Origin of the sequence: Streptomyces sp. NPDC002701, assembly GCF_042889045.1 — a bacterium.
Lineage (GTDB): Bacteria > Actinomycetota > Actinomycetes > Streptomycetales > Streptomycetaceae > Streptomyces.
The window spans coordinates 616,412-674,082 of the sequence record NZ_JBIAQL010000002.1; the positions used below are offsets into that span (position 1 = coordinate 616,412).

Genomic DNA, 57,671 nt, shown 5'->3' on the forward strand with positions numbered 1-57,671 from the left:
TCACCTCGCAGGCGCCGGAGAGGAATTCGTCATGCCCGCGAAGGGTAAGCACCGCCGTCCCAAGGCCCAGCGTCTCACTCGCTCCATAGCCGCCGCCGGAACCGGGGGCGCCGCACTGGCCCTGCCGCTCCTCGGCGCGGCCGGAGCGCACGCGGCGACTCCGCAGTCCGCCGCCGACTCCGTCCCGAGTACCTCGAATGCCGCGGGCAAAGCCCCGGAATCCGCTCCGGCCGCCGAGAAGAAGGCCGAAGCGCGAAAGGGCGAGGCCAAGAAGGTCACGACCAGGACGTACGCCGTGCGGTCGGGCGACTCCCTGTCGAAGATCGCCGACACGCAGGACGTCACCGGCGGCTGGAAGAAGCTGTACGCGGACAACCGCACCTCGATCGGCGGTGACCCGTCGCTCATCCACCCGGGTCTGAAGCTCGCGCTCGGCGGCAAGGCCGCCGCCACCCCGAGCACCGGCTCCAGCACCTCCGGGTCCGGCCAGTCCGCCGACAGGAAGACGGACACGGACAAGAAGGCGGCCCCGAGCAAGAAGACGACGACCACGGCGTCCAGGACGGCGGCCACCGCGACCGCCACCGGCTTCTCGCTGCCGGTCGCGAGCCCCACGGTCGGCACCCCGTACAAGATGTCCGGCAGCATGTGGTCCAGCGGCTACCACACCGGCGTCGACTTCGTGGTTCCCACCGGCACCTCCCTGAAGGCCGTCGGCGCCGGCACGGTCGTCTCCGCCGGCTGGGGCGGCGCGTACGGCAACCAGGTCGTCATCCGGCTCGCCGACGGCCACTACGCCCAGTACGCCCACCTGTCCTCCCTCTCCGTCTCGGCCGGTCAGACCGTGACCGGGGGCCAGCAGGTCGGCCTCTCCGGCGCGACGGGCAATGTCACGGGTCCGCACCTGCACTTCGAGATCCGCACCGGCGCGGGCTACGGCTCGGACGTGGACCCGCTGGCCTACCTGCGCGCCAAGGGCGTCTCCCTCTGAGACCGGGCCCGCAGTCGCGGGCCGTACCGCCCGGCTCGTCCGTTCCGAAGGCCGGACCCCCTGATCCCCGGGGTCCGGCCTTCGGCATGCCGTGACGCCGGTGTCCGGGAGCCGCGGCACGATTCGTGTAGGCGCCCGTTATTCCGGGGTTGACCAACACTTGACGCGTGGCTTTTCTCACCGGTCGTCAACCCCTTCCTACGGTCGCGTAGCTCACACCGGAAGGTGAATCATGGGCCGACGTGGCAGACGATTCGAAGAACGACAACAGATCACCGATCGGGTCGTACGTGGCGGTGGGGGACAGCTTCACCGAGGGCGTCGGCGACCCCGGCCCGGACGGGGCGTACGTCGGATGGGCGGACAGGTTCGCGGTGCTGCTCGCGGACCGGCGGCCCGAGGGCGACTTCAGGTACACCAATCTCGCGGTCCGCGGGAAGCTGCTCGACCAGATCGTCGCGCACCAGCTGCGGCGCGCCAGGGAACTGGCTCCGGACCTGGTCTCCTTCTGCGCGGGCGGCAACGACATCATCCGGCCGGGCACCGACCCCGACGAGGTCGCCGAACGCTATGAACGCGCCGTCGCGGACCTCACGTCGGCCGTCGGCACGGTCCTCGTGACCACCGGCTTCGACACCCGTGGCGTACCCGTGCTCCGGCACATGCGCGGCAAGATCGCCACGTACAACCTGCATCTGCGGGCCATCGCCGACCGGTACGGCTGTCCGGTGCTCGACCTGTGGTCCCTCAGGACCATCCAGGACCGGCGGGCCTGGGACGGCGACCGGCTCCACCTGTCGCCCGAGGGGCACACCCGGGTCGCCCTGCGCGCCGGGCAGGTCCTCGGCCTGGAGGTGCCCGCGGACCCGGACCAGCCCTGGCCCCCGCTGCCGCCGCGCGGCACGTCGGAGGTGCGGCGGGACAACATCCAGTGGGCGCGCGAGTACCTCGTGCCGTGGATCGGCCGGCGGCTGCGCGGGGAGTCCTCGGGCGACCGGGTGGTGGCGAAGGGAAGCCTCTCGCCGGGCGACATCAAGACGTGGATCGAAGCGGTGGCCTGAACACCGCGGGAGGCCGGAGATCCGAGGGGTGGCCGGTGTCGCTCGACCGGTGTGCCGGGCGACAGCGGCCACCCCTCGCCGCCGCGACCGGCCCGAGCGCCACGCCGACGCGTCCCGGGTACGCCGTCTCAGGCGCCCGGCGCCCGCAGCGCCTCGTGCTCCAGTCCCAGCTCCCGGGCCAGCGCCTCGTCCACCCACCGCTGGGTACGGGCGCGGGACACCGCGCCCGGGTACGCCGTCATCTGCACGGCCAGCCCGTCCAGCAGGGCGGTGAGGCGCAGCGCCGTGCCGGCCGGGTCCGGGCAGTGGAACTCGCCCCCGGCCACACCCTCGGCGATCACCTCGGTGAGCGCGGCCTTCCAGCGCCGGTCCAGGTCACGGGTGACGTCCCGCAGCACGGGCTCGCGCAGCGCCACCGCCCAGCCCTCGATCCACAGCCGCCAGCCCTTGGCCTGCCCGGTCGGCGCGTACCACCGCACGGCGGCCCGCAGCCGCCGCAGCGCCGTCGTCCGGCGGCCGAGCAGCTTCCGCAGCCGGGCGAGGTCGTCCTCGGCCGCGTACGTGAACGCGGCGGCGACCAGTTTCTCCTTGGTGGAGAAGTGGTAGAGCACCAGCGCGTTGCTCACCCCGAGCGCGTTCGCCACGTCGGCGATCCGTACCGCGGACACGCCGCGCTCCTCGATCTGCCGGACGGCGGACCGCAGCAGTTCCTCGCGCCGCTCCGCCACTCCCAACCGCACTCTTGCCACCGGGCAACCTTATGGCCCGGCCGGACGCGGCGGCGCCGCAGGGGCGGTTACCGGCCGCGCAGGGACCGTCACCGGTACCAGCCGAACCGCTCGGCGATCACCGGCAGCCGCTCCGCGGCGATGGCGTGCGCCGCCGCGCGCGCGGTGGTGCCGTCGGCCTCCGCGCGCGCGAGCGTCCGGTCGACCAGGGCGCGCATCGAGCGCCGCGTGTACGCGAACGCCTCGTCCGCGTCGGCCCCGATGTCACCGAACAGCGTCCACCACCACCAGGCGTTGGTCCCGGAGTTGACCACGACGTCCGGCAGGACGGTGACACCGCGCGCGGCGAGCAGCTCCTCCGCCTCGGGCAGGACGGGCATGTTGGCCGCCTCGACGATCCAACGCGCCGTGATCCGGGCCTGGTTGACGGTGTCGACGGCGTACGAGACCGCGGCCGGCACCAGTACGTCCGCCCCGGCGGACAGCCAGGCGTCGGCGGCCAGTTCGCGGTCGGCGGGACGCAGGGCCGCGCGGTCCACCGTGCCGTACGCGTCGCGCGCGGCGAGCAGCGCCTCGACGTCCAGCCCCGCCGGGTTGGCGATCGTGCCCTTCACGTCGGCGACCGCCACGACGCTCAGACCCGCCCGCGCCAGGAACCGGGCCGTGGCCCCGCCCATGGTGCCCAGCCCCTGCACGGCGACCCGCGTCCCGCCGTACGCGGTCCCGGCCCGGTCCAGGGCCGTGAGCACCGACTCGGCCACCCCGCAGCCGCCGACCAGTTCGTCCAGGCCGATGCCGTCCACCTCCACCGCGAACGCGTCCGCCAGCCGCCGCCGTGCCGCCCCCTCGTCGTCGAGCAGCGGATACACGGCCTGGATCGACGACACGAGCCCCGCCTCCGAGGCGGCCCGGTCGACGAGGTCCTGGGTGAGCCCGAGGTCCTCGCCGGTGGTCCAGTGGTTCTCGATGTACGGGCGCATCGCGCGCAGATAGCGCACGAGCAGGCCGTACGCCTCCGGGTCCCGGGGGTCGCAGTCGATGCCGCCCTTGGCGCCGCCGAGCGGGACGTAGCGGCCCTCGGGGTTGTAGTGCAGCGCCTCCTTCATGGTCATCCCCCTGGCCAGGCCCGCGACTTCGTCCAGCGTGCACCCCGCCCGCATCCGCAGCCCGCCGCTGGAGACACCGCGCACCAGACGGTCCACGACCAGGTGCCCCCGGCGGCCGGTGACATGGTCGGTCCAGGTGAGCGACAACAGGGGAGTGCCGTCCGCGGCGGTCACATGGTCTCCTCGGGAACAGAGATCGGCGTTGGAACGTTTGACGGGCTGGGAGCGGGGCGCAGTCGGTGCCCCGCTGCCGGTCCGGCACCGCCGCCACTGAACGATCGGTCAGTAGGGAAAGTGCCGGGCAGGTCTGTCACCGTACTGAAGGGATCTTCGGGACGGTGACGGCGTCCGGAGTGATCCGGACGACACCCCCTGGCCGTGCCCGGCACGGACACCCTCCCGTCATGTGCCCGACCCGGCGCTGTCGGAGGCGGTGACCATAATGGAAAAACAGACCCACCCACCTGGAGGTGCCGTGACCGGTTCCCGTTCCCTGAGCTCCGGGCTCCGTGCTCTGCGCCCCGCCGCATTCGGTGCGGATCCGAGTGGCGAGCGCATGGAGCGCATCCGCAGATCCCCGAACTACGCGGACGGCGTCTTCCGCAACCCCGAGGGCGCCCCCCGTCCGGACGGCGCCATGCTCGAGGTCGCGAAGATCTACTTCCGTAAGGAGGAGCGCGTCCGCCGCGCTCCGGCCGGCGTCGTGCCGGTGCATGCCACGACCCTCGCCGACCTCGCGTCGCCGCCGGCCTCGGGGCTGCGGCTGACGTGGATGGGCCACTCCAGCGTGCTCGCCGAGATCGACGGGCACCGGGTCCTCTTCGACCCCGTCTGGGGCGAGAGGTGCTCTCCGGTCGCCTTCGCCGGGCCCAAGCGGCTGCACCCCGTGCCCGTGCCGCTGGCGGCACTCGGCCCGGTCGACGTGGTGGTCATCTCCCACGACCACTACGACCACCTGGACCTCCCCACGATCAAGGCCCTGGCCGACACGGACACGGTGTTCGCGGTGCCCCTCGGCGTCGGCGCCCACCTGGAGCACTGGGGCGTCCCGGCGGACCGGCTGCGCGAGCTGGACTGGCACGAGACGACGAAGGTCGGCGGCATCTCCCTGACCGCCACACCGGCCCGGCACTTCTGCGGCCGCGGCCTGCGCAACACGCAGCACACCCTCTGGGCCTCGTGGGCGGTGGCGGGCGACGAGCACCGGATCTACCACAGCGGCGACACCGGGTACTTCAAGGGCTTCCAGGACATCGGCGCCACGTACGGTCCCTTCGACGCCACGATGATCCAGATCGGTGCCTACAGCGAGTTCTGGCCCGACATCCACATGACGCCCGAGGAGGGCATGCGGGCCCACCTGGACCTCCAGGGCGGCAGCCCCTCCGGCGTGATGATGCCGATCCACTGGGCCACGTTCAACCTCGCGACGCACCCCTGGGCCGAGCCGGGGGAGGGCACCGTCGCCGCCGCCCACGAGGCGGGTGCCCGGATCGCGCTGCCCCGCCCCGGCGAACCCTTCGAACCCACGGCCGAGACCGTTCCCTCCGAGCCCTGGTGGCGCGGGGTGGCCCGGGCACCACAGGGCGGCTGGCCCGCCGTGCGGGAGACGCCGCACGCCGCACCGCGTGACACGCCGCGTGACAGGGCGACGGACACCGGAGACCCGGAGTCGGTACCGACCGGGTGACGTGGACGTGCCGGAAGGCGCTCGGCGAGGGCCGGGGGAGCGAACAGCTCCCCCGGCCCTCGCCGTTTTTCGATGACCGCTTCTGACCAGGTGCGATCGATTCGACGCGTGGTGCGAGCAGTCGTGCTCCGCACACTGAAGGGGCTTATCGGTCTGTCGTACGAACGCTCATACCAGAGCGGGACGTCGGCCGTCGGACTTCGTCAACTGCCCACCACACGTGATGCGGTGGCGACTACTGTGAGTGGCCGCTGAGCGACGCAGGGCCGCATGCACGGCCCTCGCGCCCGGCGCAGCGATGGCGTACGCCCCCAGCCGGCACACGCCTCGATCGCAGACCGGGGGAGCCCCACAGCCCCGACACACCAGTACGAGGACGTCGATGTCTCACCTCCGCGCACCGGCCGCACGCGCAGACCGCCGCGAGGGCGGACGGCACGGGCGGCCGGTCGCCCGCGCCACCCCCACGCTGCCCGAGACCCACATACGGCCCCAACTGCTCCGTCTCGCGGTCCTCCCGCCCCTCGCCGTGGCCCTCAGCGCGAGCGCCGCCGTGCTCTTCACCGTCCGCACGGCCGGCGCGCGCCCGGGCCCCACCCTGTGGATCGTGCTCGCCGGAGCCGTCGCGGTCGCTCTCGCGGCCATCGTGATCGCCACCGTCGCCGCCGAACGCGCCGCCCGGTCCGTGCACGACCGCGTCGGTTCGCTGCGCCGCACCAGCGCCCGCGGGCAGGCCGAGCTGCACACCCTCGTCGAGACGCTGCGCCGCGGGGACGGGCCGCCCGCCCGCAGACCGCGCGGCCGGCCCGCCCCGGACGCCGACGACTTCGACCTGCTCGCCGACGACCTGGCGTCCGCCCACGACGGCGCGATCGCCGCGGTGGTCCAGGCCGCGCAGCTCTCCAGCCACGCGGGCAGCGAGCAGAAGGTCGAGGTCTTCGTCAATCTGGCCCGGCGGCTCCAGTCCCTCGTGCACCGCGAGATCTCGATCCTCGACGAGCTGGAGAACCAGATCGAGGACCCGGACCTCCTCAAGGGCCTCTTCCACGTCGACCACCTCGCCACCCGTATCCGGCGCCACGCCGAGAACCTCGCGGTGCTCGGCGGCGCCGTCTCGCGCCGGCAGTGGAGCAATCCCGTCTCCATGACCGAGGTGCTGCGCTCCGCGACGGCGGAGGTCGAGCAGTACTCACGGGTCAAACTCGTACCGCCCGTCGACGGGACCGTCCGCGGCCACGCCGTGGCCGACGTGATCCATCTGCTGGCCGAACTCGTCGAGAACGCGACGGTGTTCTCGGCGCCGCACACCCAGGTGCTGCTGCGGGCGAACGTGGTCACGTCCGGGCTCGCCGTCGAGGTCGAGGACCGCGGGCTCGGCATGCCGCCGGCCGAGCAGCACAAGATGAACGCGCTGCTCGCCGACCCCGATCAGGTGAACGTCGCGAGTCTGCTGCAGGACGGCCGGATCGGGCTGTTCGTCGTCTCGCAGCTCGCCCGCCGGCACGGGATCGCCGTCCGGCTGCAGACCAACATCTACGGCGGAGTGCAGGCCGTACTGGTCGTGCCGCAGGCGCTGCTCGGAGCGGAGGGCGACGGGCGCTCCGGGGCGCCCGGGGTCCCGGTGCGGGCGGCGCCCGTCCATGGCGCGCCGGCCCATGGGACGCCCTCTCCTGGCACGCCCACCCATGGGACGGCGGTCTCCCGTGGCACGCCGGCGCAGGGGATGTACTCGCAGGATGTGCGTGGCCACGGTGGTACGGCATGGCAGGACACCTCGGCGCAGAGCTCCCCGGCACATGGGGTCCCAACGCATGGGGCGGCCTCAGTACAGGGGACGCCTGCCCGTGGTGTGCCGGCAGCGGCACAGCGGGACGGTACGCCCGTCGGGCTGACCGTGGTGAACGGTGGCGGCGCCCCCGTCCCGCTGCCGGTGCGCGGCGCCGAGACGAGGGCCAACCCGGCCGAGGCCGTCCCCGGTGTCCGGCCCGGCGACCGGCGGTTCGTCGCCGAGAACGCCGCCCGGCCGCCCACTCCCCGCAACGGCGCGGCGCGCGGCAGTACGTCCCGGCCCCAGCTGCCCAGACGGCGGGCCCAGGAGCACATGGTGCCGGAGCTGCGCGGCGGGCCCGCGCCCCGGCAGGAGTCCGAGTTCCTCGTAGGACACGACCCCGGCCTGATGGCGGCGTTCCAGCGCGGAGTCGGGCTCGCCGAGGCCCAGTACCGGGACGTGGACCCCGTGGGCCCCGCCCATCCGTCCGCGCCGATGACCGAACCGTCCGCGCCGGCCGAACCGGCCGTGCCCACCGGACCGTCCGCGCCGACCGGAGCGCCCGCCGCGCGGGAGAGCGCGCACGCGTCCGGTCACGAACTCACCGCCCGGCACGACGGGAGCACACCGGCCGGATGAACCACGCCGCCCCCACCCGCACGTGCGCCCCCGCAGACCTTCGTACTTCAAGGAGTCGATCCCCCATGGCGAGCGATGTGCCGACCGGCCACGCATCCGACCTCGACTGGCTGATGAGTGGTTTGGTACAGCGCGTACCGCACACCAGAAGCGCGGTGCTGCTGTCCTGCGACGGCCTCGTGAAATCGGTGCACGGACTCGATCCCGACAGCGCCGACCACATGGCCGCGCTGGCCTCGGGGCTCTACTCCCTGGGGCGCAGCGCGGGCGTCCGCTTCGGCGACGGCGGAGACGTACGCCAGGTCGTCGTCGAACTGGACTCCACGCTGCTCTTCGTGACCACCGCGGGTTCCGGCACCTGTCTGGCCGTGCTGGCCGGCCGCGACGCCGACGCGGCCGTCCTCGGCTACGAGATGGCGATGCTGGTCAAGAGCGTCCGCCCGTACCTGGTGACCGCCCCGCGGCAGCACTCCGTCGAACCTTCGGCGATGAGGTCCTGACCGTGGCCGCGGCCGGTGACGGGCCCTGGCTCGACGGGGCGGCCGGACGCCTTGTGCGTCCCTACCAGGTCAGCAACGGACGGACCCGGCCGAGCACCGCGCTCGACCTCCTGTCCCATGTGATGGCCACCGGCGTCACCCCCCTCGGCTACCTCGGCCCGGAGCACGCCCAGGCCCTCGAACTGTGCCGCGACCCCGTGTCGGTGGCCGAGGTGGCCGCGCACCTGAAGCTGCCGGCGGCGGTGACCAAGGTGCTGCTGTCCGATCTGGTCGACTGCGGGGCGCTGTCCACGAAGGCCCCCACGTTCCACCACAACCCCACTGACCGGTCTCTTCTGGAGGCAGTGCTCGATGGACTACGACGACAGCTCTGACCCTTTCCCCACCGCGTTGAAGATCCTGGTGGCGGGAGGTTTCGGGGTGGGCAAGACCACCTTCGTCGGCGCGGTGAGCGAGATCGCGCCACTCAGCACGGAGGAACTGCTGACCACGGTCAGCGCCGCGACCGACAAGCTCGACGGCATCGAGAACAAGGTCGAGACGACCGTCGCGATGGACTTCGGGCGCATCACCCTGGACCCGGAACACGTGCTGTACCTGTTCGGCACGCCCGGACAGGAACGGTTCTGGTTCATGTGGGACGAGCTCTCCGAAGGCGCGCTCGGCGCGGTCGTCCTCGCCGACACCCGCCGTCTGGAGGAGTGCTTCGCCGCCGTCGACTTCTTCGAACAGCGCGGTCTCGGCTTCATCGTCGCCGTCAACGAGTTCGACGGGGGCTTCCGCTACGACCCGGAGGAGGTGCGAGCCGCCATCGACCTCGACCCGGACGTACCGATCGTCCGCTGCGACGCACGGATCTCCAGTTCAGGAGTGCAGACCCTGCTCACGCTCGTCCGGCACCTCCTCGCCCACGCGCCCTCGCGCGCCCCCAGTCACGGAGCACACACATGAGCTACGACCCGCCGCGCACGGCCGGTCGACTGCTGCTCACGCCCGAGGACAGGGAGGCACCCGCGCGAGCGTCCCGCCTGCGCGTGCTGGGCCTGGGGCAGCGCGCCGAACCGGCCCTGGACGCGTTCGCGGAGCGGCTGGCCGGGCTGGCCGGGGCGCCGTACGCGATGGTCAACTTCATCGGCGAGGAGCGGCAGTTCTTCGCGGGACTGCACACCCGGCCCGCCGGCGTGCCCGGCAGCGGCGGTGGCGGGAGCGACGACGGCAGCAGGGGCGGGGACGGGGGCGGTACGAAGGTCGCGCAGTTCGGACTCTGCCGCCACCTGGCCCGCGACTACGGCTTCTGTCCCCATGTGGTGGTCCGCCGCAAGGCGCTGGTGCTGGAGGACGTCCGGGACTATCCGCGCTTCGCCGGCAACCCGGTCGTCGACGAGTTCGGTATCCGTACCTACCTCGGCGCGCCTCTCCTCGACCGCACGGGCATCGCGCTCGGCACGGTGTGCGTCACCGATGTCGGGCCCAGACCCTGGGGGAGGGCCGGCCTGGACACCATCAAGGCGATGGCCGCCGAGCTGGTCGAACGCATCGAGCTGCGGGAGGGCGGCTTCTGAGCGGGGCCCGCCCGGCCGCGTACGCACCGGTGTGAAGGAAAGCTGCGGCGGCGCTTAAGAAAACCTCGATGGACCCGGGGCCCCGGTGTACGGCAGATTGCTGACCGAATCCACTCCTCTCCCCGGTGCGGGTGCCCTTCGGTATGCCTCGATCCGGGACCTCACGCACGGGAGCCCCGTTGAAGGCGCTGGTCAAGGAGAAGGCGGAGCCCGGGCTGCGGCTCATGGACGTGCCGGAGCCGGTCGTCGGTCCCGGCGACGTGCTGATCAAGGTCCTGCGGACCGGTATCTGCGGCACCGACCTGCACATCCGCAACTGGGACGGCTGGGCGCAGCAGACCATCGAGGCGCCCCTCGTGGTCGGTCACGAGTTCGTCGGCGAGGTCGTGGAGACGGGCCGGGACGTCGCCGACATCGCCGTGGGCGACCGGGTCAGCGGCGAGGGCCACCTCGTCTGCGGGAAGTGCCGCAACTGCCAGGCGGGCCGGCGCCACCTGTGCCGCGCGACGGTGGGGCTCGGGGTGGGACGCGACGGCGCGTTCGCCGAGTACGTGGCGCTGCCCGCGTCCAACGTGTGGGTGCACCGCGTCCCCGTCGACCTCGACGTGGCCGCGATCTTCGACCCGTTCGGCAACGCCGTGCACACCGCGCTGTCCTTCCCGCTGGTCGGCGAGGACGTCCTGATCACCGGCGCGGGCCCCATCGGCCTGATGGCCGCCGCGGTCGCCCGGCACGCCGGCGCCCGGCACGTCGTGATCACCGACGTCAGCGAGGACCGCCTGGACCTGGCCCGCAAGATCGGCGTCAGCCTCGCGCTGAACGTGAGCGAGTCGGGCATCGCCGACGGGCAGCGCGCGCTCGGCCTGCGCGAGGGCTTCGACATCGGCCTCGAGATGTCCGGCAACCCGGTGGCGATGCGGGACATGCTCGCCAACATGACGCACGGCGGCCGGATCGCCATGCTCGGGCTGCCGTCCGAGGAGTTCGCCGTCGACTGGTCCCGGATCGTCACCTCCATGATCACGATCAAGGGCGTCTACGGACGCGAGATGTTCGAGACCTGGTACGCGATGTCGGTGCTCCTGGAGGGCGGCCTCGACCTCGCGCCCGTGATCACCGGCCGCTACGGTCACCGTGACTTCGAGGCGGCCTTCGAGGACGCGGCGAGCGGCCGCGGCGGCAAGGTCATCCTCGACTGGACCATGTGACGACCTGAACGCATTCGAGAACTCCGGACCCCGCGTGGGCTCCGGCCTCCGGTCACCGGACTCTGTAAGGACTGACGATGTTCGACTCCGTACGCGACGACCTCCGCACCACCCTCGAAGAGATCCGCGCCGCCGGACTGCACAAGCCCGAGCGCGTCATCGGCACCCCGCAGTCCGCGACCGTGAACGTCACCGCGGGCGGCCGCCCCGGTGAGGTGCTGAACTTCTGCGCCAACAACTACCTCGGCCTCGCCGACCACCCGGAGGTCGTCGCCGCCGCCCACGAGGCGCTCGACCGCTGGGGCTACGGCATGGCGTCCGTGCGCTTCATCTGCGGTACGCAGGAGGTGCACAAGGAGCTGGAGGCGCGGCTGTCCGCGTTCCTCGGCCAGGAGGACACGATCCTCTACTCCTCGTGCTTCGACGCCAACGGCGGAGTGTTCGAGACCCTGCTCGGCGCGGAGGACGCGGTCATCTCCGACGCCCTCAACCACGCGTCGATCATCGACGGCATCCGGCTGTCGAAGGCCCGCAGGTTCCGCTACGCGAACCGTGATCTCGCCGACCTGGAACAGCAGTTGAAGGAGGCCGCGGGAGCCCGCCGCAGGCTGGTCGTCACCGACGGCGTCTTCTCCATGGACGGCTACGTGGCCCCGCTGCGCGAGATCTGCGACCTCGCCGACCGCTACGACGCCATGGTGATGGTCGACGACTCGCACGCCGTCGGCTTCGTCGGCCCGGGCGGCCGGGGCACCCCCGAACTGCACGGCGTCATGGACCGCGTCGACATCATCACGGGCACCCTCGGCAAGGCCCTCGGCGGCGCGTCCGGCGGGTACGTCGCCGCCCGCGCCGAGATCGTCGCGCTGCTGCGCCAGCGCTCACGCCCGTACCTGTTCTCGAACACCCTGGCCCCGGTGATCGCCGCCGCCTCGCTCAGGGTCCTGGACCTGCTGGAGTCGGCCGACGACCTGCGCGAGCGGCTCGCGGCGAACACCGCGCTGTTCCGCTCCCGGATGACCGAGGAGGGCTTCGACATCCTTCCCGGCGACCACGCCATCGCCCCGGTGATGATCGGCGACGCGTCCGTGGCCGGACGGATGGCGGAGCTGCTCCTGGAGCGCGGGGTGTACGTGATCGGCTTCTCGTACCCCGTGGTCCCGCAGGGCAGGGCCCGGATCCGCGTACAGCTGTCCGCCGCGCACTCCACCGAGGACGTGAACCGCGCCGTGGACGCCTTCGTGGCGGCCCGCGCGGAGCTGGCGGAGGCAGCCTGAGCCGCACGGCGTGAACCTTTGAGAGAATCGGTCGCATGATCGAAGCGCGGCGGCTCCACATCCTCCGGGCGGTTGCCGACCACCGTACGGTGACCGCCGCTGCCGCCGCGCTCTACCTCACCCCCTCCGCGGTCTCCCAGCAGCTGACGGCCCTGGAGCAGGAGACGGGGCACCGGCTGGTCGAGCGCGGGGCCCGGGGCGTACGGCTGACTCCCGCGGGCGAGATCCTGCTCAGCCACACCAACGCGGTCCTCGCCCAGCTGGAGCGGGCCGAGGCGGAACTCGCCGCGTACAGCTCGGGTTCCGCCGGGACGGTCACCGTCGCCTCCTTCGCGACCGGTATCGGCCTGGTCGTCGCGCCCGCCCTGGCCCGGCTCGCGCGCACGGCGCCCGGCATCCGTCTGCGGGTCCAGGACGCCGAGGGCGACGCCAGCCTGCCGATGGTGCTGGACCGGCAGGTCGACGTGGCCGTCGCCGTCGAGTACCGGGGCGCCCCGGACGCCGACGACCCCCGTCTCGCGCACGTCCCGCTCTACGCCGAGCCGTTCGACGCCGTCGTGCCGCAGAACCACCGCCTCGCCGACCGTACGGAGGTGCCGCTCGCCGAGCTGGCGAAGGACCCCTGGATCGGCCCGTACCCGGGAAACCCCTGCCATGACGTGGTGGTCCTGGCCTGCGAGCACGCCGGCTTCCAGCCCGGTCTCGAACACTCCTCGGACGACTTCCGGGCGGTCGTCGCCCTGGCGTCGGCGGACGCGGGGGTCGCCCTCGTGCCGCGCTCGGCCCTCCTGGGCATGGACCTCGCGGGAGTGGTCGTCCGCCCGGTCGACGGCGTCGCCCCCACCCGCCGGGTCTTCGCCGCGGTACGCCGGGGAGCCGAGGCCCACCCGCTGATCCGGCCGGTGCTGGAGGCGCTGGCGGACGTGGCCCCCGTGCGGTGAGATGAAGGGGATCGTCCCGCATCTGGGACAGCATCCCGCAGGTCGTTGTCAGTGTCATTGGCTACGGTGCGTCCCATGCAGGATGCCGAAGACGTACGCCGAATCTGTCTCTCTCTGCCGGACACGACGGAGAAGACCGCCTGGAGCATGCCCACCTTCCGGGTGGCGGGGAAGATGTTCGCCACCCTGCCGGAGGAGGAGACGTCCATCGCCGTGCGCTGTCCCAAGGACGAGCGCGACGAACTGGTCCTCGCGGAGCCCGGGAAGTTCTGGATCGCCGACCACGAGGCCGGCTTCGCCTGGGTACGGGTGCGGCTCGCCGCCCTGGAGGACGCGGACGAGCTGCGTGACATCCTGGCGGACTCCTGGCGCCAGGCCGCGCCGGCCCGGTTGCTGGAGTCCTACCCGGAGTTGGGGATCGCGGCGGGCGGCTGAGGTGCGTTGTCAGTGCCGCGTGGCATGATCCGAAGGCGGTGGGAGCGCGGCGCACGGGGGCCGCGCTCCCACCGCACGGACTGCTGCCGACGGGGCCGGAAGGAGTGCGGCCGTCGTACGGGGCGGCGGCGCGGTGCCCCGCACGAGGCCCTGCGGGGAGGCCCCGTCCTGCGGGCTCAGACCCGCACCCGCGCGTCCAGGAACCCGGCGATCCGCTCCCGCAGCGTCGCCGCGTCCAGCCCGTGCGCCGCCACATGCTCCTCGACGAGGCCGTAGCGGCGCAGTTCCCGGCGTCCGACACCGAGGCCGAGCACGCGGTGCGGGAGGTTCACGAGGGCGTCGTTCACGGCTGCCGTCGACGTCCCGGCCAGGTACGGCTCGACCAGTACCACGTCGGTGCCGGCCGCTGCCGTGGCCCGCCGCAGCGCCGCCGCGTCGAAGGGCCGCACGGTCGTCGCGTACAGCACGGTGACGTCGAGCCCCTCCGTCGCGCCGAGCACCCCGTCGAGCAGGGGGCCGACCGCGACGACCACACCGGCCCGGCCCTCGCGGACGGTGCGGAACCGGGCGCCGTCGACGGGAGACGCCTCGGCGTTGGACTGCTCGGACAGCCGCACGTACACCTTGTCGTCGCCCGCCGCGACGGCGTGCCGCAGCAGCGTCTCGGCCTCGTCCGGGTGTCCCGGCACGTGTACGGTCCAGCCGTCCAGGGTGTCGAGCAGGGCGACGTCGCCGGGGGACATGTGGGTGTAGCCGCCCGCCGGCCAGTCGAACGACGCGGCCGCGCTGACCAGCACCGCGCCGGCGTCCTGGTGCCCGAGGTCCAGCTTGACCTGCTCGAAGGGGCGCTCGACGAGGAAACTGGCGAAGGTGTGCACCACGGGCCGCAGGCCGGTCAGCGCCAGGCCCGCGCCCGCCCCGATCAGCAGCTGCTCGCGGATGCCGACGTTGATCACCCGGTCCGGATGCCGGCGGCCGGCCTCCTCGAAACCGGCCGCACCGATCTCGGCGAGGACGACGGCGACGCGCGGATCCTCGTCGAGCAACCGCGAGACGACAGGTGCGAACCGGTCACGCATGGTGTCCATGGGAAACCTTTCAAAAGGGCCAGAGGCGGAGAGAGTCAGGAGAGGCAGGAGCGGCGGGCAGCGGAGGGAGCGGGCGGGAACCGCTCCCTCACTCGCCCTTCGGCTCGACCCGGGCGACGACCACATGGGGACGTCCCGGATGCGGCGCCGTGAACGCGCTGTACAGGGCCTCGTGGTCCCGGCCGTCGACGGTGGTGGCGGACCAGCCCGCGGCCTCGAACCTCGCGGCGATCCCGCCGGGCCGCGCCCAGGTCGCGGAGGAGTTGTCGATCACGACGGTATGCAGGCGGTCGAGTCCGGCGGGCCCCGCGTAGGCGATGGCCTCGTGGTTGCTGCCCTCGTCCAGTTCGGCGTCCCCGACGAGCACCCACACGTGCGGGTCGTGGAGTCCCTGGGCCCGCAGGCCCAGCGCCGTGCCGACGGCGATCGGCAGCCCGTGCCCGAGCGAACCGCTGCCGATCTCGGCGCCCGGCACGAGCACCCGGTCCGGATGGTGCCCGAGCGGCGAGTCGTACGAGCCGAATCGCGTGAGCCACTCGACCGGGACGAACCCCTTGGCGGCGAGCACCGCGTAGTACGCCATCGGGCCGTGCCCCTTGGAGAGCAGGAACCTGTCCCGTCCGGGGTCGTCCACGCTCTCCGGGCCGACCCGCAGCACCCGGTCGTAGAGCACCCAGAGCGCGTCGAGCGTGGACGTCGCCGCCGGGCCGTGCTTCTCGTCCCCGCTCATCAGCCCCATCAGGCCGGACAGCGCGCCGTACCTGTCGAGCCCCTTCCGGCCCCTGTCGCCGTCGCCGGCCCCGTCCTTGTCGCCGTGGCCGTACCCGTGCCGGTGTTCTTCCGCTGTCGTCGTCATACGGACGATCGTGCAACCTCAAGCAAGATTGAGGTCAAGAGGCGGCCGCGGACAAAAGGAGTGCGCGACCACCGACTCGAGTGCGGTATTGTTTCGGTGCGCGTTCAGCCAGGGGAAATCCCAGGTCACAACGGGCAACGGGACGTGGCGCAGCTTGGTAGCGCACTTGACTGGGGGTCAAGGGGTCGCAGGTTCAAATCCTGTCGTCCCGACCAGCTTTTGCAGGTCGGAGCCGTTCTCTCACTTGATGGGAGAGCGGCTTTTCGTTCGTGGACACCGCCGCGGCCCCGGGTCCGTCCGCCGTCGGTGCGTCGTCCGGCCCCGCCGCCGTCGGGGTGGGCTCGCGCCGCAGCAGGGCGAGACCGGACAGGGCCGCGACCGCTGCCGCGAAGCTGCCGATGCCGAGGGTGACCACCAGCGTGCCGATCCAGTCGGGCAGTTGGCGGCCCCGGCCCTCCCCGCCGCCGCACCCGCAGGGCAGCCCTCCGCAATCCCGCCTACCGGGAGACCCTGCGCCGGTCGGCCGGGAAGGTCGTCCCGTTCCTCACCGAGGCGGGTCTCATCGGCGGTCCGAGCAGCTGGCTCCGGCGGCGGGCCCACCTGCTGTGACGGCCCGCCGCCGAGACCTCCGCGGAGCTCGCGCCGCGTGCCTTCAGGTCAGGCAGCCCACATGCGCGAGGGCCTGCTTGAGCAGCGCGCCGTGGCCGCCCGGCATCTCGTTGAGGACCATGGGGGAGGATGCCTCCTCGGGGCTGAACCAGACCAGGTCCAGCGCGTCCTGGCGGGGCCGGCAGTCGCCGGTGACCGGGACGATGTACGCCAGGGACACCGCGTGCTGGCGCGGGTCGTGGAACGGCGTGGCGCCCAGTGTCGGGAAGTACTCGGCCACCGTGAAGGGCTGCAGCGAGGCGGGCACCCGGGGGAGCGCGACCGGGCCCAGATCCTTCTCCAGGTGACGCAGCAGGGCGTCCCTGACCCGCTCGTGGTGCAGCACCCGGCCGGAGACGAGCGCGCGGCTGACCGCACCGCCCGACCCCATGCGGAGCAGCAGTCCGATGCTGGTCACTTCGCCGCTGTCGTCGACGCGCACCGGCACGGCTTCGACGTACAGGATCGGCATGCGGGCGCGAGCCTGCTCCAGCTCGTCGTGAGGCAGCCAGCCGGGCGTGGTATCGGTCATGTCAGACATTGGTTGATCATACTTTCAGCCTCTGGTGTCGCGAGCGTGTCGCCCGACACAGCGGGGTCCGGGGTCACGGATCATCCATGACCCCGGAGCCTTATATCCGCTCGTCCCCGCCGCAACCGCGAGGTCACTCCTAGGAGGTCGGGTCGGTCACCTTCGTGGCGGTGTCGCCGTCGACGGCGGCGGCCAGCTGCGGGACCAGCCGCTCCAGCATGTACGGCAGGCTGAGCACCGAGACGAAGGAGACGGAGTTGCCGTAGTCGCCGCTCTCCTCGACGAAGACCTCACGGCCCTGCTCGACCACGTCCAGGTCGCCGTAGAGCGCGTTCTTGTGGAGCGACGCCTCGTCCTTCTTCCTGTCCCCGACGATCCAGACGGCGGCGTCGGTGTTCAGCAGGTCGGTACGTTCCTTGCTGATGTTGGCGCCGAACTCGTCACCGATGACCTTGTCCAGGTCGGTCGGCAGCTTGAACCCGAGGTCGGTCAGGATCCGGGAGCGCGGGTCCTGGCTGCCGAAGACGAAGATGCCCTCGTACGGCGTCGCCATCACGGCGGTGGACCCGGCGAACTCCGGGTTGTCCTCGGCTGCGCCAGTGAACTCGTCCTGGACGCCCTTGACCAGGTCCTTCGCCGCGGACTCCTGGCCGAGTGCCTTGCCGATGATCTCGGTCTGCCGCTGCCACGGCACACCGAAGTCGTTGAACTCCTTCGGCTGGGCCACGACGGGCGCGAACTTGGAGAGGGTCGTGTACTGCTCCTTGGTCAGGCCGCCGTAGACCGCGAGGATCAGATCCGGCCGGAGCGCGGCGATCTTCTCCGTCTGGGGACCCGTGCCGGTGTCCTTCAGCACGGTCGGGACCTCGGCGCCGCCCAGTTTGTCCTTGGCCCAGGGGCCGATGGCGCCCTTGTAGCCGCCGAGCCACTCGGTGGTCCCGACGGGCACCTTGCCGAGGGCGAGTACGGCGTCCTGGTCGGTCAGCCCGACCGTGACGATCCGCTTCGGCTCGGACTTGACGGTGGTGCTGCCGTACTTGTGGGCGAGGGTCACCGGGAAGGCGCTGTCCGCGGACGCGGACTTGTCCGCGCCCGCCGAGCCGGAGTCCGGGTCGTCGTCGGAGCCGCAGGCCGCCGCGGTGGTGAACAGGAGGAGCGCGGAGGCGAGCGCCGCGACAAGGCGTGCGCCTCTGGAGGAGCCGGGCATCAGTGGTCCTTCACGGTGGTGGTGTCAGGGCTGGGGTGGTGCGTGGTGCGGTGGTGCGTGGGGGTCTGGTGGGCCGTGCGGGTGCCGGACCACGCCTCCCACAGGGAGGCGTAGGGGCCGGCCGCGGCGCACAGTTCGTCGTGGGTGCCGCTCTCGACGATGCGGCCGCCGTCCATGACGACGATCCGGTCCGCGGTGGCGGCCTGGGTGAGCCGGTGGGCGACGACCAGTGCCGTGCGGCCCTCGACCGCCCGGTCCGCCGCCTGCTCCAGGAGCCGGGCTCCCGTGCTGCCGGCCTCGGCGGTGGCCTCGTCCAGTACGGCGACCGGAGGGTCGGCCAGCACCAGGCGGGCCAGGGCCAGTTGCTGGACCTGCGCCGAGGTGAGGCGGTGCCCGCCGTCGCCGACGACCGTGTCCAGGCCGTCGGGCAGCGCCCCGGCCCAGCCGAGGGCGCCGACCGCGGCCAGTGCCGTACGCAGGTCGCCGTCCGTGGCGCCGGGCCGCGCGAGCCGCAGGTCGTCCGCGAGCGGTCCGGCGAAGACGTGGGTCTCCTGGGTGACCAGGGCGACCGGCAGCCCCGTCCGGGTCGTCCCGCCGGTCACGTGGACCGAGCCGGCCGTCGGCCGGTGGACACCCGCGATGAGTTTGGCGAGCGTGGTCTTGCCCGCGCCGCTCACCCCGACCAGCGCCACCCGCTCACCGGCCCGGAGCGTGAGGTCCACGTCGTGCAGGACGGGACGGCCCGGCTCGTAGGCGTGGTGGACGCCCGTCACGGTGACGGTGCCGCCGTGCGGGTCCGCGGCCCGTGGCGCGGGGGCGGCCGGCTCGGGCGTCGGCTCGTCGGCGACGCCGACCAGGCGGGCGAGTGCGGCGGTCGCCGACTGGGCGTCGTCCAGCAGGACCAGCGCCGAGTTGACCGGTGTGAACAGGCTGTGGAAGTAGAGCGCGGCGGCCGTCGCCGTACCGATGGACACCGACCCGCCGCGCACCAGCAGGAACCCGGTGACGAGGACCGCCGCGAGTCCGGCGTACTCGGCCACGTGCAGCCGGTTGTAGAAGTTCAGCACCAGCCGTACGCCGCGCAGCGTCAGCTCGACCGCCGCCGACGAGCGCCGCTTCACCCGGGCGGTGTGCTCCTCCTCCAGCCGGAACGCCCGTACGGTGCCGGCGCCCGAGACGGTGTCCAGCAACTGCTGCTGCTGGGCGCCCGTCGCGATCCGCTGCTCGGCGTAGAGCGGCACGGCGTTGCGTACGTACCAGCGCGCGGTGGACGCCTGGACGGGCACCGCGATCAGTGCCGCGAGGAAGAACCGCCAGTCCAGCGCGGCCATCGCGGCCAGGGTCAGCGCGATGGCCAGCAGGGAGCGGGCCAGTTCGGGCAGCGCGGAGCGCACCGCCTCGCCCACCACCGAGACGTCCCGGGTGACGCGTGCCGTCAGGTCGCCTGCGCCCGCCTTCTCCACCTGTTCCAGGGGCAGTCGCAGGGCCTTCTCGACGAACCGCTCGCGCAGTTGTGCCAGCACGGTCTCGCCGAGCCGGGCCACCAGTGCCAGTCCCGCCACGGTGGCCGCGCCCTGCGCGAGGGCGACCAGCACCAGCAGGACGACCGGCCAGGTGACGCTCCCCGGCGGGCGGTGCTCGGCGACCAGGTCCACGATCCGGCCCAGCAGCGGCTGGACCAGCAGACCCACGGCGGTCGCCACGACCATCATGGCGAAGCCGCCGAGCGCCAGGCGCCGGTGCGGGCGGACCAGTTCGCGTACGGCGGCGCGCGTACGGGCCTGTGTCGCGGTGGGCAGCAGTTCCCGGCGCGAGGACGCCTGATCGAGGTCGCTCATGCCAGCACCGCCGCCCGGTAGATCTCATGACGGGTTATCAGGTCCGCGTGCGGGGCCGTGGCGGTGACCAGACCGTCGTCGAGCAGCACCACCCGGTCGGTCACGGAGAGCAGCGCCGGGCTGGTGGTCACGAGCACCGTGGTGCGGCCCTTGCGGACCTCGCGCAGGCCGGCCGCGATGCCCGCCTCGGTCACCGCGTCGACCGCCGTGGTCGGGTCGTGCACCACCAGGACGGGCCGGTCGGCCGCCAACGCCCGTGCGAGGGCGATCCGCTGGCGCTGACCGCCGGAGAGCGAGCGGCCGCGCTCGCTGACCGCGGTGTCCTCGCCCCCGGGCAGGGTCCGGGCGACCTGGGCGACTCCGGCGGCCGTCATGGCGGGTTCGGGATCGCCGGACTCGGGGGCGGCGGCCGTGACGTTGTCGCGGACGGTGCCTTCGAACAGGTCCGCGTCGTGCTCGGCCACCAGTACGGCCGTACGCAGCTCGGCCGGGTCCAGGTCCCGCAGGGACACCCCGTCCAGTTCCACCGTGCCGGCGTCGGGGTCGGCCCGCCGGGCCAGACAGCGCAGCAGGTCGGTGGCGTGGGCGGGGTCGGTGGCGACCACGCCGAGCAGCTCGCCGGGCACGATGTCCAGGTCCACCCCGCGCAGCCCGCCGTGGCTGACGCCGGTGAGCCGGACCGCGCCGCGCACCGGCTGGGGCAGACTCCGGTCGCCCGCGGTGACGCCGTGCGCGGTCGCCAGGACCTCCGCGACCCGCCCGGCGGAGGCCCGGCCCTGGGCGAACTCGGCGTTGGCCCAGGCGAGCACTTCGAGAGGGCCGAGCAGGAAGAGCGCGAGCCCGACCGCCGACACCAACTGGCCCAGGCTGATGCTTCCTTCGGCGGCCAGTCGGCCGCCCACCAGGGCGACTACGGCGATCAGGCAGCCGGTCAGGGCGAGCACCATGCCGCTCTGGAACGCCTGCGCGTCAGCCGCCCGCAGGGTCGCCCGCAGCGAGTCGCGGCTGGTGGCGCGGTAGCGGGCGACGGCCGCCGGCTCGCCGCCGATGCCCTTGAGGATCCTGAGACCGGCCACCAGGTCGGCGGCGACGGCGGACGCGTGGGCCGCGCGCTCCTGTTCGGCCTCGCTGCGGGTCTCCAGGGGCTTGCTCAGCAGGTGCCCGAGCCACAGCAGCACGGGCGTGCCGAGCAGGACGACCAGGCCGAGGAGGACCGAGGTGCGCAGCAGCACGACGGCGCAGGTGAGGATGCCGACCAGGGCCGAGATCCCGTACATGAGCGCCGTGTTGACGCCGCCGACCCGCTTGGCGTCCTCGGTCGCGATGTTGGCCAGGGCGCCGGGCAGCCGGCCCTCCTCGGCGCCGCCGCCCGGGTGCAGGACCCGTCGTACGAGGGTGATGCGCAAGGTGTGCTCGGAGCGCACGGCGGACCGGTCGCCCGCCCAGGCGCCGAAGCGGAAGGACAGGGCCAGCGCGACATAGACCACGGCGAGGACGCCGAGCCACAGGAGCAGGGCGCCGGTGTCGGACCCGGTCACGGCCCGGTCGATCACCACGCCGATCAGGACCGGCACCAGCGCCTCGCCCATCTGGTGCCCGGAACCGAGCAGCGAGCCGAGGGCGACGTCCCGGCGCTGCCCTCTGACCGACTCCCGCAGGACGTCACGTCCCGACGGATATGAAGGACTCACCCGTAACCCCTCCGGGATCGGACGAAGAGAACTTAGGTGAGGCTACTCTAAGTTGCTGACCTTGGCATTGCCCAGTGAGGGCGTATCGGACCCGTGACGTCCGCGCGGGTGTGACGGCACGGGACCCGTGACGTCACACCCCGCCGGGGCGGCCCCCTCAGCCGGTTCGCACGGCCAGGTCGCTCGTGCGATGGGCGAGCAGGGACTCCAGGATCTCGCCGGAGCGGACCGCCGTCGTGGACAGCAGGGTCGAGGTGAGGCCGTGCGTGTGCTCGGTCGCGCCCTGGAGATAGATGCCCGCGCTGACGTCGGGGGTGAGCTCGACCCGGTGGTCGCGCCCGACGCGTACGGCGTCCTTGTCGTCCCGCAGACAGAGTTTCGCGGTTCTGCCGAGCAGGGCGTCGAGATCTCTGGGGCGGTAGCCGGTCGCGTGGACCAGGACGTCCGCGGAGAGCACCTCCCGTTCCCCGGTGGGGAGATACTCGACGGTGACCTCCAGGTGGTCGTCGAAGGTGCGCACGTCCCGGATGCGGGACACGTTGCGCAGGCGCAGCCGCTCGCGTCCCTGGACCTTCTCGCGGTACATCGTCGCGTAGAGCGACTCGATGAGGTCCATGTCGACCACCGAGTAGTTGGTGCTGCGGTGGTAGTCGACCAGGGACTGCTTCACCTCCGGGGCGGACCGGAAGTAGACGTCCACGGCCTCCGGATCGAAGATCCGGTTGGCGAACGGGCTGTCGTCGGCCGGTGTGTACCCGTACTTCGCGAAGATCGCGCAGATCTCCGCCTCGGGGAAGGACCGGTGCAGGTAGTCGAGTGCCTCGGCGCCGCTCTGGCCCGCGCCGAGCACCAGGACGCGGCCCACCGGGTCACCGGAGGCCGTCAGCTCGCGGACGCGCGGCACGAGCTGGCTGTTGTGCCAGATGCGGTCCGACAGGGCCGTGTCCGGCGGCAGATGCGGCTCCAGGCCGACGGCCACCGAGATGTTCCGCGCCCTTCGGGTGACGGTCCGGCCGGGTGCGCCGGGCACCCGGCTCACGACGTCGAGCCAGCGGACCTCCCCGTCGGGTCCGGTCACCGGGTCGACGGACACGACCTCGTCCGAGTAGTCGACGAGGTGGGCCACGCGGGCGGCCGCCCACTCGAAGTACTCGTGGAACTCGATCCGCAGGGGGAACAGCGTCTTCGCGTTGAGGAAGTCCACCATCCTGCCCCGTTCCCGCAGGAAGCACAGGAAGCTGAAGTCGCTGGTCGGGTTGCGCATGGTGACCAGGTCCTTGAGAAAGGAGACCTGCATCGTGGCGTCCTCGATGAGCATCCCCCGGTGCCAGCCGAACGACGGCTGGCGCTCCAGGAATCCCGCGCTGATCCGGTCCTGTGGCGCGGCTTGGGCGTTGTGTTCCTCAACCGCTATGGCGAGTGCGAGATTTGACGGCCCGAATCCGATTCCGAGCACGTCAAGGACGGCGTCCGGCTCGTCGTGCAGTGCGTTCACCGCAACTTTTCCTTCCCCTAGACGCACCGATGGTAAATAAGGTTAGCCTTACCTTGCAATGGTGTGTCCTAAGAGAGGATCGACTATGCGGGTCGTCATGTTCGGCTATCAGACCTGGGGGCATCGCACCCTCCAGGCTCTGTTGGACTCCGACCACGAGGTGGTCATGGCCGTGACCCACCCCAAGAGCGACCACGTGTACGAGAAGATCTGGGACGACTCGGTGGCCGACCTGGCCGAGAAGCACGGAGTGCCGGTGCTGCTGCGCAACCGGCCCGACGACCCCGAACTGCTCGCCGCCCTGAAGGACGCGCGACCTGACCTGATCGTCGCCAACAACTGGCGCACCGTGCTGCCGCCGGAGATCTTCGACCTCCCCCTCCACGGCACGCTCAACATCCATGACTCGCTGCTCCCGGCGTACGCGGGCTTCTCCCCGCTGATCTGGGCGCTCATCAACGGCGAGCGGGAGGTCGGTGTCACCGCGCACCGCATGAACGCCGAACTCGACGCCGGGGACGTCCTGTTGCAGCGGGCCGTGCCGGTCGGCCCGACCGACACCGTCGCCGACCTGTTCCACCGCACGGTCGACCTGATCGGCCCGGTCGTCGACGAGTCCCTCGGCCTGATCGCCTCGGGCCGCGCCCAGTGGATCCCGCAGGACCGCAGCAGGGCCAGCTTCTTCCACAAGCGGTCCCTGGAGGACAGCCGCATCGACTGGACCTGGCCGGCCGAGGACATCGAGCGGCTCGTACGGGCGCAGTGCGACCCGTACCCCAACGCCTTCACCCACCACCGCGGACAGCGGCTCAGGATCGTCGAGTCCGCGGTGTCGCAGGGGTGTTACGGCGGCACCCCGGGACGCATCTTCATCCGCGAGGGCGACGGAATCGTGATCGTCGCCGGCGCGGAGGCGAGGAACGGCCGGCTGCGCGGGCTGGTCGTCAAGCGGGTGCGCACCGAGGACGGGGCGGAGCACGCAGCGACCGACTACTTCCGCACGATGGGCGGCTACCTGACGGCCCGTCCGTGACCGGGACCGCCGTGTCCGCCGCCGTGGCCGGGCGTCTGGAGTCGCTCGCACCGCTGCGCGGACGCACGGTCGTCGTCAAGTACGGCGGTCACGCGATGACCGACGACACGCTCCGGCGGGCCTTCGCGCGGGACGTCCTCACCCTGCGCGGCGCGGGCGTCCGGCCGGTCGTGGTGCACGGCGGCGGTCCGCAGATCGCCGCCCACCTGGACCGGTTGGGGCTCAGATCCGACTTCCTCGACGGGCTGCGGGTCACCACCCCGGAGACCATGGAGGTCGTACGGATGGTGCTGTCCGGCAAGGTCCAGAAGGACCTGGTCGGACTGCTGAACGAGCACGGGCCGCACGCGGTCGGCCTCAGCGGTGAGGACGGGCACACCCTCACCGCGGTCAAGCGATACGCCGAAGTGGCCGGGAAGAGCGTGGACATCGGCCTGGTCGGGGACGTCACGCGGGTCAACACCGCGGTCGTACGCCTGCTGCTGGAGAGCGGACACATCCCGGTGCTCTCCTCCGTGGGCCGCGGCGAGGACGGGCAGGTCTACAACGTCAACGCGGACACGGCGGCGGGCGCGCTGGCCGCCGCGCTGGGGACCCGGGTGCTGGTCGTCCTCACCGACGTACCGGGACTGTACGCCGACTGGCCCCGGAGCGAGCGGGTCGTCGACCGGATCGGCGCGGGCGAGCTGGAGCGGCTGCTGCCCGGGCTGCACGGCGGTATGGGGCCGAAGATGGAGGCGTGTCTGCGGGCCGTCAGGGGCGGGGTGGGGGTGGCACGGGTCCTCGACGGGCGGGTGCCGCACGCCCTGCTCGACGGGCTGGCCGGCGGGGCGGGGAGTGGCACGACGGTCGTGCCGGACGCGGTGGCGTGAGCGACCGTCCCCGGCCACGGGTGCGGGGAGCCGCTCGCGCGGTTCCCCGCACCCGTGCGGACGGCGCTCAGTGGCCGTGGTGGCGGCCCATCGGGATGACCAGGGGGGTGTGGCTGACCGGGTCCATCGTGATGCGGCAGGTCAGGTCGAAGACGTCCTCGACGGTCTCCGCGGTGATGACCTCGGCCGGGCTGCCCTCGGCGACGATCCTGCCGGCCTTCATGGCGACGACGTGATCGGCGTACCGGCACGCCTGGTTGAGGTCGTGGAGCACCATCACCACCGTGCGGTTCTCGCGGCGGTTGAGGTCGGTGACCAGGTCCAGGACGTCGATCTGGTGGGCCAGGTCGAGGTAGGTCGTCGGTTCGTCGAGCAGCAGCACCGGCGTGCCCTGGGCGACCGCCATGGCGATCCAGGCGCGCTGGCGCTGGCCGCCGGAGAGTTCGTCGACGGGCCGGTCGGCGAGGTCCGTCATGCCGGTGGCCGCCAGCGCCCGGTGCACGGCCTGCTCGTCCGCCTTCGACCACTGCCGCCACCAGGTCTGGTGCGGTGACCGCCCCCGGTTGACCAGGTCGATGACGGTCAGCCCCTCCGGCGCGACCGGGCTCTGCGGCAGGATGCCCAGCCGCTGGGCCAGCTCCCGGCTGGGGATGGACTGCAGGGCCCGGCCGTCGAGGTGGACGGCGCCCTCCTTGGGGGCCAGCAGCCGGGCGAGGGCACGCAGCAGCGTGGACTTGCCGCACGCGTTGGCGCCGACGATGGCCGTGATGCGGCCCGGCGGAACCGCCAGGTCGAGGCCGTCGACCACGATCCGGTTGTCGTACGCCAGGCGCAGACCGCTCGCCCGCAGGTCGGGATCGGGGACGGTGGGCGCACCGGGTCCGGCGGACACGGAGCCGTCCGGCGCACGGCGGCCCGGCACGGGACCGGCCGGCAGGGGATCAGCCGGCAGGGGGTCGGCAGACATGGGATCAACCTCCTGAACCCGCGCGGTTGGCGCGGACGAGCAGCCAGAGCAGGACCGGTGCGCCGAGCACACCGGTGACGATGCCGACCGGCAGTTCCGTGCCGGAGACGAGCGTACGGGCGATGAGGTCGCCGCCCAGGACCACGAGCGCCCCGGTCAGCCCCGAGGCGACCGTCGGCGGCCAGGCCGTACCGGCGAGCCGCTGTGCGATCTGCGGCGCGGCGAGCGCCACGAACGCCACGGGTCCGGCGGACGCGGTGGCGAAGGCGATCAGGCCGACACCGGTGAGCAGGATGGCGAGGCGTACGGGCTGTACGCGCGTGCCGAGACCGGTGGCCACGTCGTCGCCGAGCTGCAGGGTGCGCAGCAGACGGCCGAGGAGCAGGGCCGTCGGCAGCAGGACGGCCAGCGCGACGGCGAGCGGGCCGACCTGACCCCAGGTGCGGCCGTTCAGGTTGCCGACCAGCCAGCCGAGCGCCGCCTGCGCCTGGAAGCGGCCGCCCTTGGCCACCAGGTAGTCGGTGGCGCTCGTGCAGATCCAGGCCACCCCGATGCCGACCAGGATGATGCGGTATCCGGTGGTGCCGCGCCGCCAGGCCAGCGCGTAGACGGTCAGGGCGGTGACGAGCGCGCCGAGCAGTCCGAGGGCCTGGGTGCCCAGGCCGCCGTCCCAGCCCAGCACGATGCCCGCGACCACGGCGGTGCCGGCGCCCTGGGTGAGGCCGATCATGTCGGGGCTGGCGAGGGGATTGCGCGTCATGGTCTGGAAGAGGGCGCCGGAGACCCCGAAGGCGACCCCGGCGAGCAGCCCGACCAGGGCGCGCGGCAGGCGCAGTTCCTCCACGACGAGGACGGTGCCGGGGTCGCCGGAGCCCACCAGGGCCCGGACGACCTCGGTGAAGCCGATCGGGTAGTCGCCGGTCGTCAGGTCCCAGCAGAACAGCAGGAAGGTGCCGGCCGCGAGGACGGCGCAGAGGGCCACCAGCCGGGGACGGAAGACGCCGGAGACGGGCGGCAGAGCCAGCCGGTAGGCGCGGAACTGGCCGGACCCCGAGGAACGGCCGCCGGTGGGACGCGACTTGAGAGCGGAATTCTGGTTCGGCACGCTCACACCTCCGCCAGATTGCGCCGACGGACCATGGCGATGAAGAACGGGCCGCCGATGAAGGCGACCAGTACGCCCGCCTGGATCTCGGTGGGCCGGGCCACGAGACGTCCGAGGATGTCCGCGGCGAGCAGCAGGATGGGCGCGAGCACCGCCGACAGGGGCAGCAGCCAGCGCTGGTCGGGGCCGATGCCCGCCGACTGGGCCAGCACGCGGGCCACATGGGGGACCACCAGGCCGATGAAGACGACCGGGCCGATGACCGCGACCGCGGCCCCCGTCAGCAGGGTGATCGAGGCGACACCCGCCAGCCGCACCAGCCCGAGGCGCCGGCCGAGCGAGGCGGCGACGTCGTCACCGAGGGCCAGGCTGTTGAGGGCCGGCGCGCAGGCCAGCGCCAGCGCCCCGCCGACGACGAGGAAGGGCAGGACCCGCCAGACCATGCCGTCGTCGGCCTCCGCGAGCGAACCGGCGGACCAGAAGCGGAACTTGTTGAGCGCGTCCACGTCGGTGAGCACGATCGCCTGGGTGAACGACCACAGCATCGAGGTGACGGCGATGCCCGCGAGCGCCAGCTTCACCGGGGTCATCCCGGACCGCCCGAGGCCGCCCAGCAGATAGACGGCCACCGTGGCGATCAGCGCCCCGGCGAACGCGAACCACACGTATCCGTAGAGGGAGTTGATGCCGAGCACCCCGACGGCCAGCACGATGGCGAAGGAGGCGCCGGCGCTGACCCCCAGCACTCCGGGGTCGGCGAGCGGATTGCGGGTCAGGGCCTGCATCAGGGCTCCGGCCAGCCCGAGTGCCGCGCCCGCCGTGAGCCCGAGCGCGGTGCGGGGCATGCGCGCCGACCAGACGACGTTGTCGACGAAGCGGCTCGGGGCGTCGCCGAACAGGGCCCGGATCACCTGGTCCGGCGGGACGTTGGCCGCGCCGAGCGCGAGCGAGAGCAGGCAGAGGACGGCCAGGACGGTACCCAGCAGTGTCACGAGAAGGACAGGGCGCACCCTCTTGCCCGTCACCTTGCGGTCTCCAACGGCCAGCTCCCTTAGGTTAGGCAGACCTTAATCGTAGTGGGGATCACGTGTCCCACCGAGACGGGGGCCTTTTGGTTAGGTAATCCTTACCTTAGTATGACCTGCGGTCCTCCGGCTGAGCCGGTTCCGCACACTCTGGAGGCACGGTCAGCTGTGTCCGGTTTCGAAACGCGTGTGTCCGGCATCGACGACGCAGATGTGACGGCGTACTGGCGCCGACGGCTCGATCCCCTTCCCCAGGAGGCGGTCCTGCCCGTCGACTTCCCGTATCCGTCGGCGCCCGGCGGCGAGCAGCGGACGATCGGCCGCACGCTGGACGCGGCGGCCGACGAGGTCACCCTCCTGTCCGCCTTCGTGGCCCTGCTGCACCGCTACGGCGGAGCGCACGACATCACCGTCGGGTACGGGGGGCTGCCGATCCGGGTCGCCCTCGACGGCGGGACCGCCTTCGCGGAACTGGTCCGGCGGGTCGCCGAGGCGTGCGAGGGCGCCGCCGCCCATCACGTGGAACCGGACGTGCTGGTCGCGCAGTTGCGGCCGGAGCCGACCAGGGGCGGGGGGCTTCTGTTCAACACGGCCTTCGGGACGGGGCACGACGGCACCCCGGACGACCGGGCGCACGCCGCCTCCGGCAGCCGGGACGGCGGCTCGCCCGACGGCCGGGGCGACGGCCTGCTCGACGGCCGGGGCGGCGGTCTGCTCGATCTGGCGCTCGAAGTGCGGGACGGCACCGTACGGGTGGCGTACCGTCAGGGCCTTTTCCGGGACGAGACCGCGCAGCGGGCCGCGGACCACTACGTCACCCTGCTCACCGACGCGCTCACCCGGCCGCACGTCCCCGTCGGTGAACTGGACCTGCTGGACGCCGCGGAACGCCACCGCGTCCTGTGCGAGTGGAACGACACCGACCACGACATCCCCCCGCGGACCTGGCCGGAGATGTTCGCCGAGCAGGTCCGGCAGCGGCCCGCCGAGATCGCGCTGGTCTTCGAGGACACCCGGCTGACCTACGCGGAACTGGACGCACGCGCCAACCGGCTGGCCCGTGCGCTCGTCGCCCGCGGCGCCGGACCCGAACGCGTGGTGGCCCTCGCGGTGCCCCGCTCCGCCGAACTCGTCGTCGCCGAGGTCGCGGTACTGAAGTCCGGCGCCGCCTACCTGCCCGTCGACACCGACTACCCGGCCGACCGCATCTCCTACATGCTGGCCGACGCGCGGCCCGCCTGCCTGCTCACCACCGCCGAGGTCGCCGAGGACATCCCGCCGTGCGAGGGCATGGACGTCGTGGTGCTGGACGCGCCGGACACCGTCCGCGAGCTGACGGAGCATGAGCCGTCGCCGCCCGACCCCGGCGCCCTCTCCGTCGGCAACGCGGCCTACGTCATCTACACCTCCGGCTCCACGGGCCGCCCCAAGGGAGTGGTGCTCTCCCACGCCGGTGTCGCCAAGCTGGTCGCCACGCAGACCGAGCGGTTCGGCATCGGACCGCACAGCCGGGTCCTCCAGTTCGCCTCGCCGAGTTTCGACGTGGCCTTCTGGGACCTGTGCCTCGGACTGCTCTCCGGTGGCCGGCTCGTCGTCGTCCCCGCCGAGTTGCGGGTGCCCGGCGCACCCCTCGCCGACTACGCCCACGCCCACGGCATCACCTTCATGATCCTCCCACCGGCGCTGCTCGCCGCGATGCCCGAGGACGTCGAACTGCCGCCCGCGACGCTGCTCGCCGGCACCGAACGGGTGTCGCCCGAACTGGTCGGCCGGTACGCCCGCGGCCGGATGATGTTCAACGCGTACGGCCCCACCGAGGCGACCACCAACTCGACCCTCGGCCTGTGCGACCCCGACACCCCCGCCGGCACGATCGTGCCGATCGGCATCCCCGACCCCGGCACCCGCGCGTACGTGCTGGACGCCCGGCTCCAGCCCGTACCGGCCGGTGTGCCCGGGGAGTTGTACCTCGGCGGCGCCGGACTCGCCCGTGGCTACCTGGGGCGGCCCGACCTGACGGCCGAGCGGTTCGTCGCCGACCCGTTCGGCGCGCCCGGCGAGCGGCTCTACCGCACCGGCGACCTGGTGCGCTGGAAGGCCGACGGCAGGCTGGAGTTCCTCGGCCGCGCCGACGCGCAGGTGAAGATCCGCGGCTTCCGTATCGAGCCCGGCGAGATCGAGTCCGTGCTGCGCGCCCACCCGGCCGTGGAACAGGCCGCGGTCCTGGTCCGCGAGGACCGCCCCGGCGACCGCCGGCTCGCCGCCTACGTCGTCCCCGCCCTGGACGCGGACCGGGACTTCGGCGAACAGGTCCAGGAGTGGAAGGACCTGCACGAACTGCTCTACGCGGCGGCCGGATCCGAAGGCCGACGGGACGACTCGCCGGTCTCGGGCGACGCCTCCGCGGCCTTCCGGGAGAACTTCGCCGGCTGGAACAGCATGTACGACGGGCTGCCCATCCCGGTGGCGGAGATGCGCGAGTGGCGCGAGGCGACCCTGACCCGCATCGGGGAGCTCGCACCGCGCCGCGTACTGGAGATCGGCGTCGGCAGCGGACTGCTCCTGTCCCGGATCGCCCCCGGCTGTGAGGCGTACTGGGGCACCGACCTCTCCGAGGAGGCGGTACGGGCGCTGCGCGCCCAGGTCGACGCGGTGCCGGAACTGGCCGACCGGGTGCGTCTGAGCGCCCGGCCCGCGCACGACACCGACGGACTTCCGCGGGCCTACTTCGACACGGTCGTCCTCAACTCCGTCGCCCAGTACTTCCCGACCGCCGACTACCTCACCGATGTCATCCGCGCCGCGGCGGAGCTGCTCGCGCCCGGGGGACGCCTGTTCGTCGGTGACGTGCGCAACGCCCGGCTGCTGCGCTGCCTGCGCGCCGCCGTGGAGACGCGCCGCGCGGCCGACCCGCAGGACAAGCAGGCCCTGCGGGCCGCCGTGGAGCGGTCGGTCGCCTGGGAGGGCGAACTGCTTCTCGACCCCGACTACTTCGCGAACCTCGACGGCTTCGACGCCGACATCCGCGTCAAGCGGGGCAGCCACCACAACGAACTGACCCGCTACCGCTACGACGTACTCCTCCAGAAGCGCGAAGAACCGCACACCCCGCTCACGGGCGACGGACCGGCTTCTGAGGGGCGCGGGGAACTGCGCAACCGAGCTGAAAGCGACGGTACCGCTCCGGGCAACTCGGTCACGGGCGGCGACCCGGCTCTTGAGGGGCGCGGGGAACTGCGCAAGCCGGTCACGGGCGACGGGCCGGCTTTTGAGGGGCGCGGGGAACTGCGCAACCGAGCTGAAGGCGGCGTTGCCGCTTCGAGCGACCTGGTCACGGGTGCCGAGGTCCCCTGGGCGGACCTGACCGACCTGGCCGGCCTCGACGCCCTGCTGGCCAGGCACACGACCCCGCTCCGCGTCACCGGCGTACCCAACGCCCGCCTAGCCGAAGACCTCACCGCACTCACCGCCCTCGCCGACAGCAGCCGCCCCGCCTCACCGGCCGACGCGCCGGACCCGGAAGCCCTCCACGCCCTCGCCGCCCGGCACGGCCTGCACGCTGCCGTCACCTGGAACAGGGACGCCGACGACGGCAGCCTCGACGTGGTCTTCGGCCCCGCCGGCACCGGGCCGGGGGCAGCGGCCCCGCTCTACCGCCCCTCCGGAAGAACCGTCCCGCACGCCAACCGCCCCGCGCCCTTCCGGGACGTCAACTCCCTGATGAAGGCTCTGCGTTCGTACGCGGCCGAGCACCTGCCGGAGTACATGGTCCCGTCCGCCGTCGTCCCCCTGGACCGCCTCCCGGTCACCCCGAGCGGCAAGCTCGACGGCGCCGCGCTTCCCGTGCCCGACTACGGGGCCCTCAGTTCGGGCCGCCCGCCGCGCGACGCCCGTGAGGAAGTGCTGTGCGCGGCCTACGCCGAGGTGCTCGGCCTGCGGTCGGCGACCATCGACGACGACTTCTTCGCCCTCGGCGGCGACAGCATCACCGCCATCCAGCTGCTCATCCACGCACGCCGGGCCGGGCTGCGCCTCAGCTCCCGCGACGTGTTCCGGCACCGGACGGTCGCGGCCCTCGCCGAGGCCGCACAGGTGCGCGGCGACGCGGACGCCGGCACGGGGACGCCCGTCGGCGACGACGCCCCCCTCGTGCGGCTCGACGCGTCCGAACTCGCCGAACTGCAGGGCGAGCACCCGCTCACCGTGCGGGAAGTGCTGCCGCTGAGCCCCCTCCAGGAGGGGTTCTACTTCCACTCCCTCGTCGACGGCGCCGACCATGACACCTACGTGGTCCAGCAGGCCCTCGAACTGTCCGGCCCGGTCGACGCCGGGGCACTGCGCCGGGCGGCCCAGCGCGTCCTCGACCGGCACGCCCCGCTGCGGGCCTGCTTCCGCGCGCTTCCCGACGGCCGCCCCGTGCAGCTCGTCGCCGAGGGCCTGGAACTGCCCTGGCGCGAGCTGGACCTCTCCGAGGAGGACGGCAGCCGGGCCGCCGCGAACGGACAGGCCGCTGCGAACGGCCGGACCGCAGAGGACCGGCTGCGGGCGGCCGCCGACGCGGTCGCCGCCGAGGAGCGCGCCCACCGCTTCGACCTCGCCCGGCCGCCCCTGGTGCGCTGCGCGTTCGTCAGACTCGGCGCGGACCGCGGCCGCCTGCTGCTGACGTTCCATCACAGCGTGGCCGACGGCTGGTCGTTGCCGGTCCTGCACCGCGAACTGCTCGCCTGCTATGGCGACAACCCGGCCCCGCTGCCCCAGGTCACGCCGTACCGTACGTACCTGCGCGGTCTGGCCGCCGCCGACCGCGCGGCGGCCCGCGAGACCTGGCGCGCGGCGCTCGCCGGGATCGACGGGCCGACCCGCCTCGTCGAGACGCCCGCCGACGGCACGCCGATCACGCCCGCCCAGGTCCGTGTCGAACTGTCCGAGCAGGTCACCGCCCGCCTGTCGGCGCGCGCCCGCGAGCTCGGCGTGACGCTGGGCACGGTCGTCCAGGGTGCCTGGGGTCTGCTGATCGGACGGCTCACCGCCCGCCAGGACGTGGTGTTCGGCACCACCGTCTCCGGCCGGGACGCCGAGGTCGAGGGCATCGAGTCGATGGTCGGGCTGTTCATCAACACCCTTCCCACCCGTTTCCGCTGGGAGCCCGCGGACACCCTCGCCGGTCTCCTCGGCCGGCTCCAGGACGAGCAGACCGCCCTGCTGGACCACCAGCACCTCGGTCTCGCCGAGATCCAGCGGGTCGCCGGACTCGCGGGCGGCGGTGAGCTGTTCGACACCCTGGTCGTCTTCGAGAACTACCCGGCCGCCACCGGCCTCGCCGATCCGTCCGGCCACATCCGGGTCACCGGGCACGAGTTCCACGACGCCGTCCACTACCCGCTCGCCCTGATCGTGAAGCCGGGCCGCCGCCTCGACCTGCGGCTGAAGCACCACGCGCGGCGGCTCGACGCCGAGACCGTACGCCGCGTCGCCGACCGACTCACCCGCATCCTGCACGCCCTGGCGGAGGACCCGGGGCGACCGGCCGCCGCCCTGGAGCTCCTGTCACCGTCGGAGCTGTCCCACGCCCACCCCGCCGGCGAACGGCGGGAGGTGCCCGCCACCACCCTCGCCGCGGCCTTCGAGGCCCAGGCGGCCCGCACCCCGCACGCCACCGCGGTCGTGTACGAGGACGAGACCCTCACATACGCGGAACTCGACGCGCGTGCCGCCGGGCTGGCGAGGCGGGTCCGGGCCAAGGGCGCAGGACCCGGCGCGGTCGTCGCGGTCGCCGTACCGCGTTCGACCGCCCTCATGGTGGCCCTGCTCGGCGTGCTCAAGTCCGGCGCCGCCTATCTCCCGGTCGACGTGGACTACCCGGCCGACCGGGTGGCGCACATGCTCACCGACTCCGGGGCGACGACGGTCGTCACCACCGCCGGCACCGCGCACCGGCTGCCCGCGATCCCGGGGCTCGACCACCTTCTGGTGGACGCCCCCGCCCACGACCGGCCCGCGGCCACGCGCGTCGCCCGAACCACCCGCGTCCCCGGAACCACGCCCAGCCCCGACGCCACTCCCGCAGACCCCGACGACCCCGCGTACCTGATCTACACCTCCGGCTCCACCGGCCTTCCCAAGGGCGTCGTCGTCACCCACCGCGCCGTCGTGAACCGCCTGGCGTGGATGCAGGGCGAGTACGGGCTGGCCGCCGACGACCGTGTGCTCCAGAAGACCCCGGCCAGCTTCGACGTGAGCGTGTGGGAGTTCTTCTGGGCGCTGTGCGAGGGCGCCGCGGTCGTGCTCGCCCGTCCGGACGGCCACCGGGACCCCGCGTACCTCGCCGAGCTGATCCGCACTCAGGGTGTCACCACCCTGCACTTCGTGCCGTCGATGCTCGAAGCCTTCCTGCAGTCGCAGGACATCACCGCCGACCCGGCGTGGGCGGCCTCGCTGCGGCGCGTCTTCAGCAGCGGCGAGGCGCTCCCCGGCGCCGCGTCGGCCCGCTGGCGGGACCTCACCGGAGTGCCCCTGCACAACCTGTACGGCCCCACCGAGGCCGCCGTCGACGTCACGCATCACGCGTACGACGGAACGCCCGGCACCACCGTGCCCATCGGCAGGCCGGTGTGGAACACCGGCCTGCGCGTCCTCGACTCCTGCCTGCGCCCGGTGCCCGCGGGAGTGCCCGGCGAGCTGTACCTCACGGGCGTGCAGCTCGCCCGCGGTTACCACGCCAGGCCGGCCCTGACCGCCGAGCGGTTCGTCGCCGACCCGTACGGCGCACCCGGCGAGCGCATGTACCGCACCGGTGACCTCGTACGCCGTCGCGCGGACGGCGTCGTCGAGTACCTCGGCCGCACCGACCGCCAGGTCAAGATCCGCGGCAACCGCGTCGAACTCGGCGAGATCGAGGCCGCGCTGGCCCGGCAGGACGCGGTCGCCCAGGCAGCCGTCACCGTCACGGGCGGCGCCCTCGTCGCCTACGTGGTCCCGGCGCGCGACGCCCGCCCGGAACCCGCCCACCTGGCCGACGCCCTGTCCGCGTCGCTGCCCGCCCCCATGGTGCCCGGCGCCTACGTCGTCCTGGAATCCCTCCCACTGACCCCCAGCGGGAAGCTCGACCGGGCCGCGCTGCCCGCGCCGCAGGCGGTACGGGCCGAGGCGCGCGCACCCCGCGACGAGCGGGAGCGCGCCCTCACCGACATCTTCGCCGCGGTGCTCAAGCTCGACGAGGTCGGCATCGACGACGACTTCTTCATGCTCGGCGGCGACAGCATCACCTCCATCGGCGTCTCCAGCCGCGCCCGGCGGGCCGGCCTCGACCTGAACCCCCGCGACGTCTTCGAGCACCGCACGCCCGCCGCCCTGGCGGCCGCGGCCGTCCCCGTCGCCGAGACGCGCGCCCTGCGCTCCGACTTCGCCCTCACCGCCGAGGAGACCGAGCGCGTCCGCCGCCTCAGCCCCGGCCCCGTGGACGACATCTGGCCCCTCGCCCCGCTCCAGGAAGGTCTGTTCTTCCACTCCACGTACGACTCCGGCGCCCTGGACGTCTACACCGTCCACGAGTCGTTCGACCTCGCCACTCCGCTCGACACGGACCGGCTGCGCACCGCCGTCCGCGTCCTGCTGGAGCGCACCCCCAGCCTGCGCGCCGGCTTCACCAGCGAAGGGCTGCGCCAGCCGGTGCAGTTCATCGTCCGTGACCCGGAGATCCCGCTGGAGGAGGTCGACCTCTCCGGGCTGCCCGCCGCGGAACAGGACGCCCGGCTGCGGGAGGTGACGGACGCCGAACGGTCCCGCCGCTTCGACCTGACCCGCCCGCTGCTCTTCCGCATCCTCGTCGTGCGTCTCGGGGCGGAACGCGGTGACCGCCTCGTCGTCGGCCGCCACCTCCTCCTGTGGGACGGCTGGTCCGCGTGGCTCTTCCTCGACCAGCTCTTCGCCCTGTACGCGTCCGGCGGCGACCCGGACGGCCTCGCCGCGCCCGGCTCGTACCGCGACTACCTGACCTGGCTGGAGGCCCAGGACACGGCCGTCGCCACCGACGCCTGGCGCACCGCCCTCGCCGGACTCGACGAGCCCACCCTGCTCGCCGCCGCCGACCAGGGACTGGAGCCGGACATCCCGGAGAGCCTCGACGTCCTCGTCCCGGACGAGGTGGGGACACGACTGCGCGACATCGGCCGCCGGCACGGGCTGACCCTCAACACCGTGCTCAACGCCGCGTGGGGCCTGACCCTGGCGAGTGCGACAGGCCGCACCGACGTCGTCTTCGGCACCACCGTCGCGGGGCGGCCGAGCGAGGTGCCGGAGATCGAGAACGTCATCGGCATGTTCCTCAACACCGTCCCCGCCCGCATCGCCTACGACCCCGCCGAACCCGTGCTCGGACTGCTGCGCCGAGTCCAGGACGAGCGGCTGGCCGTCATGCCGTACGAGTACCTCGGCCTCGGTGTGCTGCAGGCCGAGACCGGACACCGGCGGCTCTTCGACACCCTCTTCGTGCTGCGCAACAGTGACACCGAGGAACGCCTCGCCGAACTGGGCGAACGCCACGGAGCCACCGCCGTCGCCAACGTCGACGCCACCCACTATCCCGTCAACCTCGTCGTCACACCCGGCCGCAGCATCCAGGTCACCCTGACCCACCGGGCCGACGTGATCGCCCGCCCGCAGGCCCAGGAACTGCTCGACCGGTTCACCCTGCTCCTGGACCGGCTCACCCGCGACCTCGACGCCCCCGTGGGCCGCCTCGACGCGCAACTGCCCGCCGAACAGCGGGAACTGGCGCGCGAGCGGGCCGCCGGGCGGGTGCCCGACCCCGAGGACACCATCGCCGACCTGCTGGCCGCCCAGGCAGCCGCCACCCCCGACACCACCGCGCTGGTCTTCGGCGACCGGACCCTCACGTACGCCGAACTCGACGCCCGCATCAACCGCATGGCCCGTCTGCTGCTGGAGCGCGGCGCCGCCCCCGAGCGGGTCGTCGCGCTCGGGCTGCCCCGCTCGCTCGACATGGTGGTCGCGCTGTTCGCGGTGCTGCGCACGGGCGCCGCGTACCTGCCCCTGGAGCTGGACCACCCGGACGACCGGCTGGTCGGGATGCTCCAGGACGCCCGGCCCACGCTGCTGCTGTCCAACGCGGCCGTCTCCGCACGGCTGGCGGCGGCCCACACGCCCCGCGCCCTGCTGGACGACCCGGCCGTCGACGCCGAACTCGCCTCATATCCGGCCCACTTGGAGCGGCGCCGGTTCAGCCTGGAGCACCCGGCGTACGTCATCTACACCTCCGGGTCCACCGGCCGGCCCAAGGGTGTCGTCACGCCCTACCGGGGCCTGACCAACATGCAGCTCAACCACCAGCGGGAGATCTTCGAACCGGCCATCGCCTCGGCGGGCGGGCGCCGGCTGCGCATCGCCCACACGGTGTCGTTCGCCTTCGACATGTCCTGGGAAGAGCTGCTGTGGCTCGTCGAGGGCCACGAGGTGCACATCTGCGACGAGGAACTGCGACGCGACGCCGAGGCCCTGGTCGCGTACTGCGAGACCCACCGCGTCGACGTCATCAACGTCACCCCCACCTATGCCCACCTCCTCATCGAGCAGGGCCTGCTGGAGGGCCACCGGCCGCCGCTCGTGCTGCTCGGCGGCGAGGCCGTCTCCGAGACCGTGTGGAACCGGCTGCGCGACACCGAGGGCACGTACGGCTACAACCTCTACGGGCCGACCGAATACACCATCAACACCCTCGGCGGCGGCACCCTCGACAGCGCCACCCCGACCGTCGGACGTCCGATCCGCGGCACCCGCGCCCACATCCTGGACGCCTGGCTGCGCCCGGTGCCCGAGGGCGTGCCCGGCGAGCTGTACATCGCGGGCATCGGCCTGGCCCGCGGCTACCTCGACCGGCCGGCCCTGACCGCCGAGCGGTTCGTCGCCGACCCCTTCGGCGCACCCGGCGAGCGCATGTACCGCACCGGCGACCTGGTACGCCGGGGCCCCGACGGCAACCTCGACTTCCTCGGCCGCACCGACGACCAGGTCAAGATCCGCGGCTACCGCGTGGAGCTCGGCGAGATCGAGACCGCCCTGTCCCGGCACCCGCAGGTCGCGCACGCCGCCGTCGTCGTCCGCGACGAACGCCTCGTCGGCTACGTCGTCCCGGCGCCGCTCACCGGCGACGACCGCGACGGCGCCGAACGCGAGCAGGTCGGCGAGTGGCAGGAGATCTACTCCGACGAGTACGAGGAGATCAGCACCGCCGTCTTCACCGAGGACTACGCCGGCTGGGACTCCTCCTACGACGGCCGGCCCATCCCCTTCGAGGAGATGCGGGAGTGGCGCGAGGCCACCGTCGCCCGGATCCGCTCGCTGCGCCCGCGCCGCGTCCTGGAGATCGGTGTCGGCTCCGGCCTGCTGCTGTCCAGGCTCGCACCGGAGGCCGAGGCGTACTGGGCCACCGACTTCGCCGCGCCCGTCATCCGCAAGATCGGCGAGGAGCTGGCCCAGGACCCGGAGCTGGCCGCCCGCGTCACCCTGCGCGCCCAGCCGGCCGACGACCTGAGCGGCCTGCCCGCCGACGGATACTTCGACACCGTCGTCATCAACTCCGTCATCCAGTACTTCCCGAGCGTCGACTACCTGACGTCCGTGATCCAGGGAGCGATGGGACTCCTGGCTCCCGGTGGCGCGCTGTTCGTCGGAGACGTCCGCAACCTGCGCCTGGCCAGGACCTTCCAGACGGAGATCCAGCAGGCCAGGGGAGTCACCGGGGAGGCGCTGGAGCGCGCCGTCGAACGCGGCCTGCGCCTGGAGAAGGAACTGCTCGTCGACCCCGACTACTTCACGACCCTCGGCCACCGCGTCGACCTGCGCACCAAGCGTGCCCGCCACCACAACGAACTCACCCGCCACCGGTACGACGCCGTCCTGTACGCGGGGGAGGCGGACCTCGCCCTCGACCGCGTCCCGTCGGCCGGCTGGACCGACGACCTCGACGTGGCCGACCTCGTCCGGGCGGTCACCCCGCTGCGGTTCACCGGCATCCCGGACGCCCGCGTCGGGACCGCCGGGGGAGTGGACCCCGAGACGCTGCACGACCTCGCCGCCCCGCTCGGCTGTCACGTCCTGACGACCTGGTCCCGTGAACCCGGCACGTACGACGCCGTGTTCGTCGCCGCGACCGGTCCCGGCGAGGCTCCCGGCCGTACCGCCGGGCTGTACCTGCCGGGCGGCGGCGAGGCGCCCTACGCCAACGAGCCCACCGCCGCACGCGGCGCGAACAGCCTGGTGCGGCGGCTGCGCGACGACCTCAGGCAGCAGCTGCCCGACTACATGGTCCCGGCCGCGTTCGTCACCCTCGACCGGCTGCCCATGAACGACAACGGCAAGCTCGACGTGCGCGCCCTGCCCGACGCCGAACCGGCCGTCGCGCTCGGCACCGGCCGCGGACCGCGCACCCCCGCGGAAGAGGTGCTGTGCCGGCTCTTCGCCGAGGTGCTGGGCCTGCCCGAGGTCGGCGCGGAGGACGGCTTCTTCGACCTCGGCGGCCACTCCCTGCTCGCCACCCGGCTGATCAGCCGGGCCCGCACGGAGCTCGGCGCCGAGCTGGCGATCCGCGACCTCTTCGAGGCGCCGACACCGGAACTGCTCGCCGCGCGGGCCGGCACCGGACGCCCCGCCCGCCCGGCCGTCACCCCCGCCGAACGAGCCGGACGCATCCCGCTCTCACCGGCCCAGCGCCGCCTGTGGCTGGTCGAACGGATCACCGGCAGCGGGGTCGCGTACAACTTCCCGCTGGTCTTCCGGCTCCGCGGCGCACTCGACCTCGACGCGCTGCGCGCCGCCCTGCGCGACGTGGCGGGGCGGCACGAGGCGCTGCGCACGGTGTTCCCCGAGCACGACGGAGAGCCGTACCAGCGCATCCTGCCGGCCACGGAGGCGATGCCCGCCGTCACCGTGACGGACTGCGCCGAGGACGCGCTGGACGCGCTGATCGAGTCGGCGCAGCGCCGCCCCTTCGACCTGGCCCGTGAACTCCCGCTGCGCTGCGAGGTGTTCAGGACCGGCCCGGCCGACCAGGTGGTGGCCGTCGTGCTGCACCACATCACCACCGACGAGTGGTCCGACCGCCCGTTCCTCGCCGATCTGAACACCGCGTACGCGGCCCGGGCGGCGGGCGGGGAACCCGACTGGGCCCCCCTGCCGGTCCAGTACGCCGACTACACGCTCTGGCAGGACGACCTCCTCGGCCAGGTCGGCGAGCAGCAACGCGCCTACTGGACCCGCACCCTGAGCGGCCTGCCGGACGAACTGCCGCTGCCCCTCGACCGGCCCCGCCCGGACACGCCGACCGGACAGGGCGGCAAGATACGCCTCGAACTGCCCGCGGACACCGGCCGGGCACTGCGCGAGCTGTCCACCGCCACCGGCACCAGCATGTTCATGCTGTTCCAGGCGGCCACCGCGGCCCTGCTGCACCGGCTCGGCTCGGGTGACGACATCCCGCTCGGCGCGCCCATCGCGGGCCGCACGGACGACGCGCTCGACGACCTGGTCGGCTTCTTCGTCAACACCCTCGTCCTGCGCACCGACCTGTCCGGCGAGCCCACCTTCCGTGAACTCCTCGGACGGGTACGGGAAGCGGCCCTGGAGGCGTTCGAGCACCAGGACCTGCCCTTCGACCAGGTGGTGGAGGCGGTCAACCCGGCCCGGGTGGCCGGCCGCAACCCGCTCTTCCAGGTCATGCTCGGCTACCACCACCGACCCGACGGCGACCCCGACGTGCTCGGCACGGCCACCGAGTGGTTCGACATGGACACCGGCCGGGCCAAGTTCGACCTGCACTTCACCTTCGTGGACGAGGCGGACCGGCTGGTCCTGCTCCTCGAGTACGCGGTTGACCTGTGCGACGGCGCGACGGCGCGGCGCCTCACCCGGCGCATGGTCCGGCTGCTGGAGCAGGCGAGTGCCGCACCGGACCGGCCGGTGCGGGAACTGGACGTCCTCGACGCGGCCGAGCGCGCCCTCGTGCTCACCGAGTGGAACGACACGGCCCACGACACGACCGCGGCCACCCTTCCCGAACTGTTCCGGGCCCAGGCGGCCCGCACGCCCGGCGCGCCCGCCCTGGTCTTCGGCGAGGAGCGCCTGACCTACGCGGAGCTGGACGCACGCGTCGAGCACACCGCACGCGTGCTCGCCGGGGCGGGTGTGGGCCCCGAGACGACGGTGGCCGTGGCCCTGCCGCGCTCGGCCGACCTGGTGGTGGCCCTGCTGGCCGTGCACCGCGCGGGCGGGGCCTACCTTCCGCTGGACGCCGACTACCCGGCGGAACGCCTGGCGTTCATGCTCGCGGACGCCCGCCCGGTGTGCGTGATCCGGGACTCCCTGCCGGACGGCGAAGAGAGCGAACTCCCGCTCACCCACGACCCGGCGAGCCCCGCCTACCTGATCTACACCTCCGGCTCCACCGGCCGCCCCAAGGGGGTCGTCGTGCCGCACGCGGGCATCGCCAACCGCCTGCTGTGGATGCAGGAGGAGTACGGCCTGACCGGCGAGGACCGGGTGCTGCAGAAGACCCCGTCCAGCTTCGACGTGTCCGTGTGGGAGTTCTTCTGGCCGCTGATCACCGGGGCCGCCCTGGTGGTCGCCGAGCCGGAAGGACACAAGGACCCCCGCTACCTCGCGGAGCTGATCCGGCGGGAAGCCGTCACCACCGTGCACTTCGTGCCGTCGATGCTCCAGCTGTTCCTGGAGGAGCCGGCAGCGGCCGGCTGCACGGGGCTGCGCCGGGTGCTGTGCAGCGGCGAGGCGCTCCCCCCGCCGCTCGCGCACCGCTTCCACGACGCCCTGCCGTCCGTCGAACTGCACAACCTGTACGGGCCGACCGAGGCATCCGTGGACGTCACGGCGATCGAGGTGCGCCCCGGCGCCCCGTCCGTGCCGATCGGGCGGCCGGTGTGGAACACCCGTGTGTACGTCCTGGACGCCGGACTGCGACCGGTGCCGCCGGGGGTCGCGGGAGAGCTCTACCTGGCCGGCGCCCAGCTCGCCCGCGGCTACCTCGACCGCGCCGCGCTGACCGCCGCGCGGTTCGTCGCCGACCCGTACGGCGGGCCCGGCGAGCGCATGTACCGCACCGGCGACCTGGCCCGCTGGACGTCCGACGGCACGGTCGAGTACCTGGGGCGCACCGACGACCAGGTCAAGATCCGCGGCTTCCGGGTCGAACCCGGCGAGGTGGAGGCGGTACTCGTCCGGCACGACACCGTCGCCCGGGCCGTCGTCGTCCCGCACGGCCAGCGGCTCGTGGCGTACGTCGTCGCGGCGGCCGGACGCGTCACCGACCCCGCGGCACTGCGCCGCCACACCGCGGCCGCCCTGCCCGAGCACATGGTCCCGGCGGCCTTCACGGCCCTGGACGCCCTGCCGCTCACCCCCAACGGCAAGCTCGACCGCAGGGCCCTGCCCGCCCCGGACTTCGCCGCCGGGACCACGCAGACCCTGCCGCGCACCCCGCGCGAGGAGATCCTCTGCGGACTGTTCGCCGACGTCCTCGGCCTCGAACGGGTCGGGGTCCACGACGACTTCTTCGCCCTCGGCGGTCACTCGCTGGTCGCCATGCGCCTGGCCGGTCGGATCAGGGCGGCCCTCGGCACCGAGGTGTCGCTGCGCACGGTGTTCGAGGCGTCCACGGCGGCCCGGCTGGCCGGGCGCCTCCAGGGGTCGGACGGGGCCGGCACCGGCCTGCCCGCCCTCGTACCGGCGCGGCGCCCCGACCGTATGCCGCTCTCCTTCGCCCAGCAGCGGCTGTGGGTGCTCTACCGGGTGGAGGGCGCCGGCCCCACGTACAACATCCCGCTCGCCTGGCGGCTGACCGGCCGGCTCGACGCCGAGGCGCTCCAGCTCGCCGTCGACGACCTCGTGGCCCGGCACGAACCGCTGCGCACGGTCTTCCCCGAGGAGGACGGGCGCGCGTACCAGCGGATCCTGGAGCCCAGGCCGTCCCTGGTCGAGGTGGTGGCCGACTCCGTCACGAGCGAGGAGGAACTGGCCGGGCGGCTCGCCGAGGCCGCCGCGTACGGCTTCGCGCTGGACCGGGAACCGCCGCTGCGGGTCCACCTGCTGCGCACCGGCGCCGACGAGCACGTCCTGCTGCTCCTGCTCCACCACATCGCGGGCGACGAGTGGTCCGACCGGCCGCTCACCCGGGACCTCACCGAGGCGTACGAGGCACGGACCGCGGGCCGCGCACCGGACAGGGCGCCACTGCCCGTCCAGTACGCCGACTACAGCCTGTGGCAGCGCGCCCTGCTCGGCGACGAGAAGGACCCGGACAGTCTGGCCCACCGCCAACTGGCGTTCTGGAAGCAGGCGTTGGCGGACCTCCCCGAAGAACTCACGCTGCCCGCCGACCGGCCCCGCCCGCTGGAGGCGAGCTATCGCGGCGGCGCCGTCGACATGGCCCTGGACCCGGAACTGGCGGCGGGACTGCGCGCCCTGGCGCAGGCGAACCACGTCAGCGTGTTCATGGTCGTCCAGGCCGCGGTGGCGGCCCTGCTCACCCGGCTGGGCGCCGGCACGGACATCCCGCTCGGCAGCCCGATCGCCGGGCGCACCGACGAGGCGCTGGAGGACCTGGTCGGCTTCTTCCTCAACACGCTGGTGCTGCGCACCGACACCTCGGGCGACCCGGCCTTCCGTGACCTGCTGACCCGGGTCCGGGAGACCGACCTGGCCGCCTTCGACCACCAGGACGTGCCGTTCGAGCGCGTCGTGGACGTGCTCAACCCGGCGCGCTCGCTCTCCCGGCACCCGCTGTTCCAGGTCATGGTCGTGTACCTCGCGGCAGGCGGCGACGAGACGGGGCTCGCGGGACTGCGGTCGCGGCGGGAGCCGGTCGGTCAGACCGGAGCCAAGTTCGACCTGTCCTTCGACTTCGTGGAACGGCCCGGCGGTGCGGGCGTCGACGGCGTCCTGGAGTACAGCACCGACCTCTTCGACCCCGCGACCGCCGAAGCCGTCACCGAGCGCCTCATCCGGCTCCTGCGGGCCGTGACCGCCGCCCCCGACACGCCGCTCAGCCGGATCGACATCCTCGGCGACGCGGAGCGCCGGCGCATCCTCACCGAGTGGAACGACCGGCCCCTGCTCGCCGGACCGACCACCGTGCCCGCCCTCTTCGCACGGCAGGCCGCGCTCTCACCGGACGCGCCGGCCGTCGCGTCCGACGGCATCGAGCTGACGTTCGCCCAGCTCGACGCCGAGGCGAACCGTCTCGCCCGGCTGCTCGTCGCGCGGGGCGCGGGACCCGAGCGGCTCGTGGCGCTGGCGCTGCCCCGCACCGCCCGCACCCTGCTGGCCGTCCTCGCCGTGCACAAGGCGGGCGCCGCCTACCTGCCGCTCGACCCGGACGCCCCGGCCGGCCACCTGAGCGACACGCTCGGCGACGCCCGCCCCCTCCTGACGCTCACCACGCGTCAGCTCGCGCCACGGCTGCCCGCGGACGGCCCGCCGGTGCTGGAGATCGACGCCCCCGCGACGACGGAACTGCTCGCCGCCCAGGCCGCCACCGACCTCACCGACACCGACCGCGTCGCGCCCCTGACCCCGCGCCACCCGGCGTACGTCATCTACACCTCCGGCTCCACCGGCCGCCCCAAGGGTGTCGTCGTCACCCACGAGACGGTCGGCAACCTCTTCCACAGCCACCGCGAGACGCTGTACGAGCCCGCGAAGGCGATCACCGGCCGACGGCAGCTGCGCGCCGGACACGCCTGGGCGTTCTCCTTCGACGCCTCCTGGCAGCCGCAGCTGTGGCTGCTCGACGGGCACTGCGTCCACGTCGTCTCCGACGAGACCCGCCGTGACCCGGACCTCCTCGCGGCGGCCGTCGTCGAGCACGGCTTCGACTTCCTGGAGGTCACCCCGTCGTTCTTCGCGCAGATGGCCGAGACGGGCCTCGTGCGCGAGGACGGCAGCAGCCCCCTCGCGGTCGTCGGCGTCGGCGGCGAGGCCGTACCGGGCGCCCTGTGGGAGCGGCTGGGACGGCTGACCGGCACCGAGGCGTTCAACCTGTACGGGCCCACCGAGTCCACCGTCGACGCGCTCGTGGCACGGGTGCGCGACAGCGACCGGCCGCTCGTCGGCCGCCCCGTCGCGGGCACCCGCGCGTACGTCCTCGACGACCGGCTGCAGCCCGTACCGCCCGGTGTGACGGGCGAGCTGTACCTGGCCGGCGGGGGCCTCGCCCGCGGCTACCTGGGCCGCCCGACCCTGACCGCCGAGCGCTTCGTCGCCGACCCGTTCGGCGGGCCCGGCTCGCGCCTCTACCGGACCGGCGACCTCGCCCGCTGGACCGCCGACGGACACCTGGACTACCTCGGCCGAGCCGACGACCAGGTCAAGATCCGCGGCTTCCGCATCGAACCCGGCGAGATCGAGTCCGTACTCGCCGCCCATCCGGACGTCGCGCAAAGCGTGGTGACGGTACGTCAGGAGGGTGCGCGCAAGCTTCTCGTGGCGTACGTGGTCCCCGTACCCGGCGCGCTGCCCGACCCGGGACGGCTGCGCGCCCACGTCGGCGGGCACCTGCCCGACCACATGGTTCCGGCCGCCGTGGTCCTCCTGGACCGCCTGCCGGAACTCGCCAACGGCAAACTGGACCGGGCGGCCCTGCCCGCCCCGGACTTCTCCGCGCTCTCCACCGGTCGGGCTCCCGGCACCGAGCTGGAGAAGACCCTGTGCGCCGTGTTCGCCGACGTCCTGGGACTGGACGAGGTCGGCGTCGACGACGACTTCTTCACCCTCGGCGGCGACAGCATCATGGCGATGCAACTCGTCAGCAGGGCCCGCGCGGCGGACGTGCGCATCACCCCGCGCCTGGTGCTCAGGCACCGTACGGTCGCCGGACTCGCGGAGGTGGCGACCACCACCGCGGCCACCGAGGCCCGGCCGGCCGACGAGGGCACCGGCATCGTGCCGCTCACCCCGGTCATGCACTGGCTGCGCGAACTGGGCGGCCCCTTCAAGGGCTACCACCAGGCCGCCCTCGTCCAGACACCCGCCGCCCTGGACAGGCAGGGGCTCACGGCCGTGCTGCGGGCGCTCGCGGACCGGCACGCCATGCTGCGCGGCACGCTGGTCCGTGACGACTCCGGTGCCTGGAGCATCGCGGTGCCACCCGCCGGCGCGGTGGACCCCGGGGCCTGGATCGAGCGGGTCGACGTCGCGGGACTCGACGCCGAGGCGCTGCGGACGGCCGTCGCGGACGGCGCCCACGCCGCCCGCGCCGCGCTCGACCCCGAGGCCGGTGCCATGGTGCGGGCCGTGTGGTTCGACGCGGGCGACGACCCCGGCAGGCTGCTCCTGATGGCGCACCACCTGGTGACCGACGGCGTGTCCTGGCGTGTCCTGCTGCCGGACATGGCGACCGCCTGGCGGGCCGTCGAGGCGGGACGCCCCGCCGGGCTCCCACCCGTCGACACGTCCTTCCGCACCTGGGCGCACCGGCTCGGGGAACTCGCCCAGGACCCGGCCCGGGAAGCCGAACTACCGTTCTGGACCAAGCTGTTGGAGAGCGCGGCACCCCTGCCGCTGAGGAGCCCGCTCGATCCGGCCCGCGACACCACCGGCACCGTACGGCGGCTGGAGCTGCGGCTGCCCGCCGAGCAGACGGGCCCGCTGCTGTCCGCGGTGCCGGCCGCCTTCGGCGCGAACGTCAACGACGTCCTGCTCACCGGCCTCGGACTCGCCGTGGCCGACTGGCGTCGGCGGCACGACAGCGGTCCCGGCGGACCGGTGCTGGTCGATCTCGAAGGGCACGGCCGCGACGAGGAGGTGGCGGGGGACGTCGACCTGTCCCGTACGGTCGGCTGGTTCACCAACGTGTTCCCCGTCCTGCTGGATCCCGGTCCCGTCGACCTGGGCGCGGCGCTGGCGGGCGGCCCGGAGGTGGAGGCGGCGCTCGACCGGACCCGGCGGCACCTGGCCGCACTGCCCGCGAACGGCGCCGGCTACGGCATGCTCCGCCACCTCAACCCCCGTACGGCGCCGGTGCTGGCCGCGTTCGAGACACCGCAGATCGAGTTCAACTACCTCGGCCGTTTCGGCATCCCCGAGGCCACGGACTGGTCGTACGCTCCCGAGGAGGAGGTCTCGGACATCGGAGCCGAGCCGGAGATGCGGGAGGGCCACGCACTGGGCATCAACGTGGTGACCGAGGACCGCGCCGACGGTCCGGTCCTGGCCGCCCACTGGTCCTGGCCGGCGGCGGTCCTGGACGAGGAGGCGGTCCGCGATCTGGCCAGCACCTGGTTCCGCGCCCTGGAGGCCCTGGTCGACCGCGCGGCCGGCCGTGACTAGTCCCCCACCCGAGTACGACAGCTGAGTCGGAGGAGATCCCTGTGAGCACCAACCCGTTCGAGAACCCCGAAGGCACCTACGCCGTGCTCGTCAACGACGAGGGCCAGTACAGCCTGTGGCCCGACTTCGTGGACGTGCCGGCCGGCTGGACCGTCGCGCACGGCCCGGCTCCCCGTCAGGAGTGCCTCGACCACATCGAGGCCAACTGGACGGACATGCGCCCCAGGAGCCTGGTGGAGCGGATGGCGGCGGACCAGGCCGGCTGAGGCCCCGCCGATGCTCTCCACGAGACTGACGAACGCCCGCGTCCTCACCATGGACCCGGACCGGCCCGTCGCCCGCGAACTGGGCATCTGGCGGGACCGCGTCGTGGGCCTGGACGAGGAGGTGGCCGGCCTGCCCGCCCGCAGGGTGGTCGACCTCCAGGGCGCCACCGTGCTGCCCGGGTTCATCGACAGCCATGTGCACCTGGCCTGGACCGGCTTCAAGGCGGGCACGCCGAGCGTGGCGCCGTGCCGGTCGGTCGAGGAGGTCCTGGCCAGGGTGGCGGAGGCGGCGGCACGCACGCCCGAAGGAGGCTGGACGGACCTCGCCGGGTACGACCAGCGGGGCCTGGGCCGCCATCTGACCGCCGCCGAGCTGGACAAGGCCGGCGCGGGACGCAAGGTGTTCCTGATGCACGACTCCGGGCACGGCTGCATGGTCAGCACCGCCGTCCTGGACCTGCTGCCCGCCGAACTCGCCCGCGGGGACGGCTTCCTGGCCGAGGGTGCCATGGGGGCCGCGCGGGCGCTCCGGCTGCCGTACTCGCAGCAGGAGGTGGCGGACGCGATCGGCCATGCCGCGCGCGCCTGCCTGACCGAAGGTGTGACGGGCTGCGCCGAGGCGGGCATCGGCGGCGCCCTGTTCGGGCACAGCCCGGTCGAACTGGGCGCGTACCAACTCGCCCGGGAACAGGGCAAACTGCCCCTGCGCGTCCAGCTCATGGTGTCCGCCGACCGGCTGCGGCCGGTCGGCGCCCACCGGGACGACGGCATCCCCCGGGCCCTGGACCTCGGCCTGCGTACCGGGTTCGGTGACGACCGGCTCTCCGTCGGCGCGCTGAAGATCTACACGGACGGCGGCATGATGGCCCGTACCGCCGCGCTGAGCCGCCCCTACGAAGGGCTCGACCACGCGGGCCAGTTGCAGGAGGATGCCGGATCGCTCACGGACACCATCGTCGACGGGCATCTCGCGGGCTGGCAGCTCGCCGTCCACGCCATCGGCGACCGGGCGGCCGACCTCGCGCTGGACGCCCTGGAGCGGGCACAGCGCCTGCGCCCGCGGCCGGCCGCCCGGCACCGCATCGAGCACGCGGGCCTCGTCCGCCCCGACCAGCTCGACCGCATGGCGCGCCTGGGGGTGGCAGCCGTGGTCCAGCCGAACTTCCTGCGGTACTTCGGCGACGACTACGCGGCGATCATGGGGGAGGAGCGGGCGCCCTGGCTGTACCGGGGGAGGAGCTTCCTCGACCACGGCATCACGCTCGTCGGCAGCTCCGACCGGCCCGTCGCGGACGGATCGCCGCTCAGGGCGATCCAGTTCATGGTCGAGCGGGCCTCCGAGTCGGGTCAGGTCATCGGCCCGGACGAGGGCATCACCGTCGACCAGGCATTGAGCGCCTACACCGTGGCCGGCGCCTTCGCCTGCCACTGGGAGGACGGCGCCGGCAGCCTCACGCCGGGCAGACGCGCCGACCTGGTCGTCCTGGGCGACGACCCCAGGAGCGCGGAGGTCGCGCGCATCGGCGGCATCGAGGTGGTCGCGACCTTCGTCGACGGCCTGGAGACCGAGGGGTCCGCACTGTGAGCCCGGGCCCGGGCCCGCACACCGGAGCCGTGGAGCCGTCCGCCCGTCCGCGGCACGAGGCCCTGCGCCGGACGCGCGAGGCGGGGGTGCCGGAGAGCGACGGCTATCCGGGACGCCCCTGCGCCTGAACGGCCCTGCCGTGCAGGAGGTGGCGGATCAGCTGGTTGGTGGTGCAGACGACGCCGGTACGCGCGATCCACCGCAGGGCCATCGCGTGGTCCTCCGCGCAGAAGTCGGCCACCGCGTCGGCCACGACGAACGGCTGGATGTCGTGCATGAAGGCGTCCGCCGCCGTGAGCAGGATGCCGAGGTGCGCCCGCACCCCGCAGAGGATCAGCTGATCGCGCCCCTCGGAGCGCAGCAGCCTGCCGAGATGGCTGCGCAGGAAGGCGTTGTGGCGGACGTTGACCATCAGGTGCTCGCCCACCCGGGGTGTCAGCGACGCCACGACCGCCGCGTCCCCGTCCGGCTCGGGGCCGATGCCCGGGCCCCAGATGTCGGTCATCAGGCCGCGCTGGCCCGGGCGTTGGGCGGCCGGCTCGGCGCTGAAGACGACCGGGATGCCGAGGGTGCCCGCGAGTTCGCGCAGGGTCTCGATGTTGTCGAGCAGTTCCACGACGGGTGAGCACTCCGGCGGGAACGCCTGGACGAAGTGGTTCTGCATGTCGTGGACCAGCAGCGCGGCCCGGGCCGGGTCGATCGTCCAGGGCGGCCCGGACGCGGGGACCGCGTCATGGCCGGGCATCGGATAGGAGGTGACGACGGGCAGGACCATGGGCGGGCTCCTCCCTGACGGCGTGGGCGCCCCGAGCCCGATACGGGTAAGTTAGCTTAGCCTAAGCTAAGTTGACGGTGTGTTGCCAGGGTCGCGCTCCGGTGTCGTGGAGCCGCCGCCCGGCGCGCGCACCGAACTGCTGGGCCGGGTCTCCGCGAGCCCCATCCCCGGAGGGCGGCGGGGCGGCTGCTGCGCCGAGCGCGCCGAATGTACTGGCCGAACACACTGGAGGCGCCGTGCCGGGCGCCGCGGACCCGGGCCGATCCGAAAGGAAAGGCCCTAGGACCGGGCCGCGTCCGCGTGTCGCAGGCAGTCCTCCACGACGGTCCTGTCGAGCGCCGCCCGTACCAACGCGGCGGCCAGGACAGCGGGTTCGGTGTCTCCGGCGAGCTTCAACAGCCGGTCCGGCTCCTGCGGCAGACCCAGCCGGGCCGCGCCCTGCAGCGCCTTCGCGTCGAGGTGCGGCGCGACCTCGGGCCAGACGTGCTGCACCTCCCGCAGGAAGATGTCCACACCCGCGGGGCCCAGACCCGGTATTTCCCGCAGCAGGCCCCGCAGTTCGTCCGGGCCGTCCGCCGCCTCCCGCATCCGGCGCGGATCCCCGCCCCAGCGGTCCAGCAACAGCCGCGCCCCGTCCCCGAGTTGCGTGGCCGTGCGCTCGTCGTAACGCCGGTAGCCGCCCCGGCCCAACGCGTCCACCCGCTTCTGCCAGGTGGCCCCGGCCATCCGGCGGGGATCGCGCAGCCCGGCCTCGTACAGGGCACGGGTGGTGGCGAGGGCGACGGAACCGCGGATCCGGGCGCTGAGCAGACAGGCCATGACCAGGGTCCGGTACAGCGGCTGCGGGGTGTTCCGCAGCCGGATGCCCGCCTCCTCGGCGAACGTACGGCCGTGTCCGGCGACCAGCGCCGCGAGGACGCTCTCCGCCCCGCCGCTCATGCCGGTGGCCTCAGCGCGTCGTGGCCCAGGGTCATCAGGCGCTGCCGGCGACGGGTCCGCTCGGCCTCGGACTCGTCCGCCGCCGCACGCTCCCGGTCCGTCTCGGCGGTGACCGTGTCCACGACCTCGTACATCACGCCGAGGTCGTCCTCGGTGAGATCGGCGCGGCGCTTCTGCAGGATGGCCAGTACGTGCTCACCGGTGGGGGAGCCCGCGTGCTCGGGCGGCGGGACCGACTCCTGCGACGCCTCGTTCACCCGCAGCCAGGCGGCCAGTTCCTGCGAGGTCATGTTCACCACGCGGTGGAACTCCTCCCACAGCGCGTCGAGTTCGAGGGCGTCGGCCATCGGGTGCCCCTTTCATCGGCCACTTCGTGTGTCGTCCGGCACTTCGTGCCGCCCCGGGTTCCCAGGGCGGACCAGCGGAAACACCCCGGCACAGGACACCTGCGTCAGGGACACGTGAGTCAGGGACACCCGGGCCGGAACACCCGCGTCAGGGCGCGAGCACGCCGTCCACGAAGCGCGTCACGTCGGCGAGGACCGTGTCCTTGTGCGTCTCGTTGAACACCTCGTGCCGGGCGCCCGGATAGACGTGCTCGCTCCACGCGTCGCCGCGCAGTTCCTCGACGCCCGCCCGGCTGGCGGGCAGCGGCACGATCCTGTCCGCGTCCCCGTGCAGCCACAGCAGCGGGAGCGCCCCCACGTCACCACTCCTGGAGATGGTCTCCAGAGCGCGGACGAACGCCTCCAGTGTGGGCCGCTTGAACGGTCCGTGCCAAACGAGGGGATCCGCCGCGTACGCCCGGCCGACCGACGGATCGCGCGAGAGCGCCGTCGGGTCGATGGGCACCTCGGGCAGCGGATCGAGGGCGAGCAGCCGGTGCAGCGGCTCCCAGCCGCCGATCACCGGCCCGGACAGGACGAGCGCGGCCAGACCGGCACCGTACCGCTGGGCGTACCGCGCGGCGACGAGACCGCCCATGGAGTGGCCGATCAGCACGACGGGAACGCCCGGGTACGTGTCCCGGGCCAGCAGCTCCACCGCGTGGACGTCGCTCACCACGTCCTCGAAGTCCTCGATCAGCACGCGCTCGCCCCCGGACCTGCCGTGCCCCATGTGGTCGGGGCCGAACACCGCCGCGCCGTGCCCGCGCAGTACGTCCGCCACGTACGCGTAGCGGCCGATGTGCTCCCCGTACCCGTGGACCAGCAGCGCCACGTACCGCGGGTGTTCCCGTGGCCACTCGCGGACGGTGATGCCGCACCGGGTGCCCGTGAGGGAGTGCTCGCGGGAGTCGGCCATGGTTCCTCCAACGGCGTCGGCGAAGGTTCGAGGGTGATCTTCCCAGCGGGCGCGGGGCCGGTCCAGAGCGCGAAGCCGGTGGTGACGGCGGCGGCACGGGCCACCTGGCGAGACGCCCCTGACACGACCGGATAGGTGGGCATAGCATCGGTCCTCGCATGGACACGATGACGCTCTGGCACATCACCCCCTGGGAGTTCGCCGCCCTCGCCGCCGCGGCCCTCCTCGTCGGCTTCTCGAAGACCGCCGTGAGCGGGGCCAACACGGTCAGCCTGGCGATCTTCGCGGCGGTCCTGCCGGCCCGGGCGTCCACCGGCGTGCTGCTCCCCATCCTGATCGTCGGGGACGTGCTGGCCGTGCTCACCTACCGGCGGCACGCGCACTGGCCGACCCTGTGGAAGCTGTTCCCGGCGGTCGCCGCCGGAGTGGTCGTCGGCACGGTGTTCCTGCTGTGGGCCGACGACGCGATGGTACGGACGTCCATCGGCGCGATCCTGCTGCTGATGGCGGGGGTCACCGTGTGGCGCCGCCGGAAGGCCGACGCGGAGGCCGGCGGGGAACCGGAGTCCGTGGCCACCCGGACCGGCCGGATCAAGGCCCGCTCCTACGGGGTGCTGGGCGGTTTCACCACGATGGTCGCCAACGCGGGCGGCCCGGTGATGTCGATGTATCTCCTCTCCGCCGGCTTCCGCAAGCTCGGCTTCCTGGGCACCTCCGCCTTCTTCTTCCTGATCGTCAACGTCTCCAAGGTCCCCTTCAGCGTCGGCCTCGGCCTGATCGACGGCCACTCGCTGCTCCTGGACGCGGCCCTCGCGGCCTTCGTCCTGCCGGGCGCCCTCCTCGGCAGATGGGCGGTGAACCGGATCAACCAGCGCCTGTTCGAACAACTGGTGATCGCGGCGACGGTACTGGGCGGCCTGCAACTGCTCCTGCGCTGAGCAGCGCGCCCTCGTCGGGGGCGCGCCCCAGAAGGGGCGCGGGGAACGGCGCGACCAGCCCAAACGGAGCCGCGGATTCACCACTACCGAAACCGGCGGGGTCCTACCCTGAAAGCCGTCAGAAGCGCGTTCCCGCCACTGGGAGGCTGCCGCATGTCCGAGGTGCCCGACCACGAGCCACCGCCCGGCCACAAGCCGCCGCAGGCATCCGCGTCCGCCCGCTACCTCCCGATCGCCGACCACGGCCTGATCGGCGACCTGCGTACCGTCGCCCTCGTGGGCACCGACGGCACCATCGACTGGTACTGCTGCCCGTCCTTCGACGCCCCCAGCGTCTTCGCCTCGATCCTCGACGCGGACCGCGGCGGCTCGTTCGAGCTGACGGCCGCCGTACCGGCCCACACCCGACAGTTCTACTTCCCGGACACCAACGTCCTGGTCACCCGCTTCTTCACCGAGGACGGGGTCGGGGAGGTGCAGGACTTCATGCCGGTGGACGGCGACACGACCGAGGCGGACCGGCACCGCCTGATCCGGCGCGTGCTGTGCGTGCGCGGCTCGATCCCCTTCCGCGCGCGCGTGGCCCCCCGCTTCGCGTACGGGGCCCAGCCGCACACCGCACGGCTCCACGACGGCATGGTGGTCTTCGAGACCGAGAACCTGTCGCTCGCGCTGACCGCCACGGAACCCCTCGAATGCGACGGACTGGACGCGAGCGTCGTCTTCAAACTCCAGGAGGGCGAGTCGGCGGTGTTCGCCCTCGACCAGGTCAACGGCGACGTCGCGCCCCGCCGCTGCCCGCGCGCCGAGGCCGAGGAGTCGTTCGCCGCCACCGTGGCGTTCTGGCGGCACTGGCTGACCGCCTCCCACTACCGCGGCCGCTGGCGGGAGATGGTGCACCGCTCCGCGCTGACCCTCAAACTGCTCACCTACGCGCCGACCGGCGCCATCGTCGCCGCGGCGACGACCAGCCTGCCCGAGCAGCTCGGCGGCGAACGCAACTGGGACTACCGGTACGTGTGGGTCCGGGACGCCGCCTTCTGCGTGTACGCCCTGCTGCGTCTCGGCTTCACCAGCGAGGCCGAGCAGTTCATGGCCTTCACGGCCCGGCACATCAGCCCCGGCGACGGCCGCCCCACCGGCCCCCTGCAGATCATGTACGGCATCGACGGCCGCACCGACCTGCGTGAACGGGAACTGCCCCACCTGGAGGGATACCAGGGCTCCGCTCCCGTACGCATCGGCAACGCGGCGGCCGGCCAGCTCCAGCTCGACATCTACGGAGCCCTCATCGACTCGGTCTACCTCTACGACAAGTGGGCCCAGCCGATCTCCAGCGACCAGTGGGACGACATCTGCGCCCTGGTCGACTGGGTCTGCGACCACTGGGACCAGCCCGACGAGGGTGTCTGGGAGACCCGCGGCGGCCGGAAGAACTTCCTCTACTCCCGGCTCATGTGCTGGGTGGCCATCGAGCGCGCCATCAGGCTGGCCACCCGCCGGGGCCTGCCCGCGGACATCCTGCGCTGGCGCGACACCCGCGACACGATCTACCGGCGGATCATGAAACGCTGCTGGTCGCCGACGCGCCAGGCGTTCGTCCAGCACGAGGACGACGACGTCCTGGACGCCGCGGTCCTGATGATGCCGCTGGCCAAGTTCATCTCACCCACCGACCCGAAGTGGCTCTCCACGCTGGACGCGCTCACCGAGGACCTGGTCTCCGACTCGCTGGTCTACCGCTACGACCCGAAGGCGAGCCCCGACGGCCTGCGCGGCGAGGAGGGCACCTTCTCGATCTGCTCCTTCTGGTACGTCGAGGCGCTGACCCGCGCCGGCCGGCTCGACGAGGCCCGGCTCGCCTTCGAGAAGATGCTCACCTACGCCAACCACCTCGGTCTGTACGCCGAGGAGATCAGCCACACCGGCGAACAGCAGGGCAACTTCCCGCAGGCGTTCACCCACCTCGCGCTGATCAGCGCGGCGTTCAACCTCGACCGGGCCCTCGGCTGACGGGGCCGCGCCCAGCGCCCTGCGGGGGCGCGGGGAACTGGGATTCCGCCGGGGTGTCCTCGGTCAGGTCCTCCACCAGCAACCGCTTGGCGATGCTGTCGACGGCGACCCGAAGCTCGGCCCCCGACGGCCGCCCGAGATCCCGCTCGACCCGGTCGGCCAGCCAGCGACCCCACGCCTCGCCGAGGACACGAGCCTCGCGCGCACCCGGCTCCGTGTGGGAGAACAGCGTCCCCGCACGGGTGAGGTACCCCTCGTCGACCATCCGCTGGAAGACCGGCACCAGGACCTCCGGGGGCAGGCGCCGACGCGCGGCGATCAGGTTGAGATTGGCGTGACCGACCATCCGGGTGAACAGCTCGACCTGCATCACCGCCCAGGCCCCCGCGAGGTCCAGCCGGGTGTCCGACCCGACGACGATCCGGCGCATGGTGCCGGATCCCGTGCCGCCGAGGATCTTCCCGACCGTGGCCTCCAGACGCTGCCGGCTGCCGGCCGCCGACGGGGTCGCGAATCCCTCGCCCAGGTCGGTGGACCCCATCCGCGCGCTGTCGCGCAACTGCACCTGCTTGAGGAAGAGGGAGACCAGGAAACCGAGCAGCGCGACGGGCACCGTCCACAGGAAGACGGTCTGCAGCGTCTCCGCGTACGCCTTCACGAGGGGCGCGGCGGTCGCCGACGGCAGGTTGTGCAGTCCTTCCGGACTGGTCGCGGCTCCGGTGACGGCCGCGGGGTCGGTGCCGCTCGTCCGGGCCGCCTCGGCGATCCCGTCGCTCAGGTTCGGCTTCAGCGTGTTGGCGTAGATCGTCCCGAAGACCGCGGTACCGAACGAACTGCCGAGCGTACGGAAGAAGGTGACGCCGGAGGTCGCGGTGCCCAGGTCGGTGTACTCGACGGTGTTCTGCACGGCGATCGTGAGGACCTGCATGCACAGGCCGATCCCGGCGCCGAGCACGAACATGTAGAACGAGGAGAGCCAGGTGCTGGTGCCGCTGTCCATCAGGGAGAGCAGATAGAGACCCACGCCCATCACCAGTGAGCCGACGACGGGGAAGACCCGGTAGTGGCCGGTCTTGCTGACCACGTTGCCGCTGAACACCGACGCGATGAGCAGGCCGACGACCATGGGCAGGGTGCGTACGCCGGAGACGGTCGCCGAGTCGCCGTCCACGTACTGCAGGTACGTCGGCAGGAACGTCATCGCGCCGAGCATCGCGAAGCCCACGATGAAGCTGAGGATCGAGCAGACCGTGAACACGGGGTTGCCGAACAGCCGCATCGGCAGCATGGGTTCGGCCGCGCGGGTCTCGACCAGACAGAACGCCGCGAGGGCCACGACACCGGCGGCGAAGAGGCCGATGACGACGGGCGAACCCCAGGCGTACTCGTTGCCGCCCCAGCTCGTCGCCAGGATGAGCGCGCTGGCGCCGATCGCGACCGACGCGATGCCGAGGTAGTCGATGACCGGCCGGGACCGCGACTTCACCACCGGGATCGTGCGGGCGGCGGCCACCACGACGAGGATCGCGATGGGCACGTTGACGTAGAACGCCCAGCGCCAGGTGAGGTGGTCGGTGAAGAGACCGCCGAGCAGCGGACCGATCACGGTGGCGACGCCGAACACCGCGCCGATGGCGCCCTGGTACTTGCCGCGCTCCCGCAGCGGGATCACGTCCGCGATCAGCGCCATCGCGGTGACCATGAGACCGCCCGCGCCGATGCCCTGCATGGCCCGCCAGGAGATCAGCAGCAGCATGTTCGAGGACAGCCCGCACAGGAACGAGCCGGTGATGAAGACGACCGCCGACGCCTGGAAGACGACCTTGCGGCCGAACAGGTCACCGAACTTGCCGACCAGCACCGTGGCGACGGTCTCCGCGAGCAGATAACTGGTGACCACCCACGACATGTGCTCGGCGCCGCCGAGGTCCGACACGATGGTCGGCAGCGCCGTGCCCACGATCGTCTGGTCCAGCGCGGCCAGCAGCATGCCGAGCATGATCGTCACGAAGACGACGTTGCGGCGGCGCTTGTCCAGCACGGGAGGCTGCGCGGGTGGCGCCCCCGCGCTGTCGGTGATCGTCACCGCGTCAGCTTCACACCGGCCGACGGGGGACGCATGCGGGGCCGTCCGCACGGGGGTGCGGTGCGTCCGCCGTCACGAGCCCGCGGACCGCCCGGTTCAGTCCTGCCCGGGCGTGCCCTCTTCCCGGGGATGCCTGCGCAGCAGATACGTG

37 protein-coding genes, 1 tRNA gene and 1 riboswitch (2 of these 39 running past the window's edge) are annotated in these 57,671 nt (G+C 73.0%); of the genes, 20 read left to right on the top strand and 18 right to left on the bottom strand.

Annotation, left to right across the window (positions count from 1 at the left end; translation table 11 throughout):
- Positions 1-27: riboswitch (cyclic di-AMP (ydaO/yuaA leader) on the top strand; it begins 130 nt to the left of the window's first position.
- Between the two features lie 4 nt (positions 28-31).
- Positions 32-991, top strand: a complete 960-nt coding sequence (locus ACFYXC_RS07035; RefSeq protein WP_389547844.1) for a peptidoglycan DD-metalloendopeptidase family protein — start codon at positions 32-34, stop codon at positions 989-991.
- 242 nt (positions 992-1,233) lie between these two features.
- Positions 1,234-2,052: an SGNH/GDSL hydrolase family protein gene (locus ACFYXC_RS07040; RefSeq protein ID WP_389547847.1), complete on the top strand. Its 819-nt coding sequence runs from the start codon at positions 1,234-1,236 to the stop codon at positions 2,050-2,052.
- A 128-nt stretch (positions 2,053-2,180) separates the two neighbouring features.
- Here the strand turns inward: ACFYXC_RS07040 and ACFYXC_RS07045 are convergent, their stop codons facing one another.
- Both ACFYXC_RS07045 and ACFYXC_RS07050 read right to left on the bottom strand, forming a co-directional pair.
- Positions 2,181-2,801, bottom strand: a complete 621-nt coding sequence (locus ACFYXC_RS07045) for a TetR/AcrR family transcriptional regulator (protein WP_389547850.1) — start codon at positions 2,799-2,801, stop codon at positions 2,181-2,183.
- A 68-nt stretch (positions 2,802-2,869) separates the two neighbouring features.
- Complete coding sequence (locus tag ACFYXC_RS07050; RefSeq protein ID WP_389547853.1) at positions 2,870-4,060, bottom strand: Glu/Leu/Phe/Val dehydrogenase dimerization domain-containing protein; 1,191 nt, start codon at positions 4,058-4,060, stop codon at positions 2,870-2,872.
- 301 nt (positions 4,061-4,361) lie between these two features.
- Here ACFYXC_RS07050 and ACFYXC_RS07055 point away from each other — a divergent pair, with 301 nt between their 5' ends.
- The 10 genes from ACFYXC_RS07055 to ACFYXC_RS07100 all read left to right on the top strand — a co-directional run bounded on the left by ACFYXC_RS07055 (position 4,362) and on the right by ACFYXC_RS07100 (position 13,906).
- Positions 4,362-5,576 (top strand): MBL fold metallo-hydrolase, encoded by a 1,215-nt coding sequence (locus ACFYXC_RS07055; protein WP_389547855.1) that lies wholly within the window; start codon positions 4,362-4,364, stop codon positions 5,574-5,576.
- A gap of 382 nt (positions 5,577-5,958) precedes the next feature.
- On the top strand, positions 5,959-7,983 hold the full coding sequence (locus tag ACFYXC_RS07060; protein ID WP_389547858.1) for an ATP-binding protein: 2,025 nt from the start codon (positions 5,959-5,961) through the stop codon (positions 7,981-7,983).
- A gap of 65 nt (positions 7,984-8,048) precedes the next feature.
- Positions 8,049-8,483 (top strand): roadblock/LC7 domain-containing protein, encoded by a 435-nt coding sequence (locus tag ACFYXC_RS07065; protein ID WP_388905201.1) that lies wholly within the window; start codon positions 8,049-8,051, stop codon positions 8,481-8,483.
- Between the two features lie 2 nt (positions 8,484-8,485).
- Positions 8,486-8,857 carry a DUF742 domain-containing protein gene (locus ACFYXC_RS07070; RefSeq protein WP_388905202.1) on the top strand — a complete coding sequence of 124 codons (372 nt, stop codon included), beginning with the start codon at positions 8,486-8,488 and terminating at the stop codon, positions 8,855-8,857.
- On the top strand, positions 8,835-9,434 hold the full coding sequence (locus ACFYXC_RS07075; protein ID WP_388905203.1) for an ATP/GTP-binding protein: 600 nt from the start codon (positions 8,835-8,837) through the stop codon (positions 9,432-9,434). Before ACFYXC_RS07070 ends, ACFYXC_RS07075 begins: the two co-directional genes overlap by 23 nt.
- Positions 9,431-10,045: a GAF domain-containing protein gene (locus ACFYXC_RS07080; protein ID WP_389547861.1), complete on the top strand. Its 615-nt coding sequence runs from the start codon at positions 9,431-9,433 to the stop codon at positions 10,043-10,045. The genes ACFYXC_RS07075 and ACFYXC_RS07080 overlap by 4 nt, the downstream gene beginning before the upstream one ends.
- A gap of 179 nt (positions 10,046-10,224) precedes the next feature.
- Positions 10,225-11,253 carry an L-threonine 3-dehydrogenase gene (gene tdh, locus ACFYXC_RS07085; protein WP_389547864.1) on the top strand — a complete coding sequence of 343 codons (1,029 nt, stop codon included), beginning with the start codon at positions 10,225-10,227 and terminating at the stop codon, positions 11,251-11,253.
- 77 nt (positions 11,254-11,330) lie between these two features.
- Positions 11,331-12,530 carry a glycine C-acetyltransferase gene (locus ACFYXC_RS07090; protein ID WP_389547867.1) on the top strand — a complete coding sequence of 400 codons (1,200 nt, stop codon included), beginning with the start codon at positions 11,331-11,333 and terminating at the stop codon, positions 12,528-12,530.
- Positions 12,531-12,565: 35 nt separating this feature from the next.
- Complete coding sequence (locus ACFYXC_RS07095) at positions 12,566-13,471, top strand: LysR family transcriptional regulator (RefSeq protein ID WP_388905210.1); 906 nt, start codon at positions 12,566-12,568, stop codon at positions 13,469-13,471.
- Positions 13,472-13,546: 75 nt separating this feature from the next.
- Positions 13,547-13,906 (top strand): MmcQ/YjbR family DNA-binding protein, encoded by a 360-nt coding sequence (locus ACFYXC_RS07100; protein ID WP_389547870.1) that lies wholly within the window; start codon positions 13,547-13,549, stop codon positions 13,904-13,906.
- A gap of 176 nt (positions 13,907-14,082) precedes the next feature.
- On the opposite strand, the gene ACFYXC_RS07105 is transcribed toward ACFYXC_RS07100, so the two are convergent.
- A complete protein-coding gene (locus tag ACFYXC_RS07105; protein WP_388905212.1) occupies positions 14,083-14,994 on the bottom strand; it encodes a transketolase family protein in 912 nt (303 codons plus the stop codon).
- 88 nt (positions 14,995-15,082) lie between these two features.
- Positions 15,083-15,733, bottom strand: coding sequence for a transketolase (locus ACFYXC_RS07110; RefSeq protein WP_389548416.1), 651 nt, complete (start codon positions 15,731-15,733; stop codon positions 15,083-15,085).
- Positions 15,734-15,988: 255 nt separating this feature from the next.
- Between ACFYXC_RS07110 and ACFYXC_RS07115 the strand changes: the two genes are divergently transcribed.
- A tRNA-Pro gene (locus ACFYXC_RS07115) sits at positions 15,989-16,065 on the top strand.
- A gap of 437 nt (positions 16,066-16,502) precedes the next feature.
- On the opposite strand, the gene ACFYXC_RS07120 is transcribed toward ACFYXC_RS07115, so the two are convergent.
- The 5 genes from ACFYXC_RS07120 to ACFYXC_RS07140 all read right to left on the bottom strand — a co-directional run bounded on the left by ACFYXC_RS07120 (position 16,503) and on the right by ACFYXC_RS07140 (position 23,261).
- The gene (locus ACFYXC_RS07120) at positions 16,503-17,030 is read right to left on the bottom strand and encodes an NUDIX hydrolase family protein (RefSeq protein WP_388906356.1); all 528 of its coding nucleotides are present in this window, start codon (positions 17,028-17,030) and stop codon (positions 16,503-16,505) included.
- A 139-nt stretch (positions 17,031-17,169) separates the two neighbouring features.
- Positions 17,170-18,237 (bottom strand): iron-siderophore ABC transporter substrate-binding protein, encoded by a 1,068-nt coding sequence (locus ACFYXC_RS07125; RefSeq protein WP_388905213.1) that lies wholly within the window; start codon positions 18,235-18,237, stop codon positions 17,170-17,172.
- Positions 18,237-20,075, bottom strand: a complete 1,839-nt coding sequence (locus ACFYXC_RS07130; RefSeq protein ID WP_389547875.1) for an ABC transporter ATP-binding protein — start codon at positions 20,073-20,075, stop codon at positions 18,237-18,239. The genes ACFYXC_RS07125 and ACFYXC_RS07130 overlap by 1 nt, the downstream gene beginning before the upstream one ends.
- Positions 20,072-21,766, bottom strand: coding sequence for an ABC transporter ATP-binding protein (locus ACFYXC_RS07135; protein WP_389547879.1), 1,695 nt, complete (start codon positions 21,764-21,766; stop codon positions 20,072-20,074). Before ACFYXC_RS07135 ends, ACFYXC_RS07130 begins: the two co-directional genes overlap by 4 nt.
- A 157-nt stretch (positions 21,767-21,923) precedes the next feature.
- Positions 21,924-23,261: a lysine N(6)-hydroxylase/L-ornithine N(5)-oxygenase family protein gene (locus tag ACFYXC_RS07140; RefSeq protein ID WP_389547881.1), complete on the bottom strand. Its 1,338-nt coding sequence runs from the start codon at positions 23,259-23,261 to the stop codon at positions 21,924-21,926.
- Between the two features lie 85 nt (positions 23,262-23,346).
- Here ACFYXC_RS07140 and ACFYXC_RS07145 point away from each other — a divergent pair, with 85 nt between their 5' ends.
- Both ACFYXC_RS07145 and argB read left to right on the top strand, forming a co-directional pair.
- Entirely contained in the window at positions 23,347-24,294 is a 948-nt protein-coding gene (locus ACFYXC_RS07145; RefSeq protein ID WP_388905219.1) for a methionyl-tRNA formyltransferase, read from the top strand.
- Between the two features lie 23 nt (positions 24,295-24,317).
- The gene (gene argB / locus ACFYXC_RS07150; protein ID WP_389548418.1) at positions 24,318-25,166 is read left to right on the top strand and encodes an acetylglutamate kinase; all 849 of its coding nucleotides are present in this window, start codon (positions 24,318-24,320) and stop codon (positions 25,164-25,166) included.
- Positions 25,167-25,233: 67 nt separating this feature from the next.
- Here the strand turns inward: argB and ACFYXC_RS07155 are convergent, their stop codons facing one another.
- From ACFYXC_RS07155 to ACFYXC_RS07165, 3 genes are all read right to left on the bottom strand, one after another.
- A complete protein-coding gene (locus ACFYXC_RS07155; protein ID WP_389547884.1) occupies positions 25,234-26,133 on the bottom strand; it encodes an ABC transporter ATP-binding protein in 900 nt (299 codons plus the stop codon).
- Between the two features lie 4 nt (positions 26,134-26,137).
- A complete protein-coding gene (locus ACFYXC_RS07160) occupies positions 26,138-27,157 on the bottom strand; it encodes a FecCD family ABC transporter permease (RefSeq protein ID WP_389548421.1) in 1,020 nt (339 codons plus the stop codon).
- 83 nt (positions 27,158-27,240) lie between these two features.
- Entirely contained in the window at positions 27,241-28,263 is a 1,023-nt protein-coding gene (locus ACFYXC_RS07165; RefSeq protein WP_388905224.1) for a FecCD family ABC transporter permease, read from the bottom strand.
- A 189-nt stretch (positions 28,264-28,452) separates the two neighbouring features.
- Here ACFYXC_RS07165 and ACFYXC_RS07170 point away from each other — a divergent pair, with 189 nt between their 5' ends.
- From ACFYXC_RS07170 to ACFYXC_RS07180, 3 genes are read left to right on the top strand one after another with little or no spacing between them, the layout of a single operon-like run.
- Entirely contained in the window at positions 28,453-47,613 is a 19,161-nt protein-coding gene (locus tag ACFYXC_RS07170; RefSeq protein WP_389547888.1) for an amino acid adenylation domain-containing protein, read from the top strand.
- A 41-nt stretch (positions 47,614-47,654) separates the two neighbouring features.
- Positions 47,655-47,879, top strand: a complete 225-nt coding sequence (locus tag ACFYXC_RS07175) for an MbtH family protein (protein ID WP_389547891.1) — start codon at positions 47,655-47,657, stop codon at positions 47,877-47,879.
- A gap of 10 nt (positions 47,880-47,889) precedes the next feature.
- The gene (locus ACFYXC_RS07180; RefSeq protein ID WP_389547893.1) at positions 47,890-49,464 is read left to right on the top strand and encodes an amidohydrolase; all 1,575 of its coding nucleotides are present in this window, start codon (positions 47,890-47,892) and stop codon (positions 49,462-49,464) included.
- Positions 49,465-49,567: 103 nt separating this feature from the next.
- Here ACFYXC_RS07180 and ACFYXC_RS07185 read toward each other — a convergent pair whose 3' ends face one another.
- The 4 genes from ACFYXC_RS07185 to ACFYXC_RS07200 form a co-directional block, all read right to left on the bottom strand.
- Positions 49,568-50,239: an isochorismatase family protein gene (locus tag ACFYXC_RS07185; RefSeq protein ID WP_388905232.1), complete on the bottom strand. Its 672-nt coding sequence runs from the start codon at positions 50,237-50,239 to the stop codon at positions 49,568-49,570.
- A gap of 279 nt (positions 50,240-50,518) precedes the next feature.
- Entirely contained in the window at positions 50,519-51,178 is a 660-nt protein-coding gene (locus ACFYXC_RS07190; RefSeq protein WP_389547896.1) for an endonuclease, read from the bottom strand.
- On the bottom strand, positions 51,175-51,525 hold the full coding sequence (locus ACFYXC_RS07195) for a DUF3140 domain-containing protein (protein WP_389547899.1): 351 nt from the start codon (positions 51,523-51,525) through the stop codon (positions 51,175-51,177). The genes ACFYXC_RS07190 and ACFYXC_RS07195 overlap by 4 nt, the downstream gene beginning before the upstream one ends.
- A gap of 148 nt (positions 51,526-51,673) precedes the next feature.
- Positions 51,674-52,483 carry an alpha/beta hydrolase gene (locus ACFYXC_RS07200; protein ID WP_389547903.1) on the bottom strand — a complete coding sequence of 270 codons (810 nt, stop codon included), beginning with the start codon at positions 52,481-52,483 and terminating at the stop codon, positions 51,674-51,676.
- Positions 52,484-52,641: 158 nt separating this feature from the next.
- Here ACFYXC_RS07200 and ACFYXC_RS07205 point away from each other — a divergent pair, with 158 nt between their 5' ends.
- Both ACFYXC_RS07205 and ACFYXC_RS07210 read left to right on the top strand, forming a co-directional pair.
- Positions 52,642-53,421: a sulfite exporter TauE/SafE family protein gene (locus tag ACFYXC_RS07205; RefSeq protein ID WP_389547906.1), complete on the top strand. Its 780-nt coding sequence runs from the start codon at positions 52,642-52,644 to the stop codon at positions 53,419-53,421.
- A gap of 153 nt (positions 53,422-53,574) precedes the next feature.
- Positions 53,575-55,434, top strand: coding sequence for a glycoside hydrolase family 15 protein (locus tag ACFYXC_RS07210; RefSeq protein ID WP_389547909.1), 1,860 nt, complete (start codon positions 53,575-53,577; stop codon positions 55,432-55,434).
- On the opposite strand, the gene ACFYXC_RS07215 is transcribed toward ACFYXC_RS07210, so the two are convergent.
- Together ACFYXC_RS07215 and cobF are read right to left on the bottom strand one after the other, a co-directional pair.
- Positions 55,409-57,520, bottom strand: coding sequence for an MDR family MFS transporter (locus tag ACFYXC_RS07215; protein ID WP_389547912.1), 2,112 nt, complete (start codon positions 57,518-57,520; stop codon positions 55,409-55,411). The two genes, ACFYXC_RS07210 and ACFYXC_RS07215, sit on opposite strands and share 26 nt — an antisense overlap.
- A 96-nt stretch (positions 57,521-57,616) precedes the next feature.
- A protein-coding gene (gene cobF, locus ACFYXC_RS07220) for a precorrin-6A synthase (deacetylating) (protein WP_389547914.1) crosses the window boundary here: on the bottom strand, positions 57,617-57,671 show its final stretch. Its footprint extends 743 nt past the window's final position; 55 of the gene's 798 nt are visible here — the last part of the coding sequence; its start codon lies beyond the right edge, outside the window; its stop codon occupies positions 57,617-57,619.

Coding starts and splice junctions, on each gene's coding strand:
- ACFYXC_RS07035 (WP_389547844.1), top strand. CDS start 32: ATGCCCGCGAAGGGTAAGCACCGCCGTCCCAAGGCCCAGCGTCTCACT.
- ACFYXC_RS07060 (WP_389547858.1), top strand. CDS start 5,959: ATGTCTCACCTCCGCGCACCGGCCGCACGCGCAGACCGCCGCGAGGGC.
- ACFYXC_RS07065 (WP_388905201.1), top strand. CDS start 8,049: ATGGCGAGCGATGTGCCGACCGGCCACGCATCCGACCTCGACTGGCTG.
- ACFYXC_RS07075 (WP_388905203.1), top strand. CDS start 8,835: ATGGACTACGACGACAGCTCTGACCCTTTCCCCACCGCGTTGAAGATC.
- ACFYXC_RS07080 (WP_389547861.1), top strand. CDS start 9,431: ATGAGCTACGACCCGCCGCGCACGGCCGGTCGACTGCTGCTCACGCCC.
- ACFYXC_RS07090 (WP_389547867.1), top strand. CDS start 11,331: ATGTTCGACTCCGTACGCGACGACCTCCGCACCACCCTCGAAGAGATC.
- ACFYXC_RS07095 (WP_388905210.1), top strand. CDS start 12,566: ATGATCGAAGCGCGGCGGCTCCACATCCTCCGGGCGGTTGCCGACCAC.
- ACFYXC_RS07100 (WP_389547870.1), top strand. CDS start 13,547: ATGCAGGATGCCGAAGACGTACGCCGAATCTGTCTCTCTCTGCCGGAC.
- ACFYXC_RS07105 (WP_388905212.1), bottom strand. CDS start 14,994: ATGGACACCATGCGTGACCGGTTCGCACCTGTCGTCTCGCGGTTGCTC.
- ACFYXC_RS07110 (WP_389548416.1), bottom strand. CDS start 15,733: ATGGGGCTGATGAGCGGGGACGAGAAGCACGGCCCGGCGGCGACGTCC.
- ACFYXC_RS07120 (WP_388906356.1), bottom strand. CDS start 17,030: ATGACCGATACCACGCCCGGCTGGCTGCCTCACGACGAGCTGGAGCAG.
- ACFYXC_RS07125 (WP_388905213.1), bottom strand. CDS start 18,237: ATGCCCGGCTCCTCCAGAGGCGCACGCCTTGTCGCGGCGCTCGCCTCC.
- ACFYXC_RS07130 (WP_389547875.1), bottom strand. CDS start 20,075: ATGAGCGACCTCGATCAGGCGTCCTCGCGCCGGGAACTGCTGCCCACC.
- ACFYXC_RS07145 (WP_388905219.1), top strand. CDS start 23,347: ATGCGGGTCGTCATGTTCGGCTATCAGACCTGGGGGCATCGCACCCTC.
- ACFYXC_RS07155 (WP_389547884.1), bottom strand. CDS start 26,133: ATGTCTGCCGACCCCCTGCCGGCTGATCCCCTGCCGGCCGGTCCCGTG.
- ACFYXC_RS07180 (WP_389547893.1), top strand. CDS start 47,890: ATGCTCTCCACGAGACTGACGAACGCCCGCGTCCTCACCATGGACCCG.
- ACFYXC_RS07185 (WP_388905232.1), bottom strand. CDS start 50,239: ATGGTCCTGCCCGTCGTCACCTCCTATCCGATGCCCGGCCATGACGCG.
- ACFYXC_RS07190 (WP_389547896.1), bottom strand. CDS start 51,178: ATGAGCGGCGGGGCGGAGAGCGTCCTCGCGGCGCTGGTCGCCGGACAC.
- ACFYXC_RS07195 (WP_389547899.1), bottom strand. CDS start 51,525: ATGGCCGACGCCCTCGAACTCGACGCGCTGTGGGAGGAGTTCCACCGC.
- ACFYXC_RS07200 (WP_389547903.1), bottom strand. CDS start 52,483: ATGGCCGACTCCCGCGAGCACTCCCTCACGGGCACCCGGTGCGGCATC.
- ACFYXC_RS07205 (WP_389547906.1), top strand. CDS start 52,642: ATGGACACGATGACGCTCTGGCACATCACCCCCTGGGAGTTCGCCGCC.
- ACFYXC_RS07210 (WP_389547909.1), top strand. CDS start 53,575: ATGTCCGAGGTGCCCGACCACGAGCCACCGCCCGGCCACAAGCCGCCG.